A 57,671-nucleotide genomic window follows, 5' to 3' on the forward strand; every position below is an offset into this window, starting at 1 on the left:
TGTTCTGCTTAATCTTCTGTGCCACAGCCTCGGAAGAGACGATAGCAGCGTAGGAGCGAGCGCGCTCCTTAGCGGCTGTAGAGCCCGAGAGAACATCCACTGTACCGGACTCACCCACGGTCACGTAGCCCGAGGATGATGCAGCGTAGACCTTCGGCTGAAGAGAGGCATAGCCGAAGCCCGCTGCGGCACCGACAACGATGCCAATAATCAGCAGCCAGAGGTTAGCCCTCGTGGTGCGGAAAAATTCCAAGATGGTCATGGTAGTGAGAATACTCCAGAAAGTTTGAGTTAGTGTACCTGCAACGTGGAGTGTTGTTGCAGGCGGTGAAGGGATGCGAAGATCCCCTGGTGTTTATTAGCGGAGCAATCCGAGCAGGTAGCTACCGTAACCACTCTTGACGAGGGGGGTAGCAATGTCGCGCAACTGCTCATCGGAAAGCCAACCGTGGCGCCATGCAATTTCCTCCGGGCAACCAACTGACAGGCCCTGACGGCTCTGAACAGTGCGGATGAAGTTAGTGGCGTCAGCGAGTGAATCAAAGGTCCCGGTGTCGAGCCACGCGGTACCACGAGGCAGAACCTCAACCTTCAGTTTACCCTGTTCCAGGTAGACGCGGTTGAGGTCAGTGATTTCCAACTCACCGCGCGGGGAAGGCTTGATCTGACGTGCATACTCTACAACCTTCGAGTCGTAGAAGTACAGGCCCGGAATAGCGTAGTCGCTCTTGGGGTTTTCAGGCTTCTCCTCAATGGACAGTGCATTGAAGTCCTCATCGAACTCCACCACACCGTAGGCGCGAGGATCAGCAACCTGGTAAGCAAAGACGGTCGCGCCGTCCTTCTGCTCGTAGGTGGCAAGCTGAGTGCCCAGGCCGGGGCCGTAGAAGATGTTGTCACCGAGCACGAGTGCTACAGGGTCGTTGCCAATAAAGTCGGCACCGAGAATGAATGCCTGTGCCAGGCCATCCGGAGAAGGCTGCACCTTGTATTCGAGATTAATACCGAAACGGGAACCGTCACCGAGCAGTCGCTGGAACTGCTCCTGATCGGTAGGGGTGGTAATAATCAAAATATCGCGGATACCCGCCAGCATGAGAGTGGACAGCGGGTAGTAAATCATCGGCTTGTCATAGACCGGAGTGAGCTGCTTGCTAATACCCTGAGTGATAGGGTGCAAACGGCTTCCGGTGCCGCCGGCAAGAATAATTCCCTTCATAACTTCTTATTGTGTCATGTTTATCTCTTCGTTGAGGCATAAAAATTGCTATTTAGGCAGGTAAAATATACCGTATGGCTCACATTCTTGTTACCGGCGGTGCTGGTTTTATTGGTTCGAACTTTGTTCACCACCTCATCGATAACACTGATCATACTATTACTGTGCTGGATAAGATGACCTACGCCGCAAACGCTGCGTCTTTGGAGGGTCTTCCTGAATCCCGCTTCAAGCTCATCGTAGGCGACATCGCCGACCGCGAGCTGGCTGACGAACTGGTCGGCAAGGCAGACGCTGTTGTCCACTACGCTGCGGAATCGCACAACGACAACTCCCTGTCCAACCCTGAACCGTTCATTCACACTAACCTCATCGGTACTTTCAGCCTCCTGGAAGCAGTCCGTAAGCACGGCACTCGCTACCACCACATCTCCACCGACGAGGTCTTCGGCGACCTCGAGCTGGACAATCCGGCAAAGTTTACCGAAACCACCCCCTACAACCCCTCTTCCCCTTACTCCTCCACTAAGGCAGGCTCCGACCTGCTCGTGCGCGCATGGGTCCGCTCCTTCGGTATTGAAGCAACCATCTCTAACTGCTCCAACAACTACGGCCCCTACCAGCACATCGAGAAGTTCATCCCCCGCCAGATTACTAACATCCTCTCGGGTCTGACCCCGAAGCTGTACGGCGAGGGCCTGAACGTTCGTGACTGGATTCACGCATCCGACCACTCTTCTGCTGTGCTGCGCATCCTGGAGCAGGGCAAGATTGGTGAAACCTACCTCATCGGTGCAGACGGCGAAGAGAACAACATCATCGTTCTGCGCACCATCCTGCGCCTGATGGGCAAGGACGAGAACGACTTCGAGCACGTGGTTGACCGCCCCGGTCACGACCTACGCTACGCAATCGACGGTAGCCGCCTGCGTGCAGAGCTCGGCTGGGAGCCGAAGTTTACCGACTTTGAGTCCGGTCTTGCCGACACCATTAAGTGGTACACCGAGAACCGCGGCTGGTGGGAGCCCCTGAAGGCTGAGGTTGAGGCGAAGTACGCAAAGGCTGGCCAGTAATGACCAAGGAATTGAAGGTTACTGAAACCGAGATTCCCGGCCTGCTCATCATTGACCTGCCGGTTCACGGTGATAACCGCGGCTGGTTCAAGGAAAACTGGCAGCGCGAGAAGATGGTCGCAGCCGGTCTGCCCGACTTCAATCCCGTCCAGAACAACATCTCGTTCAACGCTTCGGTAGGTACCACCCGCGGTATCCACGCCGAGCCGTGGGATAAGTACGTTTCTGTCGCGACCGGCCGTATCTTCGGCGCGTGGGTTGACCTGCGTGCCGGCGAATCCTTCGGCAAGGTCGTCACCGTGGAGCTGGGCCCGGACACCGCAATCTTCGTGCCCCGCGGCGTGGGTAACTCCTTCCAGACCCTGGAAGAGAACACCGCCTACACCTACCTGGTGAACGACCACTGGTCGGCGGACGCAGTATCCGGCTACAGCTTCCTGAACCTTGCCGATGAGACCGTCGCAATCGACTGGCCCATCGACCTGGCGAAGGCAGAGCTCTCCGAGAAGGACCGTAACCATCCGCGTCTGAACGAGATCAAGCCCCTGGAAGCCGACCCGATCCTGATCATTGGCGCGGGCGGTCAGCTCGGCACCGAGCTGGTTCGCCAGCTCACCGAGCAGAACGTACCCTTCCTGGCTGTGGATCGCGACCGCCTCGACCTGGGCAAGCCCGAGCAGTGGCGCGACGCATTCCGCTGGCGCTCCTTCCGCGCGGTCATCAACGCTGCAGCATACACCGCAGTGGATCAGGCAGAAACCCCCGAGGGTCGCCGCGACGCCTGGGCAACTAACGCCCTGGGCGTGAGCGCTCTTGCCTCCATCTGTGAAGAAGCTAACCTGCCGCTGGTTCACGTATCCACCGACTACGTCTTTGACGGATCCCTGCCCCTGGGCGAGGAATACCCGGAGGATTACCCCCTGGCACCGCTGAGCGTCTACGGCGCGTCCAAGGCTGCCGGTGAGGTTGCCGCTACCGCATGGCGTAAGCACTACACCCTGCGCACCAGCTGGGTTGTTGGCGCTGGCAAGAACTTCGTTGGCACCATGGCATCCCTGGCTGAGCGAGGTATCGACCCCTCCGTGGTCGCCGACCAGTGGGGCCGCCCGACCTTCACCCAGGACCTGGCAGCAGCAGCCCTGCACCTGCTCTTTTCCGGCGCTGAATACGGCACTTACAACGTGTCGAACACCGGTGAAGTCATCAACTGGGCACAGTTCGCTCGTGCAGTGTACGAGGGCACCGGCCACGACCCGGCACGAGTGAGCGACACCACCAGCGAGGAATACTTCGCCAACGCTGAGCTCTTCGCTCACCGTCCGACGAACTCGGCAATGGACCTGTCCAAGCTGATTGCTGCAGGCTTCACCCCGCGCGATCACCGCGAGGCGCTCGCCGCCTACCTTGCAGAAATGGGCTCCTAATCCTCTAGGATTTGGCCCTATATCTGCTGACAACAGCATAAAAGGCGTGAAAAGCGCCATATCACAGGTTCCCGGCCCTTGAAGAAGAGCCGGGAACCTGTACAATATTGTCTTGGCCAAGGCGGTGGAATACACGAAACGTGTAGGTCCGTAACTGACGGTGGCTGGTTGGAAAGAGATTTCTGGCGCCAGTCCCTATTCCACTTGGCGCATAACTTCTAACCAAGAAAGGGTGGACAACTCATGTCAGATACCATCAAAATTTCAGCTACCGTACGTAGCGACTTCGGCAAGGGCTACGCGCGCCGCATCCGCATGGCAGGCGACATCCCCGCCGTCATCTACGGCCACGGCGAAGAGCCCAAGCACGTAGTACTCCCCGGCCACGCAACCACCCTGGCTGCCCGCGTCCCCAACGCTATCCTCGACCTCGACATCGAAGGTGAATCACACCTCGCAATGATCAAGGACATCCAGCGTCACGCAATCCGCCCTGAACTGCAGCACATCGACCTGCTGACCGTTAAGCGCGGCGAGCGCGTTGAGATTGAGGTTCCTGTACACGTTGAAGGCGAGCCTGCTGTTGGCGCCGTTGCTAACCAGGAAGAAACCGTTCTTCTGGTTGAAGCTGACGCACTGAAGGCACCCGAAGCTTTGACCGTGAGCATCGAAGGCCGCGAAGCTGGCGCTCACGTTCTGGCATCAGACGTTGAACTGCCCTCAGGCGTAACCCTGGTTGCAGACGCTGAACTGCTGATCGTTAACGTTTCTGAGCCCGAGGAACTCGACGTTCCCGAGCCCGGTGAAGAAGGCGAAAACGCACCCGAGGGTGACATCGTTGAAGCTTCCGAGGAATCAGATCAGGCTGGCGAAGCTCACGACTCAGATAACTCAAAGCACTAGACCGCGCCCTGCGCCTAGCGCAACAATGATTTGTGGATGGCCCGCCGCTACCTCTCTTCTGAGGTGGTAGCGGGCCATACTCATAGAATGGTGTAGTCCATGAATTTTCTAAAAACCTTTTACAGCGCCGTGGAAAGGGCGAAGATATGTCTGATGCGTGGCTCATTGTTGGTCTAGGAAACCCCGGCCCCAACTACGCTAAAACCCGCCACAATATTGGTCAGATGGTTCTGGACGAGCTCGCCAAGGAAGTTGGCGGCAGCTTCAAGAAGCACTCCAAGGCCTCCGCGGTTGTGGTGGAGGGGCGCCTTGGCTTTGGCGGGCCCAAGGTCATCCTCATGAAGTCCCTCGGCTACATGAACACCTCCGGCGGCCCGGTCAGTGCCGTTGCCAAGTTCTACGGCATCGACCCCGACCACATCATCGTTGTGCACGATGAACTCGATATCCCCTTCGACACCATTAAGCTCAAGATTGGTGGGGGAGAGGGCGGCCATAACGGTCTGCGCGATATCACCAAGGTGCTGGGCACCAAGGACTACTACCGTGTACGCACCGGCATCGGTCGTCCTCCCGGACGCATGGACACCGCAGACTTCGTGCTCAAGCCCTTCAGCAGCACCGAAGCGAAGGACCTGCCCTTCCTCATCTCAAACGCAGCGGATGCAACCATGATGCTCGTGAAGGAAGGCCTGCTGGCAACCCAGCAGCGCTACCACGGAGCAGGCTCCTAGCCCTATGACCTGTGCCGGGTAAATGCGGAACTGGGGTGACGCATGATGCGGGCCGATGCGTGAACTAGGCTCTACCTAACTATGCAAGAGCCCGGTGAGGGAATAAGCTAGAAAAGAATGACGTTATACGCTCCACGACAGGAAAATACCCGACCCGTGGAGCGTATGAGCGAGAGAAGAAGGTACCCGTGGCTGAATACTCCACCCCCGCCAACACCCCGCTGAGCGACGAGATCGTACGCCAGCTTCGCCAGGACTTCCCGATCCTCAACACTGAGGTCAACGGGCACCCCTTGGTCTACCTGGATTCGGGGGCGACCAGCCAGAAACCCCTTCAGGTTCTCGACGCAGAACGCGACTTCTACCTGCACGCTAACTCCGCCGTACACCGCGGCGCCCACACCCTCGCGGTCGAAGCAACCGACCTGTTTGAGGATGCGCGCATCACCGTCGCGAACTTCGTCGGTGCCACTGACGAAGAAATCGTGTGGACCTCCAACGCAACCGAGGCACTGAACCTGGTTGCCTACTCCATCGGCAACTCCTCCCAGGGCATCGGCGGTCCCGCCGCAGAGCGTTTCGCGCTGAAGCCCGGCGATGAAATCGTCACCACGGAGATTGAGCACCACGCGAACCTAATTCCCTGGCAGATTCTTGCCCAGCGTACCGGCGCAATTCTGCGCCACATCCCCTCCACCGAGGACGGTCAGCTCGACTACGCGGCAGCCGAGAGCATCATCAACGAGAAGACCCGCATCGTGGCGTTCACCCACGTCTCGAACGTGACCGGTGCGATTACCGATGTGCCCCGCATGGTCGCCATGGCGCGCAAGCACGGCGCGCTCGTCGTACTGGACGCCTGCCAGTCCGTACCGCACATGCCCGTAGACTTCCACGCCATGGATGTCGACTTTGCTGCATTCTCCGGCCACAAGATGCTGGCCCCCACCGGTATCGGCGCCCTCTACGGCCGTGCTGAACTGCTCGAGGCTCTGCCGCCCTTCCTGACCGGTGGCTCCATGATTACCCGCGTGGGTCTGCAGGACGCCGAGTACATGCCCGCCCCCATCAAGTTTGAGGCAGGTACCCAGCGCGTCTCGCAGGCAGTCGCTTTCGCCGCTGCTGTGCGCTACCTGCAGCACCTGGGGACGGAGAACGTCGAGGCGTGGGAACACGAACTGAGCGCCCGCCTGGTTGAGGGAGTTCAGAAGATTGACGGTGTGCGCCTGCTCGGTCCCACCGACCCCACCAAACGTGCCGGCCTGGTATCCCTCGCCATCGAGGGCGTGCACCCGCACGATGTAGGTCAGCTGCTCGACACCCAGGGCATCGCCGTGCGCGTGGGTCACCACTGTGCCCAGCCGCTGCACCGCTACGCCGGCGTGACCGCGTCGACCCGTGCCTCCACCTACATCTACAACACCACCGAAGATGTGGACGCTTTCCTGAAGGCACTCGCCGAGGTACGCCCCTACTTCGGCTTTTAAAGCAGACGCGTTAGAAGCTAACGCCCCAATTTTTCAGCATACCAACTGACGGAAGAAGATCACCGTGTCTCTTGAATCCCTGTACCAGGAAATTATTCTGGAGCATTCTAAGCAGCGCAGCGGCGAGCACCTCGTAGAGGTACCCGCCGGCCATGCAAGTGCCGATAACCACCAGTACAACCCCACCTGCGGCGACGAAATCAACCTGCGCGTGGTGCTCTCTGACGAGCTGAAAGACGGCGAGAAGACCATCGAGTCAATCTCCTGGGAAGGCGACGGTTGCTCCATCTCCATGGCTGCCGCCTCCGTGCTCTCTGAAATGGCTCCCGGGATGACCACCTCCGAGCTGCAGAGCCACGTGGATGTGTTCCGCGAGATGCTGCGCTCGCGCGGTAAGGTGACCCTGGACGAAGAGGAGTACGGCGATATGGCGGCTTTCTCAGGCGTTTCGAAGTTCATGGCGCGCGTGAAGTGCGCGATGCTTTCGTGGGTTGCGGTTGAGGAAGCTACTAAGGAAGCATCCGCAAAGAGCTAATTCTTTGCCGAGAGGGTAGGCCGGGTTGTTCGGTAAGTAGCCAATACTTGAACGCCAATCGAAAATATCTAATGGAACCATCGACAATATATTGCATGGATGTGTAATGTTTTTCGATGAATTTTTAGCCGTGAGCATCGAATGAGACTCGAGTCGAGGATCTACACCCTACTCTTTTTTGATATAAGATTTCATTGATATAAATCAATATGATGAAAATATGAGGCGGATACTACACTGTATCCGCCTCATATTTATATCTTTCCCTTTTTCCTTCAAAAAGGTGACTGGTAAAATAAAAGGACGAAGGGCGCCCAACCAGCACCCTCGAGAAACTCTTTTCGGACCCGCATATTCTCATGTGATAGCGAGAAGAAAAACAGCTTAGAGAGAATATTTTCTCAGTGCTGAACATTCTTCGCTAATTCTCGTGCTTTCACTACAGATATCGGTTATATTTCTCACCCCTTCCGGTACTTCAACCACACCGGAATAACCATCGCCGCTACCAACCACAAGGAAGCCCCATGATTATTGGCTACGCCGCAGGCGCTTACGACCTTTTCCACTACGGCCACCTCGAGATTCTCCGCAAGGCTAAGGAAAACTGCGACTACCTCATTGCAGGTGTCGTGCACGATGACGTTCTGGAAGTGACCAAGGGCCGCCGCCCCGTCATCCCCATCGAAGAGCGTGCCGCCATCGTCAGCCACATCGACTACGTGGACGAAGTGCACGTCGAAACCACCCCCGACAAGCTCGAAACCTGGAAGCAGAAGCCCTTCAACGTCTTCTTCAAGGGCGACGACTGGAAGGGCACCGAAAAGGGCAACGCCCTGGAGGCACGCTTTGCAGAGGTCGGCGTGGAAGTACACTACTTCCCCTACACCGAGCACACCTCCAGCACCAAGCTGCGCAAGGTCGTTGACCTGCTCGAAGCAGAACACGACCTGCGCGTAGAGATGCGCCGCTTCGCTGAACTGCTCGGTGAGCGCGAATACTCCGAGGCGATCGTCGCTTCCTAACGCTCCTACACCCTCGTAGGTGCGTTAGAGCTCATAAGACTCATAAAGACACAAAGAAGATCCCCGCCGTAAGTACTTACGGCGGGGATCTTCTACATATTGGCGGTATATCAGCTACACCTCAAAGGTGAGCGTCTCATAAGCTTTAGCGCTGTGCCAGCCACTTCTCAGCGGAGGAGCCCAGAACCTTCAGCACACGGCCAACCTGCGGCTCAGCAGCGGCTGCAATCTTCTTGCCCACCAGCGGGATGGAGCAGGAGACTTCACCGTTGACGTCCAGGCGGGTCTGCTCACCCTCGGGGGTCAGCTTCTGAGTAGCCTGAGCGGACACGGGCACGCCGTTGACCTTGACCTCAGTGGAAACGGTGCGGGATCCGTCAGCAGCCGGTGCGCTTACGGTGTCCACCTGGGTCATAGCAACGCCGTTGCCGACGAACTTACGAGCGATGTCCGGCACGCGCTCAGCGGGCACGGTACGCTCAGTGGTTGCGGTGAACTCAGCGGAGGTGTCACCGGAAACGGAGAAGCTACCGAACTCCACGCCAACCTCGGAGCATACGAAGCGTGCGAAATCCTCGTTAGAGAACGCCTCGATAACCTGCTCAACGCTTGCGTTGATAACGGTCGATTCCTGAACTGCCATAATTGTTCCTTTCGTAGTGCGCGAAAACCCCGCGCATTATCCCTTCTAAGGATACGGTGCGCGGGGTTTCGCAACCAATGTAAAGACGCGAATCCACCTGAGAATATGCCGTGAACAAGGGAAAATGTCCGCAGCCTCTCACAGGGGGGTGGAGGATTCGCATGCCGGTCTAAAAATGCGGGAAACACCTCCGAGTGGCTCCCACAACGCATCACTAAGGATGCTGGGTTTAGAAAGCTAAAGCTTTTAGACGCTGGTTAGGTGCTAGGAGCCATCGCGTCGATGCGAGCCATCTCAGCCTTACCCGCACGGTGTGCGCGAGCAGCCTGCTTCAGGCGACCCCAGAAGGAATCCTTGCGGTGGGTCTTGCCAGCGAGCAGATTCTGCAGTTCCTCGCCCAGCTGCGCTGCAGAAATCTCCGGGGTGGAGATGTAGGGCTCAGCGGTGCGGAACAGAGAGGGGTTCGCCAGAGCAAAATCCAGCTTGTCGAAGAGGTCTTCGCGGCTTTCAACAACAACAGCGTGACCGCGCTTCTCCATCAGAGCGGTGAAGGGGACCTGGTGGTTGTCAACGACCTCGTCGAACTCTGCGCGGCGCGGAACAGCCAGGGGCAGAGCGCCGGTACGGCGTGCATCCTGGATGGATCCGGGACCGCCCTGAACCAGTACTACGCGTGCGGTTGCATAGTAGTCCAGTAGTTCGGAGGCGGGAAGAAGCTTAAGGTTGTCTGCGTGCTTAATGGGCGCAGTGTGGCCATGCTGCACGAGGCAGGTGACCTCGGGGTGAGCCTCAAGATAAGCCTCAACCCAACGCAGGAGACGATCAAAAGTGTGAACGTCGGTGCCGAGGGATACCACCAAATCGTAAGTCTTAGTAGGAATACGAACGGGCGCGACGGCAGGGGTAAATACGGGCAGGTCGAACTTGGAAGTATCAACGCTGACGCGGGGGAAGTTCTGAATAGACATAGCCTATTCCTCTCTATGTATTTATCGGTAGTAACCCCGTATACCTGACGCAAAAATCCGGAGGGTATCATTGGTATACGCGGCGGCGTCGTGCCGGAGAAAATGGTGAGTAATCTCCGCATACGCTTCTCTGGCGAGTGGTTAGTTCGCTTGGATGGTGAGTCCACAGTGGAGCGCACGACTTATGGTATCTGTATGTATTAATAAATACTATACCCTGAAAATAATGCCCTCAGCACACGCGAGGACGCTATTTCCAGGATAAATTCATCACTCTTAGAAAATGGGATGAATCACACGAGAATCAGGGAAATTCTCCTGCTGTTCCTCGCTCTGAACAATAATTCGATCAGCAAAGGTGTACAGCATCTTGCCGGTCATCGTCGGCAGAGTCGGGCGGTCAAAACACTCAATATAAAGAGTCTTTACGCCAAAGAGTTTAGCCGCCACAAAGAAAGGAACGGCAACACCGGCGCCGGCAGAAACAACCGCATCCGGACGTTCCTTTGGAAAAATACGAAATGCCAAGAACAGATTACGAATAGCGTTCTTAATATTTCGAGTGGTCGGGTAATAAGCCCAATAGGTCTTCTCATTAGCCAGAGAAGATTCAACATCGGGCTGCTTAAAGCTAACCCACACGCGGTCATAATCCTGCCACGCAGCAGAAGTAGCCGTCAGATGCTTCAAATGTCCGCCACTGCTAGAAACCAGCAGAAGCTTCTTCTTCGGTGCCTGAGAGGAAATTGCCTCAGTCATAGTGTTCTCCTAAAGCCCATACAAGAGAAAAGTAAGAAGAGAAGATAAGGGTGAGCTGACGGGTCCAGCAACGCCTACATCAACAGACCTGCTACAACAGATCCGCCTCAACAGGCGTTACCGACCCTACACTCAAGGACGAAGGATGAACCCGCACAGAGGCGAGGCATCCATCAATAGACCCCGATTACGCGCGGTCCAGTTATTCGCGGTCCAGGAAAACAGCCAGAGCGTTCACGCCCTCAAGCTGATCCAGCTGAGCGAAAAGCTCGCGAACCTGTTGCAGAGAAGTAGCCGCAGTCACCGGAACCAGAGCCACGCCGCCAGCCTGAACGAAACGCAGCTGGGTTGACAGGGGAGTAGCGGTGCTCAGGCTAATCACCAGAGGAGTCTCGCTTTTCTCAACCAGCGACTCGGGAGTGTGACGGGTCAGAGCGTCACGGACCGAAGCGTAATCGGTGAAACGTGCGTACTCGGTGGGCAGAACACGCTGCAGCATCTGGTACAGGTTCTCAACGCTGCGGTCAGTACCGGGCAGAATGACAATGCCGGATGCACCAGCACTCTTCACATCGCCATCGGGAACGCCAATGGTGCGCAGCAGCATGAACGCGTCATTCGCTTCAGAAGAGGAACCCAGCTCGTGAACCGGGATACCAGCATCTTCCAGACGGTCAGCGTATCCAACGTGACGCATGGTGCGGTCACGGCCGTAAGCCAGTACAGCACCAATCAGCAGACCGGCAACAGCACCAACAATAGCCATCTTTACCGGGCCAAGAGCCGAGGAAGAAGCAGGAACCTGAGCCTCGCTTATCACGCGGCCACCGGTGGTGGAAGTCAGCTGGATCTGGGCGCGACGCTCCTGCAGCTGAGAAAGCAGACCCGCACGGCCGTTATCACCCTCGAGAGCAGAAATCTGCTCATCAATCTGGTGCAGAGCAGAATCAACGCTGCTCTTCAGAGACTCGGAACGAACCTGCAGGTACGCGTTTGCCATAGCGTTAGCGTAACGTGCAGCTTCAGCGCCGTTGGGGCGGGTTACATCAATATCCAGCACCGCAGTCTGGGAGGTACCGGTCACCTTGACGGAGTTCATCAGGCGGCTGGTCAGCTGAGCCTCAGAGAGGGTATCGCCATTAGCAATCAGAGACTTCGCGGCGTTCTGCGCAACCTCACGAGAGGAAGCAACGCGAGACTCGGTAGCAATATCCACCTTCGCGGAGTTAGCGCTACCGGTACCGGCGGGATCAACCACCAGCGGGTAAACAATCAGCGAAGCCTTAGAAGTGTACTTGCTATTGGTCATGTAGCCGTAGGCGGCACCCGCCACAGCGAAAACCACGACCGACAGCAGAATTAGCAGACGGTGTCGGAAAATGCGACGTACCTGGCTGCCAAGGGTAACCGAGGAGGTATGAGAGGTGTTATCCATGAGGACATCCTAGAGGAAGAGAAACGGACACTAAATATCGGAGAAAAACGTGAAGAAGCGGAAGGCTTAAGACTTCGCGCGGCGGGCGGAGAGGAAACGCTCAATACCGAGAGCCTTACGGAAGCGGTACAGCACCGCACCGTACACCGGAACGAGCAGCACCACGTACACGATGAGGCCCAGAACGCTCTGACCCAAGAAGGTCAAAGACACCAGAGCACACGCTGTCGGAACAGCCGCACCCAAGAAGAGCGAAGGAGCCATCTCACGGAGCGAAGCACGAATACCAACAAGACGGAACACCTGGTAGCTCGCCAGGAAGGTGTCAATCAGCAGAGCAGAAGCCCAAGCCGTCACCGCACCGTACAGGCCCCAGACCGGAACCAAGGTGAAGTTCAAGGTCACAGCCACCACCAGCGAGGAGAGCTTGTTTAACAGCTGCCAGCGACTCTTACCGCTCATCAGCAGAACAGACTGCACACCACCGGCACTCATCGACAGCATCGCCGCCGGGCAAATCACCCAGAGAATACCGGCGCCAGCCTCAAAGCCCTTACCGAAGAAGCCCAGAAGAACCGGACCAAAGAACGCCAGGGAGAGGTAGAACGGCCAAGACAACGCAGTCAACACGCGAGTGGTCGAAAGGAAAATCTCTCGAGCACGATCCAGCTGACGAGTAGCCAACGCTGCGCTGATAGACGGGCCGGTCACCACGCGGCCGGTGTGCTCAATCATGGCACCCACACGAACACAACGGTTCACAGCACCATAGACACCACCGGCAGCGGCACCCAAGAACGCCGCCACCACCAGCACGTCAATCCATTCCAGGATGGTCTCCACAACGGTAGCGACACCGCGTGCAGAGCTGAAACCCCAGAACGAACGGAACGTCTCGGTCGGAGAATCCTCAGAAGGAAGAACCTCCACATGCTCCTCGGAAGGGAACGCCCGCTCCAAACGCCACAGGGCAACCACCGCAGTAATTGCCACCGGAACAGTCCAGGCGTACACCAGATCCATGAGCTGACCCGAGAACAGAACCACCAAACCCACCGCCGCAAAACGCAGAGTAGGAAGCAGAACATTCTGCAGGAGCGTAAAGGTCACCACACGATGCAGACCGCGTAGCGCGCCGAAGAACACCGTCATCAGCGCCGCCACCAGAATGAAAGCCGAGCTGACACGCATTGCCGCCTGATACTCGGGAGCCATCGGCACAAGCTCGGTGTAGATGTACACACCCGCCACCAGAAGTACCGAAGTCACCAACGAAGGAATCAGACCGTAACGGATCAGCTGCGGAAGCACACCGTAACGACCCAGCGCACGCTGAGCGCTCATCGTACGAACCAAGCCAGTATCCGCACCGAAGGTCACCAGCGAAATCGAAATCGCGAACAACGCCATCAGACGGAAAAACTCGCCCGAGCCCTCAGCGCCGATACCGTTCGACACCACCATCGTGGTCACGAACGCGATACCCGCACCGTACATCACGCATAGAGAAGCAAGAGAGCCGCTCTTCGCGAGGCTGGGCTGCTTACCCTTCCCAGGAGTTTTCTTAACCGGTGCGCTCTTCGCGGACGCGCTATCGGTTTCAGCCACTGCGACGGACGAATCCGTCTTCTCGCACTGAACCTTGTTGGCAGACTCAGCAGTAGCCGGGGCAACCCGCCGGGAACCAGCCAGATGAGCACCCGCTACAGCGGTAGCGTTCGCCGCTGAAGAACCTGCTGCCGAAGTACCTGACCCCAAAGAACCTGCCTCCACAGAATCGGGCAACGATTCCTCAGAAGCAAAGCCTCGAGCCGGAGGCACAATCGACAGCGCCGTGGTCGCAGGAAAACGACCGGAACGGATATCGTCCACCGTCGGAGCAAACTCATCGGCAGAAGACTCTGCCAGCGAGTCAGCCTGCTCCACTACCGGTTCCACGTACTCGCCGCTCTCACGCAGACGTGCACGGCGGCTAGGGTGACCGCCCGTCGAATAGGCGTCATCGAAAGCTGAAACCGCAGTGGTCTCTAAACCACGAGGGGACTGGTTCTTCGTCATAGCTGCTCACCATCCCGGATGGAACGGATACACGCCATCGATGCGAGCATCAGAATGGTCAGCTGGGCAATATCGAAGCTGTAGAAGATGAAGACAACACAGCACGCTACCGGCACGCTATGCAGCCAGTACCCGGAGGTGGTCTTCACTCGCGCGCCGCTTGCCACAGTGCACACCATGAAGAGCGCGAACAGCGCCAGACCCACGAAGCCGAAGCAGAACATCAGAGTCCATAGATACCCCTGGGTACCCATCGACACACCAATGCTCGGTTCCATACGCGGAGTGCCGTAACCAATAATCGGGGACTCCAAGGTCGCCTTCCAGGTGGCGCTGTATAGCGCCGCACGGCCACCGGTGGAGTCCGAGTAGTCCTGACGACCCAGAATATTGTCCACGGTGCCCGACGCAAAGAGCGTCATAACCACAGCTGCGATTGCCGCAACGCCCATACCCACCGCACGCCAATTAGCCGCCAGGAACTGACGCAGTAGTACGTATGCTGCGCTGATACCCAGACCAATGAACATACCGCGGTTACTGGTCGCAATCGCCGGCACGGTAGAAAGCGCCATACCGATCAGCAACGCAATACGTAGCCAGATGGAACGCAAGCGAAGCAAACACGCCAGCATCACCGGGGTGAGCAGGGTGTACGCCAGACCCCAACTATTCGCGTAAGGGAAGGGCGCGGAGGGGCGAATATACGCCTCGGGCGCACCCCAAGGACGCTGAACCTCAGCCAGGGGAGGAAGCATATAGTCGCGCACCAGCGGGTTCTGCATAAAACCAGCAGGCATGATGAAGCTCATCGGAGTACGCAGACGGAACTCGGGGAAGAGAACACCACCGTAACCCAGAACAATCAGGGTCACCCACAGAGTCGCCAGACCACCCAGCAGCCTATTGATGCTAATAGAGGATCGCGCGTTGTAGTAGTACAGGGCGTAAATGCCGGCACTGAGAATATTTACAAAGCGCAGACCCCAACCAATAATGTCGGTGGAACGGGTCAGCGCAAGGGCCGCAACAACAACCCACACGCAGAATGCGCCCCACACCCATAGGGAGCCGGGCACACGCACATTACCTCGAATAATGAGGTAAAAGAGCATGATTGCTGCCAGAACCAGCGGCGCAATCTGAAGCAAACCCAGAGCCCACAGCGCCGGGAAGCCGTACAGCAACGCCAGCAGAGGCCAGGCGGGGAGCTTCTTCTGCGCCGTAGATACCGGGCGGTTACGCGCGCGGGCACGCAGAATACCGCTGGGTGGCGTACTAGCCGACCCTGCGGAATCCTTCAGCGCCGCCGGCGAAGCACCCGGTTGAGAAAGAACGGAAGAGGAAACCATGTCTGTGCGATACCTGGTTAGAGACCTCGACCGGTCTTCTGGACGAGATCAAGAAGAGTAGCAGGCTTAATAAGACCGGTGGACACAACATACGCCGCCCAAGCACGAAGCTGCATGGGGTCGCGGCGCAGAGCCGCGCGAGCGTAGACACGCGCCTCCTTGTTGTTGCCCAGGGATGCCTGAGCGTAGGCAATCTGACCGGCGATACGTGCCAGACCCTTGGGATCCTGCTCGAATTCAGGGAACTTACGCAGAATGTAGCTCAGACCGTCAACCATGGACTGCCACTTGCCGGAGAAGAAGGAGGGGCGGTCCCAGAGCACCAGAATCAGCGGTTCGGGCACGCTCAGTACCTCGCCGTGGCGGGTTGCACGCAGCAACAGGTCGTAGTCTTCACCGTAGGCGGCGGGCAGTTCCTCATCGACCAGGCCGATGCGGGCGGGCTTACCGTCAACGCCGAGCAGATCCTCGCGAGAGTACAGCATGGCGGAGGGGTGAATTTCGGTAATGCGCGAACGCAGGAAGTCCGCGAAGGTTGCGCGCTCGGGTGCCAGGCGTACGATGTCCTGACCGCCGGAACGGACGGTAATACCCGAAGAGATAGCGGCTGCTTCGGGGTTTTCGCGCCAGAGAGCGACCTGCTGGGTGAGCTTGGAAGGCATCCAGTAGTCGTCGTCATCACAGAAGCCAATCATCTCACCGCTGGAGGCGATGATGCCGCTATTGCGGCCGCCAGCCAGCCCGCCGGAACGGGTATTGGAGACAATCTTCAGGGCACGGTTTTCGCCGACCTCAATGTCCGCAAGGCGGTCGGGCTCAACACGGTCAAAGACGACAACAACTTCAACGAAACCGCGGTAGCTCTGCTCAAGGATGGAGCGGACAGCCACACGCAACAGCTCGGGGCGCTTGCCGTTGGTCGCGATAACGGCGGAAACAGCAGGGTTGCGAGAGGTGAAGTGCATCATTGGGATTCTCCTTACTCAGCGGGGGTCGCGAGGCTAACGTACTTGCGACGCATGGACAACAGGACGGTTGCGGCATTAGCTAGCAGAAGCAGCGCGTAGACGATAACGAATACGGGGCCGAAGCCAACGAAAATGTAAATCCAGCAGAGGGTGCCAGCGTCCATGTGCAGGTTGATGAAGGAGCGCAGGGGGCCACCGGTGGGCGGTGCCGCGGTTTTGCGGTTGTTGCGCAGCTGTTCAGCCAGAATCTGGCTCATGAAGTGACCGGCGGTCAGCGCGGTGAAAATCATGGGCATGGCAATGATCCAGCCGTTGAAAGCGCTAGATCCGGTGAAGGAATAGTGTGCCGGGTACAACAGGAAAGAGAGCAGAGTTGCCATGTGCACGGAGGGCACACGGATGGAGTCGACCACGTGGTCGAGCCACTCACCGGCGGGGGAGGACGCGCCGGTCACGCGAGCAACCTGGCCGTCAGCAGAGTCCAGACCATAACCGAGGGCGAAGAGTAGTGCAACGCAGATACCTACACCAATGCTGGGCGGGCAGGTAATCAGAACGATGAGGCCTGCCGCGGAACATGCAGCGGAAATAGCGGTGACGCCGTTGGGGGTGATGCCCAGAGCGACAGCGGCCGCAGCGAAGTAACGTGCTACTCGGCGGTTGACCCAGCGGGTGTAGGCGGGAACGCCAATGCCGGGCTTCTGCGCTGCTTCAAGAGAGCGCAGAGTGTGAGAAAACTTCGTAGAAAATCCCGATGCGGGCGCGGAGTTTGGGGTGTGAGGTGCCTCAGAAGTGGACATGCACATTCCTTTTTAATCGGTGAGAGGAGTGAAGGAGAGTGAATTACTCCCTTTCGGGGTGGTCGCGAGAAAGTCCGGAAGTCCCGCGCGTGAAAAAAGAGGTGGTTGGTCCCTTTTTTCACATACTCCACTATATAGATATTTTACAACGAGATAAAGTGCAACAGGGGACGTGTGGTCAGGGTCAACAATTGTGTCGTAAAAAGCCCCTGACAATGCTCTTTGGTGCAGATTTGCGGGATCCTTCGGGCAGGTTTAGCGTGCTGTTAGACGGGGGTTATCGGCACTTTGTTCCCGTGAATTGTGGATTTAGAAAACATTTCTGAACATTGTGCAGAGATGCACATAACAGAAACACAAATTATGGGAATAAATGATGCAAAAAACACGGAAAAGTGGGGAGCATACGCAAATGGGGTTTGATTTCCTGAAATTTCAGAAAATCAAACCCCATTTAGCGAGATTGTCTAGAAGGTATTAGTCCCTTCGGAACTGAATCGGAACACGAGTTCCAACTCCGTTATTGAGAGCGCGTCGCTCACCCTGCTCAGCGGCAGCGTTATTCGCATTGTTCGCGTTATCAACCACGGGCTGCTCAGCCTCGTTTGCGGCGGGAGCTTCCGCCTCCTTGTCAGCTTCCTTCTCAGCGGGCTGCTCAGCAACCGGTGCCTTGGAGGTAGCCTGCAAATCGAAGCTCACATTCGGGCGAACGTTACGTCGGCTAATGCCCGGGTGAACCTCAACAGCGATGAGGTTCTCACCAGCCTTCAGCTGAGAAGCCGGAACGGTGAAGGTCACCGGAGTCTTCTGAGCCGTAGCGGTATCAATCGAGCTCGATGCAATCGCGCTATTCCACAGCTTTCCACGGGTGTCGAAGTTGGAACGACCAACCTCTTTACCGTTGACACCCACCGCAATAGCGTCATCCGCGTAGGTGGTCAGCACCAGGTCGCGGCTTGCCTGCTCACGAGTGAGCTGGATAGTGGTGTAGGCGTAGATATTGGGGCGGGTACGCAGAAGCGGAACCTTAACGGAGGTGTTAAGGTTACCGGAGCCGACACCAATCGGGGTCTTGCCGGTCTGCCATGCTTCCTGCGCGATATCTTCCAAGCTGAAGTGGAAGTTGTACTTCCAACCGTACTTACGGTTAGGAGCCTTGCTGGAGACCATGTACTTCCACTCGGACGTGTAGGGCAGAACAATCTGGTCCTTAGCGGCCTCGTCCTTCTGATCGTCCTTAGGAGTTTCTTCCTTCGGATTCTCAGGCTTGGGATCGGCGGGCTTAGGCTCCTCAACCTTCGGGTCCGGATCCTGGACCTTCGGTGCCTCAGTAGTCGCTTCTGCACTCGGGGTAGCGCTTGCCGAAGTACTGGGGTCAGCGCTCGCGGTCGGGTCAGCAGCTGCAGTCGGATCCACACTTGCCGTCGGGTCAGCGGTAGGAGTCTCGGTTGCGGTCTCCGTGGGGGTAGGAGTCGGGCGAACCGGAGCTACCTGAACCGGAGTGGATGCAGAGTAGTTATCCGAGCTGTCCACTGCACGCACAAAGTAACGTGCGTTATCGGTGTGGTCAATCTCGAACTTCGTACCCGAAGTGCTAGCGATAACTCGGTCATCACGCAGAATCTGGTAGCGGACACTACCGGTATCCTGCACGGCATCCCAAGTCAGAACGTCCTTATCGTCCTTCAGCTCAACCTTCAGGTTCTGCGGGGTAGGCGGAGGAGTCACGTCGCGAGCCTCAAAGCGCGCAAAACCGACGGTATCCTGAGTACCGTGAACACCCAGCGAACGGTGAATATCGCCGCCAACCCACAGGGTGCCCTTCGAATCCACGAAAGACTCCCAGATACCGAATCCGTGGTCACCCTTAATAGCAGGGGAGAACTCCGGCAGCATCTTACCGCTGTCCTTATCGAAAGCAGCAACCAGCTTGACCGAGTGAATCACGCTCGAACCGCCCACGGGGGTCCGCTTGTTACGCGAATCCTGGTAGAGGAAGTCGCCGCAGTGGCAGGCGCCGTAAATGGTGTTACCGTGCAGATGCAGATCCTGGAAGTCTCCACCATCGCGGGTAATCGCGGTGTAGGTGGGGGTCAAGGACGCCTTATCGTAACGAGAGATGAGGTGCTCAGTACCGCCCACCCAGACGCCGGTACCGGCATCCTGGACGTCGAACTGGAAACCCCAAATTTTGGTTTCATTACGCAGGTCAGAGACATTAGCGCCAGCAGGAATCTCAGAATGCTGGTACGCCCACGGGCTGCCCTTCTGCATATGCTGAGTAATATCAGCCACGCGGTAGGCAAGGCCGCCGTTGAGCCAGGTGAAGTAACCGGCTACGTAAACATGAGAGTTATCAGCGGAGGCGCTAATACCGTTGACAGTACCGTTGAACACCTGGCGCCAGTTACGGTCTATACTCACAATACCGGGCACACCGTTAGAAGGCTCGCCCAACTTAAAACGGGCAATATTGCGCGAATACGCCTCACCCGCCTTTTCACTTTCATAAATGTGGGTAAAGGTGCCGCCAATATACACGTAGTCACCCTGACGGTGAATGGTCTTCACCGTCATGACCTCGGTACGAATGCGATCTTCGACTTTAACCTGGGCCCATTCAGGGGCAACTTCACCGGTCGTAGCGTCAACAACGACGAAGCTCTCATGCTTCTTACCGTTAACCAGGGTAAAGGTGCCGCCAACCGCCAGACGGTTATTCGGCAGAGCCTCAACAGCCTTCACCTGACCATTAACAGTCAGCTTGAAGTCGCGGCGCAACTCGCCGGTTTCCGGGTCAAAAGCAGCAATATTAGATTGCGCAACATGCTCACCGGTAGAGGACTCAAGGTACTCGAAGTCGCCGCCAATAAACACGCTGGAGGTGCCGTTGCCGTGATCGACCTCGGTGATGGCCTCAACATAGGTGTTCATCTCGCCGGTTTTACCGGAGGCGGTCTTAGCACTGGTGCGCCAGCGCCAATCCGCCGAACGGCTACTGGGCAGGGCACGACGAGCGCTCGCCTGAGTACCGGAATCCGGGATAGCACCCAGATGCAAATCGTTCTGGGTCAGCTTCGGGCGCAGGAACATCTGGGTGTAACCGAAAGAGGTTTCACCGTTGCTTTCCTTACCGTAAATGTAGGAGTTCTGCGCATCGGTGATCGCCGGCTCAGAACCATCCTGGGAAATGGGAGCGTTCGCACCGTAACGGAAGCCCATACGGTAATCCTGCGAGACCATTTCCTCAAAGAGCATCGTCCTGAAGCCGTAGTTCTGGCCGCCCAGCATATGGTCCTGCCACTCGCCGTTAAGCCAGTCCCTGCGGCCATTCTCGTCGTAGGAAGAGAACTCGCTAGGGTTCGTGACGACCGCGTTAGACCAGACAGCGTTCGAACGCAGAGCCCAGGTCCACTCGGAGGTCTGCCGGCGGTCAACCGTAGCTTCCTGCCACTTGGTGCCCGAAGTGTTCAAGGCACGGCGGAAACGGTAGCCGTCAGGCAGCTGATCGGGGCGAGTACCGTTAAGCAGCTGAGAAATAGTGGTGCCCGAAAGCTGAATCGGGGTCTTCGCAGCGGGCAAGGAGCTCAGCGCCTTGCCCTGTTCAAGAGTCATACCGGAAGATGCGGGTGCGGCATCGCTGTAGAGCTGTGAAGTGTCACCCTGACCTTCATAGTTTTCAGTCCAGCCGTCGCGGCCCTCACCAATCTTGACCCAGCCGCCACCATCAGTTTCCTGATCGCAGTAGAACTGAGTCGGCTGGCTCATCGAAGGAGTGTACAGCCAATAGGCGCCGCTCTTTGCCTCGGGGTCAGCCTGCTTGGCTTCCCAACAGCTGGCGGCAGCACGCTCAGAGGTCGTGCCGTTGTAGAAAGCAGAGTCCCTTTTTTCCGCAGCCTGTTCGACAGCGGTACTCGGCGTAATAGCGGGGATAGCCAAAGGCAAAGCCAAAGCCGTAGCAATGCTCAAGCAAAGAGTTGAGCGAGTTATAGCAGAACGTGAAAAGCCGGAGCCCGTCATGCCAAGGTGGGCTTTCATAATATCTCCAAATGAATGCCAAGAAATGTTATCAAGTGCGCATCAACATTAATACGCTATGAACGACAATGCACGGTTTCCAACGAATCTTAGTTGGAAACCGGCATTTTTTATTAAACCCTAGCAGTCGGCGTTGTTCGGGAAATCGTGGGTTGCAATCTTCCACTGACCATCAACCTGAACAAGGGTATAAATATTGAGCGAACGCTTCGGAGAATTGTCATCCTTAACAGGCTGATTATTCTCGTCATAGATCTTCACCGCAGAAGAGTCCATGCATACTTCCAGCATGCGTGCGGGCTGACCCTTGTACTGGGTTTCAGTCATACGGGGAGTGTCCACCACAGTGGAAGAACCTTCATAGTGCCAGCCAGCCAGAGCGTACTCGGAAGCCTGCACAGCAAACTCAGCCGCAGCGGAATCTACGGCTACTGCCTCGATAGAACGAATCGTCTCATCGTCAAGAACAGCGCGAGCCTGCTCAACGTTCTGTCGCTCAGCTTCCTCATCGCTGGTCGGTTCAGCAGCGTTCTCAGGGGAAGGAGCAGCAGAAGGAGCGGCCTTGACCTTAGTCAGAATATTTTCATAGGAATTGACTAGCTCGGTAGTCTTCTTAACCTCTTCGCTGTCAACGGCCACAGAAGAAGCATTCTTCATCTCTTCAGAACCGGTGTAAACCTCTTCAAGCTTCTGACCATCAGAGGAAGTCGCCTCATTCTTTGCTTCAGCCGAAGCTTCGGTGGAGGCGTTGGAGGAAGCCTCAGGGGATGCCTCAGCAGTGCCCTGATCGGAAACACGGGGAGAAGCGCTAGAAGACTGTGCAGAAGAAGCGTGAGCAGAAGCGCTCGCAGATACAGAAGCTGAAGAAGAACTATCGGAGCTCGGGTTCTCGGTGGCGCAACCGCTCAGAATTAGAGCAGATACAGCAACGGTGCCCAGGGTACCCAAAAGGCGGGATTGGGATGACTGCTTGAAAAATGCTGACATAGGAAGCCTCTTTAGTGGTTGGAGTGAGAATGACTATATTCCGGAAGATAATACCTTGCACGGTGGCAGGGCACCTATAGGCTAACATGTAAAGCTGGGAGAATACTTAGACTCGTAAAAATAACGTTTTTATAACTTATGAGAATAGAACCTAAAAAATGCTCTATTGGCGCCCAACTTGAAGGTAAATGTATATCGTCGAATGAAAGAACCTTCATGTAAATGAGTGAAATAGATTCACTTTGTGCAGAAAAATCCCGGGTTGGTTATAAAACCAACCCGGGATAATAGGGCGAACATCACTAAAAATCTTTGTCGTAAAAGTGGATATCGCCCTGATGAGGGGTTATGCCGCCTGAACAGCCTCGGTACTTGCCGAATAGTTATCCGCAGTATCTACCGCACGCACATAATAGCGGGCGCCATCGCGGTGATCCACCGAATAGCTCGTACCCGTAACCGTCGCAATAGGACGATCATCGCGCAGAACCTGGTACTTCACCCTACGCTCGGAAATATCAGACCAGGTCAGCTGATCCTTCGAACCGTTCGTCGTAACCTTCAGGTTGCTAGGAGTAACCGGAGGGGCCACATCACGAGGAGTATAACGAGCGAAACCAATAGTCTGCTGCACACCATTAGCACCCAGCGACTTACGGATATCGCCACCAACCCACAGAGTGCCGGTCGAATCCACGAAAGACTCCCACACGCCGTAGCCATGCGCACCGTTCATAATCGGTGCGAACTCCGGCAGAACCTGGCCGGTGTCCTTATCGAACGCAGCTACCAGACGGATAGTCTGGGCATCCTTTGCGCTCTCCCAAGCCTTCTCCCAGGTAGTGGAGTTCTGGTAGATGTAATCACCACAGTGGCAGGCACCGTAAATAGTGTTGCCGTTCAGGTGCAGATCCTGGAAATCGCCACCCTCACGAGTAATCGCGCTGTAGGTGCGGTGCATGGTCGCCTTATCGTAACGGCTAATCATATGCTCAGTACCGCCAAGCCACACCGAAGAACCTGCATCCTGAACGTCGAACTGGAAGCCCCACATCAGACGCTCATTCTTCAGATCATTCAGGCGGGCGCTCTCAGGAATATGCGAAGGCTGGTGCTTCCAATTGCCGCCCTTCTGAGAGCCCGACTTCATGTGTGCAATACGGAAAGCCTCAGCACCATTGAGCTGAGTGAAGTAGCCTGCAACATAAACGTCGGTGTTACCCTCAGAAGCGCTCACGCCATTGACCGTACCGTTAAAGACCGGACGCCAATTCCAGTCCACCTCACCATTGCTCAACTTAATACGAGCCAGGTTCCTAGCGTACGCATAAGTGGGGGAGGTCTGACCCTTCAAGTGAGTGAAGGAGCCACCAATGTACAGGTAGCCATCACGCACATGCAGAGTCTTAATCTGCACCGGAACAGAAGCAATACGGCTCACCGGGCGGATATCCCAGTCCTTAGCTACCTGACCGGTCTGCGGATCCAAAATCACGAAACCGTTGTAGTACTCACCGTTCACCTGGTTGAAGGAGCCGCCCACAGCAAGCAGACCGTTCGGCAGAGCATCAACAGACTTCACCTGACCGTTAATCTTCGGGCGGAAGGAACGGCGCAGTTCGCCGGTACCCACCTCGTAACCCGCCAAGAAAGCCTGCTCGACCTTCTCGCCGCTTGCCGACTCAACGTACGCGAAATCGCCACCGGTAAAGACAGCGCCACCAGCCTCTGTGATAGCCTCAACCTGGGTGTTCATCTCGCCGTTCTTACCGGTACCGGTATCAGCACTGGTGCGCCACTTCCACTTCTCAGAGTAGCTATTGGGCAACGCACGGCGGTCACTTGCCGCAGCACCCTGCTGGCCGTAGGCGCGCAGACCCTTAGCTACCAAATCGCTCTGAGTCACCTTCGGACGCAAGAACATCTGAGTGAACACCAGAGGAGGATTCGAGTCATTCGCCGGACGGTAAATGTACGAGGACTGGTTGTTCATCTTGTGCGCAGTAAACCAGCTAGTAATACGGGCATGCACGCCGTACGAGAAGCCCTGCTTATAACCCTGAGAGGCTTGCTCCACAAAGTACAAGCCGCGGAAGTCATACGAATCATGGGAGAAGATACGACCCATCTGCGACTCGTGGGAAGAATAGTTGTATTGAGTGTACGGGAACGGGTTCTTGATCGTAACATCCGACCAGTACATCCTCGCACGCAAAGACCAGGACCACTGGGGGCTCGCCACACGCTTAGCAGTGAGATCCTGCCACTTAGTTCCTTCAACGTTCAACGAACGGTGGAAACGCACGCCATCCGCCAAATCCTGCGGGCGATTACCATTCAGCAGAGCATCCACCTTATTCGCAGGAAGCTGCACAGCATCAAAACCGGTCGGGTTCTGATACAACTGCTCGGCCTTACCGCGACCATAGTAGTTCTCAGTCCAGCTCTCACGACCGCGGCCAATCATGACCCAGCCGCCACCTTCAGTTTCCTGATCGCAATAGAACTGCTCAGGAGCGCTCATCTCAGTGGTGTACAGCCAGTACGCACCACTCTTCGCCTGCGGGTTATTCTGCTTGACCTCCCAGCAGCTCGCCGCAGCTCGCTCGCTCGAAGAACCATCGTAATAACGGGCATCAACAGCCTGAGCGCCGGTCGCAATAGGGCCCAAAGAACCCAAAACCATCGCGAACGAAGCAGCAGTCGCGCCCAAAGCGCGAGCGCCAGAACGCGAAGATGCGCGAGAGCTCTCAGCAGCGGAGGCTACAGAATCCTGCGAACGCCCTCCACGCGTGAACGGAAGAAAATTCATTTGTCTCTCCTAGAGACCTCAACCGGCACAAGACAGAAACACACAGCCCGCACAAGACCCACATACACAACCGCCTCAAAGTCACAGCATAGTGACTTAGGCTCAGTGCAAAGAGTACCTGTATGAACTGTACTAACAGCATGTCTGCTGCCGGAATCAGTGAGTGTAGTTATCGGAAATTGAATGAATACGTTCCGGGAACCCCTGAATCATACCGCGCAAAACGGCACACTCAGCGGAAACAGAACGTCAAAAAATCTGTGAAACCTTCCCACCAGTATCAATAGCGAAAAAGTGTCACAGACAAAGATTCGGCCTGTGTCGGAAAGGAGGAAGCAACCTGACCAATACAAAAGAATCCCAGCCCATCATAGCTGCTACAGAAGCAACACAATAACAAACCGGTCACACAAGCCAAACCAAAACTAGGGGGGGCATGCACCCCGGGTGTACCACCGCCTGCCCCGAACCCTGCAGAACCCGAAGCAGCGGTAGAAAAAACCTAGATTACCTAATGACCTAAGCCTGAACAGCTCCCGTAGATGCCGAGAAATTCTCAGAAGCATCAATGGAACGCACGTAGTAGCGAGCACCATCTGTGTGCTCAACCTCGTAGCTGGTACCAGAGACGGTAGCAACCACACGGTCATTACGCAGCACCTGGTAGCGAGCACCATTCTCGCGAACGCCAGACCAGGACAGCTTATCCATCGAACCATCACGCTGAACCGACAGGTTAGACGGAATCGACGGGGCGGTCACATCGCGAGCTGCAAAGCGAGCGAAACCGACAGTGCGCTGCTCACCATTAGCGCCCAGCGAGCGGTTAATGTCGCCACCAACCCACAGGTTGCCGCGCGAATCCATGAAGGACTCCCAGACACCGTAGCCGCTAGCACCCTTCAGAACCGGGCTGAACTCGCCGATGACCTCGCCGCTATCCTTATCGAACGCTGCGACCAGGCGCATACGGTGAACCGCCTTCGATTCCTTCCAATACGTGTGGTAGCCGGTCGAGCCCTCGAAGAGGACGTCACCGCAGTGGCACGCACCGTAAATGGTATTACCGCTCAGATGCAGATCCTGCCAGTCACCACCGTACTTAGAGATAGACGAAGAAATACGGCCGTAACCATTCTTCGAGTAGTTCGCAATCAGGTGGTCAGCACCGCCAGTCCACACAGTCGAGCCGGCATCCTGAACATCGAACTGGAACGCGTACACAATACGGTCAGTAATGTTCAGCTTCAACGACGGCTCCCACTCCCACTTAATGTTCGAAGCGTTAGAACCATTCAAAGCAGCCAGACGGAACGCACGCTGGTTATTCAGCTCAGTGAAGTAACCCGCAGCGTGAACAGTGGAATTATCGGAGGCAGCAGTAATGCCGTTGACCGTACCGTTGAAGTTCGGGCGCCAGTTCCAATCCACCTCGCCGTTCGAAAGCTTAATACGAGCGGCACCACGCGAGTAAGCGTACACCTTAGAAGTATTGCCCTTCACGTGGGTGAAGTTACCGCCAATATACAGGTAACCATCCTGAACCAGCAGGGTCTTCACCTGTGCGGCATCGCCATTGCGACGCTGAATCTGAAGGTCCCAGGTGCGGTCAATCTGACCGGTGGTCGCGTCCAGAATGACGAAGTGGTTAACCTTCTCGCCATTAACCTCGGTGAACTCGCCACCAACTGCCAGACGGTTATTCGGCAGAGCCTCCAGGGCCTTAATCTGACCGTTGAAAGTCGGGCGGAAGGAACGAACCGGCTCACCCGAATCCACGTTGTAGCCAGCCAGGTACGACTGATCAATGCGCTCGCCGCCAGCAGATTCAACATACTTGAAGTCGCCACCGGTGAAGACAGTATCGCCCACCTGAGTAATAGTCTGAACGTAGGTGTTCATCTCGTTCTTCTTGCCGGTGCCAGTCTGCTCACTGGTACGCCAACGAACGGGCATCGTGTAGCTATTGGGCAGAGCACGACGGCTGCTGGCGGCAGAGCCAGAACCAATCTGCGAGAAATTCAAGTCACGCTGAGTCAGCTTCGGACGCAGGAACACCTGGGTGAACGGAATCGAATAACCGGCAGAACCGCGCTTCTTATAAATATAAGAATCGGCACGATCATTACCGAAGTTCACCAGTGAACCGTACGCAAAACCAATCTGGTAGCCCTGGTTCGGGTTCGCGAAGAAACGAACCGAGCTAGTGGTAATACCCGGAGCCATTTCCGAGGGAGAACCGCCCATATGAGCGGTGCGGTTAATGCCGGCACCGGTGAACTTCACGGTGCCCCAACGCTGACCGTAGCTCATCGCCCAGGTCCACTGCTCAGTCTGAGGACGCTGAACGTAAACGTTCTGCCACTGGGTGCCCCTCGCATTGTGAACACGGTGCAGACGCATGTCGTCGGGAAGATCCTGAGGCTTAATGCCGTTCAGTAGCGCATCGACAGTGTTTGCGGGAAGCTGGACCGGGGTAAAAGCGGAAGGTCCGGTGGGGTTCTGGTGCAGCTGATTCGGGTCGCCGGTGCCATTGTAGGATTCGGTCCAGCCCTCACGACCGCGGCCAATCATGACCCAGCCGCCGCCATTAGTTTCCTGGTCGCAGTGGAACTGTGCCGGGCCACTCATCTGCGGAGTGTACAGCCAATAAGTGCCAGAAGAGGCGGAAGGATTAACCTGCTTGACCTCGTAGCAGGAAGCAGCCGCCTTATCGCTACTGGAACCATCATGGGTGCCGGTAGCAGCCGAAGCGGGAGTAGTAGGAGTAAGCGGTGCCGCAGTAAAAGCAGTACCAAAAGCGAGTGCGAAAGCAGCCCACTTCTTAGCAGACCATGAATGGGCATGGGGCTTTTCAGTGGGATTGTTCGTGTATGTGGTTGTCATTTGTGTCTTTCTGATGCGACGTTCCGGAAGAAACATCGAAAGAAACGGTGAATTATTGCACTAGAAAAGCTGTCGTAAAAACTGAAAACCTTGAGGCTGGTATTTAAGGTATTTCAGATTCCGGAAGGAAGATACGGTGCGGTTTTTCCGTAAGTGTTATTGATTAGGTTACAGGATTAAGCTGTGAAAATAATGGTGCACAAAGTGTAAAAATGCGGATGGGAGTGTGATTTGCATCCTGTAGAATCGGTGTTGTGGTACAAGAAATGACACAGAAGAAAACCATACTCATATATCGCCAATGAAAGCGACAATCGGGTGCAAAAAGCTATATCTGCGGCCAAAGAAGCCCACGAAAGAAAAATGCCACAAAAAGCAGAGTAGACCTACAATAGAAAAGCCGCGCACATCACCAAAAAGTGCACATAAAATTCCTCAAAATAAAACACTCGGGCACCCCACCCGACACCACCTCACACCGACCACCCGTCGACACCCTCCACCAGCCAAACCGCCGGAACCGAGGACAGCAGATTCAGGAGAACCCGTGAGCACCACCCGAAAAGCTACCGCACAGCCCATCGAAGCGCCCCTGCACCCCCTCCTGAAAACCCTCAACCAACTCAGCAGCTGGGCCGCAATCCGAACCGCCGCCTCCGTACACCCCACTGAACGTAGCGCACGCACCCTCATCGGCACCGTCGGAGGAACACACGCCGCGCTCATTGCCGACATCTCCGCCGCCGTACGCGCAACCACCCCCGAAGCGCTCAGCCTCATCGTCGCACCCACCGACCGCCAAGCAGAAGACCTCGCCGCAGCCCTGTGCTCCTACTTGCCCGCCGCCGACATTGCGCTCTTCCCCGCCTGGGAAACCCTGCCCCACGAACGCCTCTCACCGCGTTCCGACACCGTAGGCCGCCGCCTGCAGGTACTACGCGCCATGACCGGGGAAGCGGCCAAACGCCCCCAAGTCGTCATCGCACCCGTGCGCGCTGTCATCCAGCCCATCGTTACCGGCATCGAAAAACTTGAACCCGTACACCTGGTTCGCGGCGAAGAATACCCCTTCAAAGACGTAGTGCGAGGCCTCAACGACGCCGCATACTCCCGCGTAGACCTGGTTGCCAAGCGCGGCGAATACGCCGTACGCGGCGGCATCATCGACGTCTTCCCACCCACCGCAACCACCCCCGTCCGCCTCGAATTCTTCGGTGACGAACTCGACGAAATGCGCCACTTCTCTGTCGCCGACCAGCGCACCCTCAGCGGGGGAGAAGAGCTCACTGAACTCACCCTGCTGCCCTGCCGCGAACTGCTCATCACCTCCGAGGTCATGAGCCGTGCCGCCCGCCTGAAAGCCGACTACCCGGCAGCCGCAGCCATGCTCGAAAAGATTGCTGGTGGAATCTATGTCGAAGGCATGGAATCGCTCACCCCGCTGCTCATCGAATCCATGAATACCCTTACCGAGCTACTGCCGGCAGGGTCCATGATCATTAACGTCGAACCCGAGCGTGTGCGCGCCCGCGCCGAAGACCTCGTCGCAACCAACGAAGAATTCCTCGCCGCAGCATGGGACACCTCCGCAGAAGCCAACGCAGTAGCACCCATCGACCTCGGCCAGCTCCGCATGAGCGACAGCGGATTCCGCACCATCGACCAAACCACCGCACAGGTGCTCGAAGCCAAGCTCAGCTGGTGGGAAATCACCGAACTCGTCACCGACGCAGACCTACTCGAAGACGCCGCCGGGGCACTCCAGAACCAGACCATCGCCGACGCCATCGAAGACGGAATCGACACCTACACCGTCAACGCCACCCCCGCAACTGCATTCAACGGTTCCGTCGAACGCATGCTCAGCCAGGTCGGCGATCTCATCCGCCAACAGTGGACCGTCCTAGCCCTCACCAACGGCCGCGGCTCCACCGACCGCCTCATCGACCTCTTCCACTCCGGCGAAGGGGCACCCGCTGTACCCGCAGCCCGCCGAACCAGCCTCGAAGCCGACCCCGCCGGGGACCTCGAACACGGCATCGTCGAGGTCTGCGAGGCACCCGCCTCCGCAGGCTTCCTCATCGAGGAGGCGAAGCTCGCCGTCTTCACCGAAGCCGAACTGCTCGGCCGCCGTGGCACCTACGCACCCCGAGGCGCCGCCGGACAGAAATTCAAGACACGCCGCCGCCGCAACGCAGTTGACCCGCTCGCGCTGAACCCCGGTGACTACGTGGTGCACGAGCGTCACGGCATCGGCAGGTTCGTCGAGATGACCTCCCGCCCGGTGGCTGGTGCATCCCCGGTCAACGGCGTACAGCCCATGAAGGAATACCTGGTCATCGAGTACGCCCCCGCCAAGCGCGGTGGCGCGCCCGACCGCCTCTTCGTGCCCTCCGACCAGCTGGACCTGATCTCCAACTACGTGGGTGGCGAGAACCCGAGCCTGTCCAAGATGGGCGGTAGCGACTGGGCTAAGACCAAATCCCGCGCTCGCAAGGCAGTCAAGGAAATCGCCGCCGACCTGGTGAAACTCTATTCGGCACGCCAGGCATCGCGCGGTCACGCCTTCACCGCAGATACCCCCTGGCAGCGAGAGCTGGAAGAGTCCTTCCCCTACAACGAGACTCCTGACCAGCTCACCGCCATCCACGAGGTAAAGGAGGACATGGAGAAAGAAATCCCCATGGACCGTCTCATCTCTGGTGATGTGGGCTTCGGCAAAACTGAGGTCGCCGTACGTGCCGCATTCAAGGCGGTGCAGGACGGCAAACAGGTTGCCGTGCTCGTACCCACGACCCTGCTGGCACAGCAGCACTACGAGACGTTCAGCGAGCGCTTCTCGGGATTCCCCGTGAAGATTCGCGTGCTATCCCGCTTCCAGAAGGCGAAAGAAACCCGCCAGATTACCGAAGAAATCGCATCCGGCGCGGTGGACGTGGTGATTGGTACCCACCGCATTCTCTCGGACAGCGTGGTATTCAAGGACCTGGGCCTGGTCATCATTGACGAGGAACAGCGCTTTGGCGTGGAGCACAAGGAAAAGCTCAAGCAGATGCGCACCAACGTGGACGTGCTCGCCATGAGTGCAACCCCCATTCCGCGCACCCTGGAAATGTCGCTAACCGGTATTCGCGAGACCTCCACCCTTGCCACCGCGCCGGAGGAACGCCACCCCGTGCTGACCTTCGTCGGTCCGCGAACCGACAGTCAGATTACCGCCGCAATCCGCCGCGAGCTCATGCGTGAAGGACAGGTGTTTTTCGTGCACAACCGCGTGGCTGACATCGACGATGTTGCCGCGGAAATCGGCAAGCTCGTGCCGGAGGCGCGCATCGCCACCGCCCACGGCCGCATGAGTGAATCGCGCCTGGAACAGATTATTGTGGACTTCTGGGAGCGCCGCTTTGACGTGCTGGTGTGCACCACCATCGTGGAGACCGGCCTGGATATTTCGAACGCGAACACTCTCATTGTCGACCACGCCCAGAACTACGGTCTGAGCCAGCTACACCAGCTGCGTGGACGCGTGGGTCGTGGCCGCGAGCGCGCCTACGCCTACTTCCTGTACCCGGCGGATAAGACCCTCGGCGAGATTGCGCACGAGCGTCTGAAGGCTGTGGCAACGCATAACGAGCTGGGTGCGGGCCTGCAGCTCGCCATGAAGGACCTGGAGATTCGCGGTGCCGGCAACCTGCTCGGCGGCGAGCAGTCCGGCCATATTGCCGGTGTCGGTTTTGACCTGTACCTGCGCCTGGTCGGCGAGGCGGTCGCAAACTACCGCGGCGAGAAGGAAAAGCGCGAGGTCGAGACGAAGATTGACCTGCCCGTCAACGCGCATATTCCGCACACCTACATTGATTCTGAGCGTCTGCGCTTGCAGGCATACCGTCAGATTGCTGCCGCCGATACTGAAGAGAAGATCGCGGAGGCTCGTGAGGAACTGGTCGACCGTTACGGCGAGCTGCCGGAGGCGGTAGAGAACCTGCTTGCCGTGGCGACGGTGCGTATGCACGCTCGTGCCGCCGGTATTCATGAGCTGGTGGTGTTGGGTCCGAAGGTTCGCGTGGTAACCGCTATGCCGCTGCCGGAGTCCCGCCAGATGCGCCTGAAGCGCGTGTACCCTGGCTCCACGCACGCCCAGCCGAAGGGTATGGACACCTGGCTGACGCTTGTTCCGCGCCCGAAGACCATGCCGGTGGGCGGTAAGGACCTGGTGGACGGCGCGATGCTGCAGTGGGCTGAGAAGTTCATCAACTCGATTTATGCCGAGAAACCGCAGGCTCTCGAGGAGTAGAGGTTAGAAGAATAGGGTATAGGCTGGAAGAACAGGGGAGCGCCCTGTTTAGCCGGCACCCCAAGAGAATGCTCGCCGTGCAGGTTGCCACAATATGGCATATCTGCACGGCGAGTGCGTTTGCCCCGTAGGGGCGGCATAGCTCACAATTAAGGCATGACTTCAACGGTGAACTATGCATCTCAGCGAATTGTAATTATTGGTGGTGGCCCCGGCGGCTACGAGGCGGCGATGGTGGCTGCCGCATCCAACGCGGACGTGACTCTGATCGAACGCAATGCCATTGGTGGCTCCGCCGTTCTGACTGACGTTGTGCCCTCTAAAACCCTGATTGCTACGGCGGATATGATGACCCGCTTCTCCGAGGCGGGTAGCCTGGGCATTGAAAACACGAAGGGTAAGGCACCCCAGTTGCGTGTTGATATGGACCGCGTGAACCGCCGAGTCCGTGACCTGGCCCAGCAACAGTCTGCCGACATTAAGCGTGCCCTGGCTTCTGCAGGCGTGAAGATTATTCACGGTACCGGTAAGCTCCTTGACCGCCACACCGTGCAGGTGACTGATGAGGCGGGCCTGGTCTACCCCCTGCACGCGGACTTTGTGCTGTTGTCGGTGGGTACGCATCCGCGTGAAATGGCGACCGGTATGCCTGATGGCGAGCGCATCCTGACCTGGACTCAGCTGTACAACCTCTCCGAGGTTCCCGAGGAACTGATTGTGATTGGTTCGGGTGTGACCGGTGCCGAGTTCGCGTCGGCGTATAACGGTCTGGGTTCTAAGGTGACTCTGGTGTCTTCGCGTGACCGTGTGCTTCCCGGTGAGGACGAGGACGCAGCTCGCGTGCTGGAGGACGTCTTTGAGCGTCGCGGTGTGCGAGTGATGCCGCGTTCCCGTGCGGCTGCTGTTGAGCGTACTGAGGATGGCTCCGGCGTTATCGTGACCCTGTCGGATGGTCGTAAGGTTTCTGGCACTCACTGTCTGGTTGCTATTGGTTCGATTCCGAACACTGAAGATTTGGGTCTGGAAGACATCGGTGTTGAGCAGACCCCGAGCGGCCATATTAAGGTGGACGGCGTGTCCCGCACGAGCGTGAACAGCATTTACGCCGCCGGTGACTGCACGGGCGTGTACCCGCTGGCTTCCGTGGCTGCGATGCAGGGCCGTATCGCTATGGCGCACATCCTCGGTGATGCGGTGCGCCCGCTGCGCACCGATAAGGTTGCCGCGAACATCTTCACCTCCCCGGAGATTGCGACCGTGGGTGTGAGCGAGAAAGATCTTGCTGAGGGCGCCTACCGTGGCGATGCGGTGACCCTGCAGTTGAGTACCAACCCGCGCGCGAAGATGATGGCGATGCGCGATGGCTTCGTGAAGATTTTTGCTCGCCGTCACTCCGGCACCGTCATTGGTGGCGTGGTGGTTGGCCAGCGTGCTTCAGAGCTGATTTACCCCATTGCCCTGGCGGTGGAGAAGAAGCTTGCGGTGGATGATCTGGCGGATACTTTCACGGTCTACCCCTCGCTCTCTGGCTCTATTGCTGAGGCGGCACGCAAGTTGCACACTCGCGGTCTGTAGGCATCAACCTCTTAGGTGCTGAGCCGGGCCTTCCCCGCCCGGCGCAGCATCCCGGAACAGTATAAAAGCGGTGGGGGTCGCCTCCTGAATCCCTTAGATTCAGGAGGCGACCCCCCACCGCTTTGCCGTAGAGACGCGTTAGCTACTCGAAGCTTTACTTCGTGGTGCTGACAGCGTTCATGTCCACGTCACGGGTCTCGTGAGTGAGCAGGATGAAGACAACGCTCAGGATCGAGGCGAACGCCAGGTAGCCGCCCACGGCACCCACACCGTAGGAGGTGTTCAGCCAAACAGCCACAAACGGGGTCAGCGCTGCACCGAGGATGGACGCCACGTTGTAGGCGATACCGCTGGCGGTGTAACGCACATTGGTGGGGTACAGCTCCGGCAGGTACGCGGACATGGAACCGAAGGACAGACCCATCAGGCACATACCGATAAAGATGAAGAGGGTAACCACTGCGGCGTTTGCGTTCTCACCGGTACCAACAACGGAGGGGGAGATGAACAGACCGAAGGACAGACCGAAGACCGCCATCGCGACGGTGGTCCACAACTGCTGGGTGCGGCGGCCGTACTTATCAGCCAGCCAACCCGAAATCGGGATGAAGATCGCGAAGCCAGTAATGGAGATCAGCTGAATAATCAGGAACTCGCGGTAGGGGATAGCCAGACCGCCCTTATCGGCCTTGCCGATACCGTAGGAGAGAACCCACGCGGTCATCAGGTAGAACAGCACGTAGCACGCCACCATGATGAAGGTACCCTGAATCATGGGCCACCAGGCGACCTTGAACGCCTCAACGAGCGGGGTCTTAACCTTCTCGTTGTTAGCGGCAGCCTTGGCGAAGACGGGGGTCTCCTCCAGCTTGAAACGAACGTACAGGCCAACGGCGACCATCACGATGGACAGCAGGAACGGAATACGCCAACCCCAGATGAGGAAGGGGTGATCAAGGTTCTTGCCGTCGGTTGCGGAGTTGAAGGAAATCCAGCTGGTCAGCAGCAGCATGAAGCCGTTGGCGAAGACGAAGCCGATGGGCGCACCGAGTTGAGGCCACATGGCGGCGCGTGCACGCTTACCTTCCTCAGCGTATTCGCTGGCAAGCAGTGCCGCGCCGGACCATTCGCCGCCCAGACCCAGGCCCTGGCAGAAACGCATAATGGTCAGCATGGTCGGCGCCCACAGACCAATCTGGTGGTAGGTGGGCAGCAGGCCGATGATGAAGGTCGCCAGACCCATGGTCAGTAGCGCACCAACGAGGGTTGCTTTACGACCGATCTTGTCACCGAAGTGACCGAAGATTATGGAACCGAGAGGACGGGCGATGAAGGCGACGCCGAAGGTCGCGAAGGAAGCCAGAAGCTCGGTGGTTGCGTCCTTCGCAGGGAAGAACAGCACGGGGAACACAGCCACTGCTGCGGTGGCGTAAATGTAGAAATCGTAGAACTCGATGGTGGTACCAACGAGCGAGGCGAGAATAACTCGACTGCGAGGAGTCGTATTCTTCACCGATGCAGCAGACACTTTCGTGTCGGGTGCAGAGGTGCTCATAAGGAAAACTCCCGAAATGGTGAACTGTGTGTACAGGTGGAGCCGGGGCGTCCGTTACCGGTCAGCGCGTGAGGCGGGTGTGCCGTAGGCGCGTATCGGGTGCCGTGACCGCACCGGGTGGGTGCGGTGGGCGTAGGAATCTGAAAGGCTCCTCTAAAGTGCAACATTATAACTCTGTTCAGAAAAGACCCAACAAATACAGCCACTATCTGGACGTAATCGCAATAGGTGGGCCGCTCAAACCCCACAGAAACAGATAAGAGCGGACATGGAAAATCCCCCGGAAAGATACAAGACATTACCTCATACCCTTCCGGGGGATTCCTATCGCCTATAGCGCTCGCAGTCGCGAGACCTCAGAATCGAGCGAAACGTTACTTGATGGTCGCCAGCACCGCACCGGAGGTGACGGTATCGCCGGCCTTAGCCGACAGTCCCGAAACCTTACCCGCCTTGTGCGCGGTAATGGGCTGCTCCATCTTCATCGCCTCCAGCACCAGAATCAGGTCGCCCTCAGCGACGGTGTCGCCATCAGAAGCTGCCACCTTCACGATGGTGCCCTGCATGGGGCTGGTCAGCTCGTCGCCGCCACCCTTTGCCGCGCTACGTGCCGAACGGGACTTGCGGGTCTTGGCGGCGGGCTTAGCGGCAGGCTTCGCGCCACCGCCCAGATCGGGCAGAGACACCTCCATGCGCTTGCCGTTAACCTCAACAACCACGGTGGTGCGCTCGTCCTCATCGGAGTCCACGCTGCCGGGCGCACCGGAGTACATGGGGATAGTGTTGTTGAACTCGGTCTCAATCCAGCGGGTGTGCACCTTGAACTCGCCGCCCTCAGCCGGCGCGAAGGCGGAATCATCCAGCACGACGCGGTGGAACGGAATGACGGTGGGCATACCCTCAATGGTCAGCTCAGCCAGGGCCCGGCGGGCACGCTGCAGAGCCTGCTCACGATCCGCGCCGGTAACAATGAGCTTAGCCAGCATGGAGTCGAAGTTACCACCGATAACGTCGCCAGCCACGAAGCCGGAATCCCAGCGCACGCCAGGGCCGGTGGGCACGGTCATCTTCTCGATCGTGCCGGGGGCAGGCATAAAGGAACGGCCCGCATCCTCACCATTAATACGGAACTCGAAGGAGTGACCGCGCAGAACCGGGTCCTTCTCCTCAATCTTCTCGCCGCGGGCAATACGGAACTGCTCACGAACCAGGTCCAGACCGGAAATCTCCTCGGAGACGGGGTGCTCCACCTGCAGTCGAGTGTTGACCTCAAGGAAGGAGATAGTGCCGTCGGTACCGACCAGGAACTCACAGGTGCCGGCACCCTGGTAGCCAGCCTCGCGCAGAATCGCGCGGGACGCCTCGTACAGGCGCTCGTTCTGCTCATCGCTCAGGTAGGGGGCGGGTGCCTCCTCAACGAGCTTCTGGTTACGGCGCTGCAGAGAGCAGTCACGGGTGGAAACCACCACAACGTTGCCGTGTGCATCCGCCAAGCACTGGGTCTCAACGTGGCGGGGCGAATCCAGGAAACGCTCGATGAAGCACTCACCGCGACCGAACGCCGCGGTAGCCTCACGAACAGCGGACTCGTACATCTCAACAATGCTCTCGCGGTCACGCGCCACCTTAATGCCGCGGCCACCGCCACCAAATGCGGCCTTCACCGCGATGGGCAGACCGTGCTCATCCGCGAAGGCAACAACCTCATCGGCGGACTTGACCGGGTCCTTGGTGCCGGGCACCAGGGGAGCGCCCACCTTCTGCGCGATGTGGCGTGCCGCCACCTTATCGCCCAGCTGGGTAATGGACTCGGGGGAGGGGCCAATCCAGGTCAAGCCAGCGTCAATGCACTTCTGCGCGAACTGTGCGTTCTCAGAAAGGAAACCGTAGCCGGGGTGCACAGCGTCAGCACCGGAGCGGCGAGCGATTTCAATGAGCTTGTCCATGACCAGGTAGGACTGTGCCGCGGTGGCGCCGCCGAGAGCGTAGGCTTCATCGGCGAGCTTCACGTGCTGGGAGTCGCGGTCGGGGTCAGCGTAGACAGCGACGGTCTGCAGACCCTCATCGCGGGCTGCACGAATCACGCGGACAGCAATTTCGCCGCGGTTAGCGATCAGAATCTTGCTGACCGGGCCGGTGTGACGGCCGGGGACTGCAGTAAATTTCTTGGCGGCTTCTGCCTGGTGCTGAGTCACTTAAAGCTCTCCTTTAATCTCCTGCTCCAAGGATACATCGGCAGGATTGGCGAATATAACGCGCATCATACTGTTCTATCTTATCGATTGGTGTTCAATAATGTGTATTTCAGGGCACGCTTTGAGACAGATTTATACGATTGCGCTGAATCTAATCTTCATTTTGGGGCGCCAGCCACAGCTCGGTCACCGCAACCTCGCGGCGGCGCAACATATCGCGTAGCGCGTGGGTGGACAGGCCCACCACCGTGTGGAACTCACCCTCAATACCGCGAATAAATGCCGAACCGTAACCGTCCAGGGTAAAGGAACCGGCTACCCAGAGCGGCTCACCGGTAGCAATGTACGCCTCGATTTCTTCGGGGCTGAGCGTATCAAAGTGGACGGTAGCGCTGCGCAACTCAGAAACGGTGGGCAGCTCAGAAGTAGCGGATAGCTCGGCACCCGGTTCAAGACCGCGCAAATCCACTAGAGCGTGACCGGTATGCAGCACACCGTAGTTGCCGCTCATTGCGCTGATGCGCTCGCGTGCCGCCTCGGCAGTGTGCGGTTTACCGTAGGCAATGCCGTCAAACTCGAACACCGAATCGCAGCCCAGAACCAGCGCATCGCGCACCCCCTCGGCGGCGAGTTCGGCGGCAACTGCCTGCGCTTTCAGCTGCGCCAGCAGGGAAGCGGTCTCAGCCGGGGTGAGTCCTTTCCGACCCTGGGTGCGTGCCTGTTCGTTAGCGGCGGCAAGTGCGGCGTCCTCATCTACGGAGGAGACGCGCACCGTGAACGCGATGCGGGAATCTTCCAGGAGCTTGCGGCGCGCCGGGGAGGCAGAAGCAAGAATCAAACGGATCGGTGTGGTACTCATAGGTTCTATTTTAGAGCCTTGCGGGTGAGCCTTACCCTCGAGTGCAGATGAAGGGTGTCAAGAAGCTGGGGGAATGGGCGGAAAAGTAAGGGGAGACGAAAAGAGCGTGTCCCATCCCCCTCAACCACGTAGGAGATGGAACACGCCGTTCAAAATCATAACTCTTCTCAAACCTTAAAGAAAAAAGAATCAATAGTGACACTTTTATGACGTTTGACAAATGTATTTTGTCCATGCTGGGGCATGGGTGGTGGAGAAGCTACACGGTGCTAAGCGGTACCGCCTAGCGCCGTGTGCGTGAGCCTTCGTCAGATTAGCGGTGTGCCGCGGCGGTGTTGTCTTCCACCTCGTGAAGTCGCTGCGCCTCACCGGCAATGCGCTCATCGTAGAATTCCTGAGCCACGAAGCCGCCCTCCGAACGGGGAGCGTTGTAGAGCTCCTCATCCAAGATGCCCTCGCGGCGAGCCACAATCGCGGGAACCAGAGCCTGACCGGCAACGTTCAGAGCGGTACGACCCATGTCAACGATCGGGTCAATCGCCAGGAGCAGACCCACGCCGTCCAGCGGCAGACCCAGAGTGGAAAGGGTCAGGGTCAGCATCACGATAGCGCCGGTCGTACCGGCGGTCGCAGCCGAACCGAGCACGGACACCATCACAATGAGCAGGTACTGGGTGAAGTCCAGCTGAATACCGTAGAACTGAGCCACGAAGATTGCGGCAAGAGCCGGGTAAACCGAAGCGCAGCCGTCCATCTTGGTGGTTGCACCCAGCGGAACCGCGAAGGATGCGTAGGCGCGGGGAACGCCCAGGTTGCGTTCGGCAACAGTCTGGGTCATCGGCATCGAACCCATCGAAGAGCGGGACACGAAGCCCAGCTGGAGCGCCGGCCACACGCCCGAGAAGTACTGGCGGACCGACAGGCCGTTTGCGCGAACAATAATCGGGTAGACCACGAGGAAGACCAGCAGTAGGCCAATGTAGAGGGCGATGACGAACGCGACCAGCGAACCCATCGACGCCCAACCGTACGCGAACACTGCCTTAGCAATCAGACCCACGGTACCCAGCGGTGCTAGGCGAATAATCCACCACAGAATCTTCTGAATAATTGCCAGGGCGCTCTTGACCACATCAATGAACGGCTTGGCTGCCTCACCGACCTTCAGCGCGGCAATACCGACCGCGCCGGAAATGACCAGGACCTGCAGCACGTTGAAGGATGCCGAGGCGGTGATGCCGGAATCACCTGACTTAGCGCTGACGCCCAGACCCAGGAAGTTCACCGGAATCAGACCGGTCAGGAACGCGGTCCACGAGCCGGTCGAGCCGGTGTACGCCTTGCCTTGCACCTGCGCGCCCACGCCCGGCTGAACGATCAGGCCCATCGCAATACCGATGAGCACCGCGAAGAATGCGGTAATCGCAAACCAGATGAGCGTGTTGACCGCCAGGCGCGCCGCGTTAGTCACCTGCGACAGGTTAGAGATGGAGGCGACCACGGCGGTGAAAATCAGCGGAACAACCGCCGCCTTCAGCAGGGTGACGTAGGAGGAGCCGATGGTATCTAAGGTCACCATGAGCCAGTTGGGGCTGCTCTTTGCGTCCCCACCCAGTGCGAGGGCGAGCGCGCCGAGAACAATGCCCAGAATGAGGGAAGCAATGATTTGGTTGCCGAAAGAAGTAGCCCACTTGGGCAGACGTGAACGAGATGATGCATGCGGTGTAGACATGTGGCATACTCTAAAACTTTTGCGCGCTCCGGCGCGAGTTTGTGTGAAGAAGTGTTTCAATCCGGTGCAGTGTAGGGGATGTGTGACGAACCGTGACCATCCTGTGGCATCTTTCGGCTGTACATCCCGCAGTCTAACCAGCAACGCAGCCCAACCCAGCTGCCCAACCAGCAACGCCGCCAGTTGCCCCCCCCACATAGGCGGTTAAATTGGCTGATAGTTAATTAGGAATCGCCGCAAAAGCAAACAGAAAGGAAACAACTGCGCAACATGCGGGGAAGCTTGCTGAGATTTTGCCGTCAGCTAATAATCCGAAAGCTAGAGCTTGATATGCTGGAACCACACCGATAGTCCGGCGAAAGTCGCGGATAATGCTATACCCACTCAGCTTCATGTACGCGTTGAGCGTTACGCCACGCACCACCTTTCAAGGAGAGATGCATGAGTTCTGCTCCCAAATACCCCGGCGGAACCACCACCCCTAACGGCCCGAAGAAGCCCCGCAATCGCATGGAAGCGGTTGCAGATTTTGCTACCCGCGCCGCACAGACCTCAGCCCAGCAGACCCTGAACCTGGGTGCTACCCGCCCCGGCATCGCCAAGATGATTGCCGTAGCGGGTGCTGGCGTGCTGCTGGTTGGCGGTGGCATCTTCGCCTACAACTCCATGCACCAGGAAGAGAACGCATTCCTGTCGCAGGGCGAAGAGTACGCCCGCGTCTGCCAGGACGCGAAGACCGGCCTGCGCGTGGAAGATAGCGAATGTGAGAAGGCAGGCGTTCAGGAGCCGACCGACTCGCCCTCGGCCTCTTCCACGGAGTCCTCAAGCTCTTCTGGGTCTTCCGGTTCCTCCAGCTCTTCGGGCTCTTCTGGGTCGTCGGGCACTTCCGGTTCGACCACCACCCACAATAATTCGAATGCGTTCCTCTGGTACTACCTGGGTCGCCAAAGTGCCGCTAATTCTTCCGGATCCCACTACATTCCTCCTGTAGGCTCCAAGCTTTCCGGAGGCAGCACCACCCGCCCCAGCAACGGCACCGTCTACAGCGGCGTGTCCTCCAAGGGCGGCGGCTTCGAGGACTCCTACCGCACCGCGAAGAAGTCCTCCACCGTTTCCTCCGGCAAGGTGACCAGCACCAATAACTCCGGAAAGACCTCCTCGGTGCGTAATAAGACCACCGGCTCGGTCTCCAGCGGTAAGCAGGGCACCAGCAATAGCGGTAGCACCGGCTCCTACAGCAAGTCGAACACCTCGAAGTCCGGCTCCAAGTCGGGTTCGTCCTCGAAGTCTGGTTCTTCGTCCAAGTCTGGCTCTTCGTCGAAGTCCGGTAGCAAGGGCGGTTTCGGTGGCGGCTCGAAGTCCGGCGGCGGTACCTCCGGCGGCTAAGCCATAAGCCATCACACTGAATGCGGGCAGGGACTGAACGGTCCCGCCCGCATTTTCCTCATTAGAACAACCAAACCCGCGGTGACGTAACAACACCGCTTTCCATTCACTACTTCGAAGGAGCCTAGCCCCTCATGCGCCGCGAAGAATTTCCCGTCGGCCGACCCGACTGGGAGAACGTCATCATTGAGGAAGGCCTCACCTACAGCGTGGACGGCCCCCACGACACCGACCACTACTGGAACGAATACGCCGCCTACATTTTCAGCCCGCAAGAAATGGACTCTGTGCGCGCCCAGGCAGAAGAAATGCACCGCATGTGCCTGGAAACCGTCGAGTACATTGCCTCCGGCGCGTTCGGTACCCTCGGCCTGCCCCAGGCGGCATTCAACCTCGCCGTAGAATCCTGGAACCGCCGCGACGCCGACTTCTACGGACGCTTCGACTTCACCTACTCGGGTGTGCCCGGCGACCCCATGAAACTGCTCGAATACAACGCCGACACCCCCACCGGCATCGTGGAGGCGGCAGTCAGCCAGAAAACCTGGGCGAAAGACCAGCGCCTCGACACCCGCGGCTACGTCCACTGGGGTGAAATCGGCGAAGCCTTCACCAACCGTTGGCGCCACATCTTCGCCCCCGAAATCACCGCGGGCGTGCAGCCCGTACTGTACCTGGCGCATGTTCCCTCTGAGATTGACGAGAACAACGAGGACTACAACAATCTCTGGCTCATCGCCTACTCGGCGCAGCAGGCGGGCATCAAAACCCATATGATTCCCATCGACGAAATCATCTTCAACGATGAAACCAAGAGCTGGGAAGACGCCTACGGGCGCGCCATCACTAACCTCTTCAAGCTCTACCCCTGGGAAGACCTGGTCACCGACAGCGAAGCAGGCTACGACAAGCTCCTCTTCGCCTACCACGGCGCCATGGACCGCTGGATTGAGCCAGCGTGGAAGATGTTCCTCTCCAATAAGCTGCTGCTCGCCGCGCTATGGGATAAGTACCCGGGCCACCCGAACCTCGTACCCACCTACGCGGGTCACCGCGGCGGCATGCGCAACTGGGTTCGCAAGCCTATCTTCGGACGCGAAGGCGACGGCGTAGAAATCTACGCCCCCGACTACGACGTCTTCATCAAGCCCGAAGACGACGACTTCTTCGCCAACGCCCCCGAAAGCGAATTCATCTACCAGGAGTACATCCCGGCACCGCGCTACGAAGGCATTATCAACCCGGTCAGCCACCCCATCCTCGGCGTGTGGGTGGTCGACGGACGCACCGTAGGCGTGGGCATCCGCGAATCGAACGGTGCGCTCACCGACTACTGGTGCCGCTTCGCCCCACACCTAGTGGATCTGAACGACTCCACCGGCATGGGATTCGGCGCCACCGACCACGGCACCGCAAACTTCGGATAGCCTTCAGAAGACATAGCCCCCAGAAGACACGAAAATACAGCGAAGCCCTCGCCTCAGCCAAAGCTGAGGCGAGGGCTTCATCTATAGAGTTCCTCTTTTAAAGACTCCAGTTCAGAGATTCTTGTATAGAGACTCCAGAAATCCACTCGTCGAAGGGCAAGCAGACGAGAGGCTACTCGTCGTCATCCTCATCGTCGTCATCCTCAGTATCCAGAGGAAGCATCATCTCATCGGTCAGGGCGCGGCGCAGAGTGTCCAGACCCACCGAACCGAGCAGAAGCGCACGCGTGTGGAATGCACGCATGTCATCGCCGCGGCGCAGAGCCTGATCGCGCAGCTCCAGCCAGAGGCGCTCGCCAATCTTGTAGCTCGGCGCCTGACCCGGCCAACCCAGGTAACGCAGGAACTCGAAACGCTGCTGACCCTCAGACTCGTCCAGGTTCAGCTTCAAGAACTCGTAACCCAGCTCAGAAGTCCATATGGTGCCCGGCTCAACGCCCAACTGCTCAGCCCACTCAGCGGGAATCGGCATCTCGCAGTGAACACCAATATCGAAGACCACGCGGGCGGCGCGCATACGCTGAGCGTTCAGCATACCCATGCGGTCACCCGGATCCTTCAGATAGCCCAATTCCTCCATGAGGCGCTCGGCGTACAGCGCCCAGCCCTCACCGTGACCGGAAACCCACAGCATGTTCGTGCGCCAGGAGTTCATGGTGCCCTTCAGAGCCGTGGCGATAGCAATCTGCAGGTGGTGGCCCGGAACGCCCTCGTGGTACACAGTGGAGGTTTCACGCCAGGTAGTGAACGTGTCCTCACCTTCGGGAACCGACCACCACATGCGGCCCGGACGCGAGAAATCGGGGGAGGGGCCGGTGTAGTAAATACCGCCCTCGTTCGTGGGCGCAATGCAACACTCAATACGGCGCATGGGGCCGCCAATTTCAAAGTGAGTATCCGCCAGGTTCTCTACCGCGGCGTCGGCGAGCTTCTGCATCCACGCCTTCAGCTCATCGGTGCCGTGCAGCTGACGTGCCGGATCCTCATCGAGCAGCTGCTTCGCACGCTCAATGCTTGCACCCGGCTCAATCTCCTCGGCAACCTCACGCTGACGAGCAATAATGCTCTCCAGCTCCTTCACGCCCCAGGCGTAGGTTTCATCCAGGTCAATGGTGGTACCCAGGAACGAACGGGAGTGCAGGCTGTACGCCTTACGGCCCACAGCATCGCGGGAGGGCGCGACCGGCTGAAGCTTCTCCACCAGGTAGCTGTTGAGGCGGCGGTAGCCTTCCTTTGCGGCCTCGGCACCGGCGGCAACCTCATCCTTCAGAGAGGGCACAGCTGCGGCAACCTCGGCGGCAAGCTCGTCAAAGAAACCGCCGGGAGCATAGTATGCAGCGGTCTGCTCAATGACAATATCCACCTGGCGGCGCGGGGCAACCTTACCCTCTTCACGAGCCGCCTCGAGAGTCTGGATGTAGCCCTCCAGCGCCTCGGTCACGCGGTGCATACGACCAATAATGTGCTCCCAGTCCTGCTGGGTGTTGCGCTTCATCAGGTCAAAGACGGAGCGCACCTCCTGCGGGACGGAGGCAATATTGTTCATCTGCCAGCCACCAAAGCCAGCCTTGTACTGCTTGCGGTACAGGCTCAGGCGCTCCTGCAGAGCATCCAGGGTGACCAGGTCAACGTCATCAATAGGCAGGACGTTATCGACCTTCTTCAAAGTCTTCTTCGCAAGGCGCGCAAAAGCCTTCTCACCGGCGGGTGAGTAATCGGGGTACAGAGTCTCTACGCCTTTACGGCCAAGCTCGGTCGCCTGGACGGGGTTCAGGTCGAGGACCTTTTCAAAGTATTCGTTAGCAATCTGATCGACGTCGGTCAGCGAGCGCTTCAATCGGTAGATGCTGGGAAGTTCCTGGTAAGTGCTCATGTTCATATCCTAACGCAGGGGTGTGCCTTCAACCACGATTTTCGGTGATTTGGGTCGCCTAAACCGGCAATATTACGGGCTGAGCGGCACCGAACGTGAGGAAAACGGCTCACCTGTGGACAACTCACCGGGACGCAGGCGCGAAAACGCCCCGGCTTTCCCCTCCTGAACGTGCAGGAAAGAGAAGACCGGGGCGCCACCAAGATGGGCTACAAGCTGCTAGCTGGCGACTTAGCTGGCGAAGTATTCGCCGTTGAGTTCCAGCAGACCGTTCGTGCCCTCGACCACGCCGAGGCGGTGGGCAATGAGGCGGTCCTGCAGCTCATCGCCGGACACCAAATCCACCAGAATGTTCGGGTACTTGGCCGAGCAGCGGATGAACTCGTCGTACGCCTCATCGCTGAACGGTGCGTTCGTGATGAAGGTGCCGAGCTGGCCGCCGCGGGCGTGAATCGCCAGGAAGAACGCGGTAATATCCTGCGGCTGAACGCTTGCGGAGAGAACACCGCCAGCTACCGGGCGCAGAGTACGCACGTAGAATGCGCGTTCTTTTTCGCCGGTGGCGGGGATTGCCACGCCGTCCACGCCCTGAGCTTCCAGAGTCTCTACCGTGTAGCCGCGCATCAGGAACAGATCGAAACCAATGCTACGGAAACGCTCCTCAGACACCTGAGCCAGCGCCGGAGCCAGAGCCTCGCGGCGGAAGACCTGGCGGTAACGCTTCAGTGCCTCACGCACCTGAGCGGCAGCCACCTGCAGCGCGGTCGAGGGCTCAGCAGCCGAACCAGCCGGAGCGGAAACAACCGGCTGAACGGGAGCTACAACGGGTGCAGAAACAGCAGGAGCGGGCACGGCAGACTGAGCGGTAGCCGCAGCGGCCGGTGCCGCCGGAACATCAGCGGGTGCCTGGGCAGTAGCCGCCTGGGTAGGAGCCGCCACCTGCGAACCAGCCGGACGCGCCAACAACGCCGGAGAAGCACCCGGCACCGGAGCCAACGGCTCACGCGAAGCACCCTCACGAGCCGCCAGGCGAGCCTGACGCTCCGCCGCGCGCGCCTCCTTAGCCGCCTGAAGAGCCTCCTCACGAGCCTGCAACTCAGCCGCAATATCCTGAGGCAGCTTGTGCTTGAGCGACTGCGGCGGCAGCGGCGCCATGCGGGCGGTCACCGCCTCCGGAGCACCCTCCGGGAATCGCTTGAGCAGCTCCTTACCCGCCTCGCTCAGCTCGTAACGCTCCGGGTTCTTGCGGGAGGTACGACCGGTACCCTCACGCAGAGCGTTCAGGTAGCGTTCGCCCTTGAGCACGTGCATCGCCACCGAATAGCGGTTACGCAGACGCGGGGTCAGCTTATAACGGTGCGGAGCGACCTCACCCTGCAGGTACGGGATATCCAGAGCGAGCTTCAACTCATCGTAAATGTCGTAGTAGGAGATACGCGGGTTCTCCTCAACAATTTTCAGAATCGGGTGCAGCAGCTGATGCGGGTACGGCAGAGCGTCCACCGCCGCAGGATCGAGCAGAGCCGAAGCCACCAGCTTCTGAACGCTCGGCTCAACCATCTGCGCCAGAGCCGGCGCGAACGCAGGACCCAGCGAGTAGACAGTCTCACGCTCGGAGAGGTAATGGTGGGCAATCAGCACATCGTAGAGGTAATCCTGCGCGTCAATCTGCACAAAATAGGGGTTCGAGGACGCCTGCTGAATGCGCTCGTCGCGGTCAAAGACCTGCTCCAGGCTCGGAAGGCTCAGCTCCACATCGGCGCCATGGTCGTTGAGGGTGTCGAGCAGAAGAACACCCATATGGGTCAGCAGAGCATCGGTTGTGGCAATATCCTCAGCCGTAATGGAGGCGCCCTCATCCTTCACTAGCGCCAGCACGGAGCTCAGCTCGCTTGCCGGCACGCTGGTCTCCTCGTGGCGTGCCACCAGCTCCTTCGCCGAAGGCGACAGTGAGTACAGAGTCAGCGGAGAGTCCGTGTGCTCGTGAATAGTCTTGGTGCGCAGGTAGCCCTCGCGGGTCAGCAGGCTCAGCGCCTGAGCAATCACCGGCTCAATAATGCGCTGCTCCAGGTACGACAGACCGTACCAGCCCTGCACAAAACCGCACTCGCGCAGCACCAGCTCGCGAATCTTCACGGGCACCGCTGCGGGGTAGGACGGGGTAACACTCAGGACGATGGGCAGAAGCTCACGCACCGTAATGTGCGAGAGCAGAACCGGGTAGAACTGCTTCAGGTAGTAGAGGTACACGCCGCTGAGGAGAGGCAGAACCGACAGGAGTGCCTGCGCCTGCTGTTCCTTCGGGGTACCGAGCAGCTCGCGGCCAGCCTCGCTGAGGGTGTAGTGCAGGTTGCCCGGATGCAACTGGCTGAGGGACACCTCAAGATAGTCAGCGTTGACCAGCGCCGCGATCAGCTTATTGAGCGCCTCACGGAAGAGAACATTGTCACCGACCGCAATGAAACGCTGAGTCATATTGAAACCCAGGTCCACACCTACGGGGGTATACATATCGGGGAAGAAAACCTTCTCACCACGGTCCTGAGCGCGCTCAAAATGGCGGAGCAGGGAGAAAGCCGCCGCAACGCTGAGAGCGCGTGCTTCCTCGGGTAGGGTCTCCCACGAGGTTTCCTGCTGCAGAGAGTGCAATTCGGAATGGTCGATATGGAGCATTGTTTTATTCACAAAAGCCACGCTGGGCTCCTTATCTGGTGTTATTTATCGTGCGGGCATTCTTCATAAAGTGCAGTCATTCGAGCGGGAAAATAATCACACAATACTGGCGACACCATCTTTATTTTTGGGTCGGCACTTTGGTAACCCGTCGTGAAGAGAAGCAGGAAAGGCGGATTTCTCAGCCCGTTTCGCTTACGTACCGTCTTCTATGACGTGCACTTGGAAAGAACGCTATAAATTATGGTGAAGTGATGATACCGTCACGGGTATATACACTTCGTGAAATAATGCGAGTATATATAACGCATTACCCTCCCATTGTATCGGCTGGTTCAAGAAATAACCTAGATTTCTAAAACCAGCCGATATATGAAAAATATCCTCAAGGAAAAGTGAAAATGCATTAAGTGAAATAAAGCAGGAAATGCGCGAAGACCAGAGACATTCAGAGAGAAATACTCACCTCAAAACACCCTGGCTACTCCATGCCGCGAGCAAAATACTCCTCATCAATGCGATAACCGCACTCGCCCTCACCATCAAGCACGCCTACACGATGGCGAATCATCAGCTCCACCAAGTGGTGCTGATTAACCAGAGCAATATTGCGTGCGCCCGGCAAACCCTGCAAATACTCAGGCACCGGATGCGCAAAAGCGCCGCAGGTCACCAAAACACCCTGCAAACCGCCGTGCAGAAGCACCGCACCAGCAAGCTTCTGAATCTCGTTGGGGGTGACCTTCATAGTTCCGCAATAATGCTTCACCTGAATATAAATCGGCGCAAAATCCAGACCGTCAGAATAGCGGGCAATAACATCCACGCCCTTATCGTCGGCGCCGCCGGTTACCTCGGTCGTAAAACCGAGAGCCGTAAAAATATCGGCAACAATCTGCTCAAAATATTCTGGCGTCACCGCGTGAATATGCTGAATCAAATCCTGCGTAAAATGCTCCGCAAACTCAGCCTGAGCGTGAATCACCGGCGAATCGCTGGCACGCAAAATTATATCCAGCGGAGACTGACCGGCAGGCCAAGAATTCGCAGGTCCAGCAGAATTCAGGGCGGGGATAGGGTAGCCGGCATCGGTTGCATCATAAGCAGTGGGGTTCAGCTGAGCATGATCAGCGCCTGAGAAATGCGGCAGGATATTAAGGGTGCCGGTATCAGAAGCGCCAAAAATGAGGCGATGCTCCTCCTGTGCATTCTCCAGTAGCGCGTTCGCCTGCTTCTTCAGCTTTTTCACGCTTTTCGCCGTCAAACTCTGAGAGCACAACACCTGCACCTGCTTCACCACACGCGGCGGCACCGAACCGTGCAGATGCGGGGTGCAGGTCAGCTCGGCGCCCAGGGGAGTGAGCAGGTACTTCCTCTTCTCCCACGGGGTCAAACGAGGCATAAGCTGGGCATAACGAAGTGCCACCAAGATTTTCAAGGTGGTGCGCACAGCCACCGCAAAATCGGTGGATTCAAGAGCCGGTAGGTTCTTCTTCGACCCCAACGCCTTAGTCTGCTGCCGCAACTGCTCGCTAACATAGGCGGCGGTGCGGGGCACAGTCTTCGACAAGCGCCGTAGCGTCGGCAACAGAAGCGTGATATAGACATCCGGTGGGGGCCTATGGTTTTTATTCAGCATCTTTGCCATGGTCCCTGCCAATTATTGATACTTATGTGATGATATATACATCCTAGCATCAGGGCATATCATCATCGCTTTATCGCTTCTAATATGACAAAATCGCAAGAATCAGCGCATTAGATGTTCAATAGCGCAATATAAATCTCAAATTTAAAGCAAAACAATATATTCCCGCCACACCAGTTGGCGTGACGGGAATATAAGAAGCAGAGTTATCCGCTCGCGCTACCTGGGGCGAGCGCGCCTCCACGAACCGGGACCGGGACGCAACGAAACACCCAGGCGCTGACCGCGGTTCAGGATGCGCGAAGCGGCACCGACCAGCAAGTTCTGCTCCTGCTGCGCGGCATTCGCCTGCATCATCGCAACCACAGCGGTGAGGGCGGCAATCTCCTCCGGAGTGGGGGAGCCCTTAACCACTTTCAGCAGAGGCTCCTGCTCAGCGTCAGTATCTACCGAAGACTGAACGGAATCCTTCGGCGGGGCACTGGGTGCGGTATCTGCGTGCGCAGAAGAATGTGCGGAGCTACGCTCAAGCTGCTCGGAGCTCTCAGCAGCCTCCGAACTATCCTTCTTTTTGCCGAATGAGAAATAACTCAGCGGGTTGTATCCTGCCAAAGGCACGCCTCCTTAGAAAACCTAAAATCCAGTGAATGCCCGTGCCACAAATGGTGCGGGCGCAACGGAAGCCTACAGCGGGATGTTGCCGTGCTTCTTTGCCGGGGTAGACGCACGCTTATCGTGCAGGGCCCGCAGTGAAGAAATAATGCGCACGCGAGTCTCACTCGGGGCAATAACCTCGTCAATGTAACCTAGCTCAGCAGCCTGGTACGGGTTCAGCAGCTCTTCCTCATACTTGGTAATCAGCTCAGCGCGGCGGCCCTCAACATCGCCGCCCTCAGCCGCCAGAGCAGCCAGCTCACGGCGGTACAGAATATTCACCGCACCCTGAGCACCCATCACACCAATTTGAGCGGTGGGCCACGCCAGGTTAATATCGGCACCCAGCTTCTTCGAACCCATCACAATGTACGCGCCGCCGTACGCCTTACGGGTAATGACGGTAACCAGCGGAACGGTCGCCTCCGCGTAAGCGTAGAGCAGCTTAGCGCCGCGGCGAATAATGCCGTTGAACTCCTGATCGGTACCGGGCAGGAAGCCGGGAACATCCACAAAAGTCAGAATCGGAATGTTGAACGCATCGCAATGACGCACAAAACGGGCAGCCTTCTCGGAGGCAGAAATGTCCAGGCAACCAGCGAACTGCATCGGCTGGTTCGCCACAATACCGACCGTGTGGCCCTCAACACGGGCGTAACCAATCATCACGTTCGGGGCGTACATCGCCTGCATCTCCAGGAAATGACCGTCATCCACGACGGACTCAATGACCGCGCGCATATCGTAAGGCTGGTTCGCCGAATCCGGGATGAGAGTATCCAAATCCAAATCATCTACGGTTACCACGGGCTCCTGGTCATGCTCCAGGGGCAGAGGCTCCGCAAGGTTGTTCGAGGGTAGGAACTCTAGGAGCTCACGCACAAAATCGAACGCGTCTTCTTCATCCTCAGCCAGGTAGGTGCTGGTACCGGTCACAGCGTTATGCTGACGCGCACCGCCGAGGGTTTCCATGTCCACGTCCTCACCGGTCACGGTCTTAATGACGTCCGGGCCGGTAATGAACATGTGTGAAGTCTTATCCACCATGATGATGTAGTCAGTCAGAGCGGGGGAGTACGCGGCACCGCCAGCGCAGGGGCCCATAATGACCGAAATCTGCGGAACCACACCGGAGGCGCGCACGTTCATGCGGAAAATATCGGCAAACATCGCCAGGGAAGCCACGCCCTCCTGAATACGGGCGCCACCGCCATCGTTAATGCCGATAACCGGGCAGCCGTTCTTCAGCGCGAACTTCTGCACCTTCACAATCTTCTCGCCGTTCACCTGCGAGAGAGAACCGCCGTAGACGGTGAAATCCTGCGAATACACGGCAACCAGGCGACCATCCACGGTGCCGTAACCGGAGATCAAGCCGTCACCCAGAGGCTTCTTCGCCTCCATGCCGAACGCGGTGGTGCGGTGGCGGGCGAGGGCATCAAACTCTACGAAAGAACCCTCGTCCAGAAGCATGTCGATGCGCTCGCGGGCGGTGTTCTTACCGCGTGCGTGCTGCTTTTCAATAGCTGCCTCACCGCTGGGCGCGAAGCTACGCTCTCGACGTGCATAAAAATCAGCGAGCTTACCGGCGGTGGTGCTCAAGTCAAAATCCTGCTGGAGGTTCTCGGACATTATTCCTCGTTCCTGCTCCACCCGATTGTCGGGAGCCAGTGGTTGCGGTGATGGCTGCTCAGGTGCCCCGAAAGGCACTCTTGAACAATGTGCATATCTTTCAACTATAGTGCGAACTAGGGCACATATGCCAGGTGAGAAGCCAGAATACCAACACTAGATACACTTTTATGCACACACTACCCGCAATGATGCGCGAAGAGCGCGGAAGAGGCATCTAGAATGCAAAGACACGATGCAGAAAACCCCCTCTCGCACCGGCAATCCTTGTCGGCGAAAGGGGGTTCAAGCTACTTGAACTTTGCGAAATTTAGATAGTGCCCAGGACCGGGTTCCACTCGGTGATGGTGTGAGACAAAACCGCGCCACCAATGTTCATCGGGTCGCCAACAACCAGCTTCTCAGCTGCCTCAACGGAGTCGACCTTTGCAATCAGCAGAGCGCCGGCGGGGGTCTCGCCATCCAGCAGGGGACCGGAAACAATCAGGTTGCCCGCCTCAATCTGCGAACCAAGGTACTCGCGGTGAGCCGGACGGTACTTCGCCTGCTCCTCGGGAGCAGCGTAAACGTAAGTAATTGCGTAATAAGCCATAGCGTTCTTCTTTCGAGCAGGGCGGAGGAACCTCCGCAGCCGGTCGGTGCTTGATGCACCCTCACTGTCTAATGTACCGTCTCGGGTACCGGGTGGGCATCACCGGCGGCAAGAAATTGATATGGTGAGAAATCAGCGTGACTCGGCTGAAGCTTGTAGGTTTCGGTGACGGGTCGGCATACTGCAGGGCAGTTTCGGACAGGGTAGAAAGGCGCAAGCTATGGAGGAGAATATGTACACCGAGAGCGATCATTCGGTTTTGGACGCACCGCGCATCCGCACCATCGCGCTGGAGGCGGGCTACTCCAACGTAAACCTCTACGATGAAGTTGACTCCACCACCACCCGCGCCCGCGAACTACTCATGGACGGCACCGACCCCGAACGCGAACAGCTTGGCGAGCTCTCCGTCTACGCCAGCCTCTACCAAAGCGCCGGACGTGGCCGCCTCGCCCGAGCCTGGACCGCCCCTCCCGGAGCCTGCCTCGCCGCAAGTATCGTGGTGCGCCCGCACGCCTCCGCAGACCCGCTCGCCCGAGAGCTACCCGAAGACAGCTACCACTGGATGACCCTCATCGCCGGGCTCAGCGTGGTCGATATTTGGCGCAGATACGGCGTGGATGCCGCCCTCAAATGGCCCAACGACGTCATCGCGCAGGGCGCTAAGGGGTGCGGAATTCTCGCCCAGCTCGTTCCTGAAAGCGGCGCTAACGAGGGGCAGCGCAGCATTATTGTGGGCATCGGCCAGAACACGAACATGTCCGCCGAGCAGTTGCCCGTACCCACCGCCACGAGCCTGAGCCTGTGCACCGGTACTGTGATTGACTCCTCCGAGGTGCTCACCCGACTGCTTGGCATCTTCGCCCGCCGCTACCGCGCCTTCGTGCGCGCCGGCGGCGACCCCGAACGCCCCGACCCGCTCACCCCTGATGGCCTCAGCCTGCTTGACCAGGCGCGCGCTGCCACCGCAACCCTCGGCGCCAGCGTGCGCATGAGTCTGCCCGACGGAAGCACCGTAGAAGGCACCGCTGAAGACCTCGACGCGCAGGGGCGCATCCTCATCCGCCGCGAGGACAGGGCCCTAGAGCCCTACGCGGTGGGCGATATTGAGCACCTTCGCCCCGCCAACGGTAGCTACGGAGATTTTCAGCAGGCACACTAGAACCAACCCCTAAAATTTCAGCCCACAAAATTTCTGCCCGGCACGGCAGCACCCCTCAACCCACACCACCTCAACCGGCGCCTCCAGCCGGAATATAACAACCAGCACAGCTAAGGACCACCATGCGTTTGCGCGGAAAACTTAACCCCGGTGAGCATGTCATCATTGCGACCCGACAGCACTACGGTGCCCTGCTGCCCACGCTTGCCTATCTGCTGGTTGCGATTGCCGCATCAACCTTCGCCTCCACGGCACGGTCCTCACCGATTCTGTGGACTCTCGGCATGATCTGCGCGGTAGGTACCCTGCTCGGTGCTGTGCGCACCGCCTGGCGTTGGGTAACCACCTACTACCTGCTGACCACCCACCGGCTCGTGGTTCGCCGCGGTGTGATGACCCGAACCGGAGACGAATCCCTCTACCTGGATTCCATGGGGGAGCTTTGGGTAAAACAGCGCGGCCCGGGAGCCTGGCTAGGCTACGGTTCGGTGTACGTAGTGTGCCGCGGCGTGCATCACCGCCTGACCTACGTGCCCGACCCGAAGCGTTTTGAAAAAGAAATTAAAGCCGCCCGACGCGACTACTACGCCCTGCGCTCTCGCTATATTTAGAGCTTCTTCGCTCCCGTCGCCGACTCGGGCGGGAGCTGTCGGGTTGGCTCAGAGCCTAAATCAGCCGCCAAATCTGCCGAAAAAATGCGGATTAGAGTATTCTTAAATGTGAATTACTCCACTAAACTATCCTAGGGTGCGGGCGCTTTTGCGACCCAAACACCACAGCGGAGGGGTATATTAACAAGGCGCTACACGGTGAGCATCATCGCAGTGACGCAATGCAAAACCCACAGAGCGTAACGAGGCACCTCGTAACCTCGTGCCACCACGGTGTAAACCAGACAGTATTTTCCGGCAGAGATGAAAGGAGCGGCAGCGGCAATGAGCACGGCAGACCACCATGAACCTGCGCACTCTCCGCAGGGCACCGGCGCCACCATGGGCCCCGAAACCCAAATGCTCAACCTCAAAATCCTGCAGAATCTCGCGCAGAACAATATCTACCGCGACGAGGAATCCAAAGCAGGAATCCGAGCCCTCGAAAAGTCGCTCCTGGGACAGGGGCGCCGCTACACCCCCGTAGAAGCCGCAGAATGCGCCGGACTTCCCTTCGAAACCGCCCAGCGCATCTGGCACAACATGGGCTTCCCGACTATTCCCAACCACTCGCCATACTTCACCGAAACAGACGTGCAGATGCTCGCCGACCTACAGAAGTTGGACGCAGAAGGCGACATCCGCATGGAATATGTGGCATCCCTCGTGCGCGCCGAAGGTCAGCTGACCGACCGCACCGTCGCCTGGCAGATTGAGGCGCTCGTGCACAACATCATGGTCACCGAAAACCTCAGCGATAATGATGCCCGCCGCAAGCTCCTCAAAAACTTCCCGCGCTACCTCGAGGTTCTCGAGCGTCTGGCGCTATACGCATACCGTCGTCAGATGTACGCCGGAATCCTGCGCCTGGGATTGCGTGAGAACAATGTGACCACCTCCGGCCTTTCCCGCCTGCCCCTGGTGCGCGGCGTGGGATTCGTGGATCTGGTCTCGTACACCTCTCTGGTACGTAACCTAGACGCAGCGGCTCTTTCTCAGCTCATCAACCACTTTGAGCAGAGCTGCCTGGACGTTATCGCACCCCTGGGTGGTCGCATTATTAAGACTCTCGGTGACGAAGTTTTCTTCCTCACCGAAACCCCGGACGCTATCGCAGAAATCAGCCTGCAGCTCTCCGAAAAGATTGGTGCCGACCCGCAGCTGCCGGACTCCCGCGTCGCCTTCATCTGGGGCGAGGTCCTGGCTAACCGCGGTGATGTGTACGGCTCCAGCGTGAACCTGGCTGCTCGCCTGGTTTCCCTGGCTGAACCGGGTACTGTGCTGACCGATAATGAGACAGCAAACACGCTCCGACAGGTGGGAAATCGCTACAATCTCACCTCTCAGGGAACGCGAAATGTTAGAAGCTTTGGTAACGTAGACCCCGTGGCGGTGACTCGTCGCGTGAACTACACAATGGAGATAGACCTCTCATGACTGAACTGAAACTACGTACCGGTGGTGCAACGCACCGCGGCGCACATCGAGAAAACAACGAAGATTCGATGGTCGTCGCAGGTTCTCTTTGCGTGGTCGCGGACGGTATGGGAGGCCACGAGGCGGGCGAGGTTGCTTCGCGCCTGTGCGTGCGTCAGCTCGCCTACTCGCCCTTCTTCACCATGCCCGGTGGCCGTAGCGAAGAGGAACAGCAGACATATGCTGAGCGCCTCGCCGCTATTGACGAGGAAGACCCCACCAAGCGCCGCCGCCGCGCGAACACCCTGCTCAACAACGAAATTGTGGGCACCCTCAACCGCCTGCACGACATCATTGGCGAAACCAACGAAGAAATTAAGCAGGCGCTTTCCCGCTCCGGCGGTACGACCCTGACCGGTGCATGGCTGACCCGTATTGGCGACCGCAACCTGTGGGTTATCTTCAACGTGGGTGACTCCCGAACCTACCGCCTGTTGCGTGAGGACGATGGTATTCACCACTCCGCCATGGAGAAGCTACCCGGTTCCGAGGGTTCCGCCTCGCTGGAGCAGGTCACCACTGACCACTCCGAGGTGCAGTACCTGGTCGACGAGGGTCAGATTACCGCCCTGGAAGCGCTGACCCACCCGCGCCGCAACGTGATTACCCGCGCGCTGGGTACCGGCAACTACTGGGAACCGGACTTCTGGGTTCTGCCCGCCCGCGCCGGTGACCGCCTGATGCTCTGCTCCGATGGTCTTTCCGGTGAGCTTTCGCACGAATACATGGCGCGCGTACTCACCTCGATCCGCCACCCGCAGGATGCCGCTGACGTGCTCCAGCACGAGGCGCTGCGTTCCGGCGGCCGCGACAACATTACCGTGATTGTTGCCGACGCTGTCGAAGCCTAAACTTCATACCTTATGATTCATCCCCGTTTTCTTCGGGCGCTTGATTGAGCGCCTGCAGGAGGCGGGGGTGAACTGCATCCGCGCACAGAAACTAAGGAAGCGTGACTCGGTAAGTGGCTACGGCGCTCTTGCCTCATCGTTCGCGCTCGCGGAACCCGCCAATATGACGAGCGATAGGGGAGAGGCGGAGCAAAAACGCTAGACTGGACGGGTGACTGAGAACAACACCACCCAGCAGACTGCCCCCGCCGAGACTCGAGCAGCGAGCCCCGCAGAAAACTCCGTGGAGATTACCGAGGCCCTGCGTGCCGAGTACGCGGAACTGACCGATAAGATTCGTGCCGCCCGCCGCGCCTACTACAACGAGGACGCACCCTTCCTCTCCGATGCCGAGTACGATAAGCTCTACCGCCGCCTCGAAATTATTGAGGCGGAGCACCCGCTCATCATCACCAACGACTCGCCCACCCAGGAAGTCGGCGGCGAAGCCATCGAGGCCTTCGCACCCGTCACCCACCTGCAGCGCATGTACTCCCTCGAGGACGTCTTCTCCTTCGAAGAGCTGCGCGCCTGGCTGACCAAGACCGAGGAGAGCGCCCGGAACCTCACCGGTAGCGCACCGCAGTGGCTGACCGAGCTGAAGATCGACGGCCTGGCGGTGAACCTGCTCTACCGCAACGGCACCCTCGTGCGTGCGGCAACCCGCGGCGACGGCACCACCGGCGAAGACGTCACCCACAACGTGCGCACCATCGCGAGCATCCCGCAGCAGTTGAGCGGCAAGAACCACCCCGAAGAGATTGAAATCCGCGGCGAAGTGTTCATCTCCTCCGCCGATTTTGAGAAGCTCAACGAGTCCATGATTGCCGCCGGCAAGAACCCCTTCGCTAACCCGCGTAACGCCGCGGCAGGCTCGCTACGCCAGAAGGATGCGGCGATTACCGCTTCGCGCCCGCTGAGCATGTACGTGCACGGCATCGGTTCGCGCACCGGCCTGGATATTGCCACCCAGTACGAGACCTACGATCTGCTCGCCTCCTGGGGCCTGCCCGTGAGCCCCTACAGTGAAATCGCCGCTAACACCGAGGCGGTGTTCGACTTCATTAATAAGTACGGCGAGCAGCGCCACTCCCTGGTGCACGAAATCGACGGCATCGTCATTAAGGTCAACGACTTCGCGACCCAGGCTCAGCTGGGCTACACCTCCCGTGTGCCGCGCTGGGCGGTGGCGTACAAGTACCCGCCCGAAGAGGTGCACACCAAGCTGCTGG

General features: G+C 58.1%; 40 protein-coding genes (2 of these 40 running past the window's edge). 16 read left to right on the forward strand and 24 right to left on the reverse strand.

The window, feature by feature from the left end; all coding sequences use genetic code 11:
* Together HMPREF2927_RS05715 and rfbA are read right to left on the reverse strand one after the other, a co-directional pair.
* On the reverse strand, positions 1–262 hold the 5' portion of the coding sequence (locus HMPREF2927_RS05715) for a tyrosine-protein kinase domain-containing protein (RefSeq protein WP_070686322.1). It extends 1,211 nt beyond the left edge of the window; 262 of the gene's 1,473 nt are visible here — the first part of the coding sequence; its start codon is at positions 260–262; the stop codon falls past the left edge of the window.
* A 96-nt stretch (positions 263–358) separates the two neighbouring features.
* On the reverse strand, positions 359–1,219 hold the full coding sequence (rfbA, locus tag HMPREF2927_RS05720) for a glucose-1-phosphate thymidylyltransferase RfbA (RefSeq protein ID WP_070686324.1): 861 nt from the start codon (positions 1,217–1,219) through the stop codon (positions 359–361).
* Between the two features lie 74 nt (positions 1,220–1,293).
* Here rfbA and rfbB point away from each other — a divergent pair, with 74 nt between their 5' ends.
* The 7 genes from rfbB (at position 1,294) to HMPREF2927_RS05755 (ending at position 8,400) form a co-directional block, all read left to right on the forward strand.
* Positions 1,294–2,292, forward strand: a complete 999-nt coding sequence (gene rfbB, locus HMPREF2927_RS05725) for a dTDP-glucose 4,6-dehydratase (RefSeq protein WP_070686326.1) — start codon at positions 1,294–1,296, stop codon at positions 2,290–2,292.
* Complete coding sequence (gene rfbD / locus HMPREF2927_RS05730; protein ID WP_070686328.1) at positions 2,292–3,716, forward strand: dTDP-4-dehydrorhamnose reductase; 1,425 nt, start codon at positions 2,292–2,294, stop codon at positions 3,714–3,716. Before rfbB ends, rfbD begins: the two co-directional genes overlap by 1 nt.
* A 243-nt stretch (positions 3,717–3,959) precedes the next feature.
* Positions 3,960–4,619 (forward strand): 50S ribosomal protein L25/general stress protein Ctc, encoded by a 660-nt coding sequence (locus HMPREF2927_RS05735; RefSeq protein WP_012904012.1) that lies wholly within the window; start codon positions 3,960–3,962, stop codon positions 4,617–4,619.
* A gap of 146 nt (positions 4,620–4,765) precedes the next feature.
* A complete protein-coding gene (pth, locus tag HMPREF2927_RS05740; protein WP_070686330.1) occupies positions 4,766–5,353 on the forward strand; it encodes an aminoacyl-tRNA hydrolase in 588 nt (195 codons plus the stop codon).
* A gap of 188 nt (positions 5,354–5,541) precedes the next feature.
* Positions 5,542–6,840 carry an aminotransferase class V-fold PLP-dependent enzyme gene (locus HMPREF2927_RS05745; protein WP_070686332.1) on the forward strand — a complete coding sequence of 433 codons (1,299 nt, stop codon included), beginning with the start codon at positions 5,542–5,544 and terminating at the stop codon, positions 6,838–6,840.
* 64 nt (positions 6,841–6,904) lie between these two features.
* A complete protein-coding gene (sufU, locus tag HMPREF2927_RS05750) occupies positions 6,905–7,375 on the forward strand; it encodes a Fe-S cluster assembly sulfur transfer protein SufU (RefSeq protein ID WP_070686334.1) in 471 nt (156 codons plus the stop codon).
* A gap of 527 nt (positions 7,376–7,902) precedes the next feature.
* Positions 7,903–8,400 (forward strand): FAD synthase family protein, encoded by a 498-nt coding sequence (locus HMPREF2927_RS05755; protein WP_070686337.1) that lies wholly within the window; start codon positions 7,903–7,905, stop codon positions 8,398–8,400.
* Positions 8,401–8,545: 145 nt separating this feature from the next.
* Here HMPREF2927_RS05755 and HMPREF2927_RS05760 read toward each other — a convergent pair whose 3' ends face one another.
* The 12 genes from HMPREF2927_RS05760 to HMPREF2927_RS05815 all read right to left on the reverse strand — a co-directional run bounded on the left by HMPREF2927_RS05760 (position 8,546) and on the right by HMPREF2927_RS05815 (position 28,106).
* Positions 8,546–9,043 (reverse strand): DUF2505 domain-containing protein, encoded by a 498-nt coding sequence (locus HMPREF2927_RS05760; protein WP_070686339.1) that lies wholly within the window; start codon positions 9,041–9,043, stop codon positions 8,546–8,548.
* A 257-nt stretch (positions 9,044–9,300) separates the two neighbouring features.
* A complete protein-coding gene (locus HMPREF2927_RS05765) occupies positions 9,301–10,011 on the reverse strand; it encodes a glycosyltransferase (RefSeq protein WP_070686342.1) in 711 nt (236 codons plus the stop codon).
* Between the two features lie 276 nt (positions 10,012–10,287).
* On the reverse strand, positions 10,288–10,770 hold the full coding sequence (pssD, locus tag HMPREF2927_RS05770) for a PssD/Cps14F family polysaccharide biosynthesis glycosyltransferase (protein ID WP_070686344.1): 483 nt from the start codon (positions 10,768–10,770) through the stop codon (positions 10,288–10,290).
* Positions 10,771–10,972: 202 nt separating this feature from the next.
* On the reverse strand, positions 10,973–12,205 hold the full coding sequence (locus tag HMPREF2927_RS09270) for a Wzz/FepE/Etk N-terminal domain-containing protein (RefSeq protein WP_070686346.1): 1,233 nt from the start codon (positions 12,203–12,205) through the stop codon (positions 10,973–10,975).
* A gap of 66 nt (positions 12,206–12,271) precedes the next feature.
* The gene (locus HMPREF2927_RS09275; RefSeq protein WP_070686348.1) at positions 12,272–14,263 is read right to left on the reverse strand and encodes a lipopolysaccharide biosynthesis protein; all 1,992 of its coding nucleotides are present in this window, start codon (positions 14,261–14,263) and stop codon (positions 12,272–12,274) included.
* Positions 14,260–15,615: an O-antigen ligase family protein gene (locus tag HMPREF2927_RS05785; protein ID WP_070686350.1), complete on the reverse strand. Its 1,356-nt coding sequence runs from the start codon at positions 15,613–15,615 to the stop codon at positions 14,260–14,262. Before HMPREF2927_RS05785 ends, HMPREF2927_RS09275 begins: the two co-directional genes overlap by 4 nt.
* 17 nt (positions 15,616–15,632) lie before the next feature.
* Positions 15,633–16,583, reverse strand: coding sequence for a glycosyltransferase family 2 protein (locus HMPREF2927_RS05790; protein ID WP_070686352.1), 951 nt, complete (start codon positions 16,581–16,583; stop codon positions 15,633–15,635).
* A gap of 11 nt (positions 16,584–16,594) precedes the next feature.
* Entirely contained in the window at positions 16,595–17,383 is a 789-nt protein-coding gene (locus HMPREF2927_RS05795) for a CDP-alcohol phosphatidyltransferase family protein (protein ID WP_070686354.1), read from the reverse strand.
* 477 nt (positions 17,384–17,860) lie between these two features.
* The gene (locus tag HMPREF2927_RS05800; RefSeq protein ID WP_246827367.1) at positions 17,861–21,322 is read right to left on the reverse strand and encodes a fibrinogen-like YCDxxxxGGGW domain-containing protein; all 3,462 of its coding nucleotides are present in this window, start codon (positions 21,320–21,322) and stop codon (positions 17,861–17,863) included.
* A 219-nt stretch (positions 21,323–21,541) separates the two neighbouring features.
* On the reverse strand, positions 21,542–22,408 hold the full coding sequence (locus tag HMPREF2927_RS05805) for a hypothetical protein (RefSeq protein WP_070686358.1): 867 nt from the start codon (positions 22,406–22,408) through the stop codon (positions 21,542–21,544).
* Between the two features lie 346 nt (positions 22,409–22,754).
* Positions 22,755–25,220: a fibrinogen-like YCDxxxxGGGW domain-containing protein gene (locus tag HMPREF2927_RS05810; protein ID WP_070686360.1), complete on the reverse strand. Its 2,466-nt coding sequence runs from the start codon at positions 25,218–25,220 to the stop codon at positions 22,755–22,757.
* 519 nt (positions 25,221–25,739) lie between these two features.
* Positions 25,740–28,106 carry a fibrinogen-like YCDxxxxGGGW domain-containing protein gene (locus tag HMPREF2927_RS05815; protein WP_070686362.1) on the reverse strand — a complete coding sequence of 789 codons (2,367 nt, stop codon included), beginning with the start codon at positions 28,104–28,106 and terminating at the stop codon, positions 25,740–25,742.
* Positions 28,107–28,653: 547 nt separating this feature from the next.
* On the opposite strand from HMPREF2927_RS05815, the gene mfd reads away from it, so the two are divergent.
* Positions 28,654–32,400 carry a transcription-repair coupling factor gene (mfd, locus tag HMPREF2927_RS05820; RefSeq protein ID WP_070686364.1) on the forward strand — a complete coding sequence of 1,249 codons (3,747 nt, stop codon included), beginning with the start codon at positions 28,654–28,656 and terminating at the stop codon, positions 32,398–32,400.
* Positions 32,401–32,556: 156 nt separating this feature from the next.
* On the forward strand, positions 32,557–33,975 hold the full coding sequence (locus HMPREF2927_RS05825) for an NAD(P)H-quinone dehydrogenase (RefSeq protein ID WP_012903993.1): 1,419 nt from the start codon (positions 32,557–32,559) through the stop codon (positions 33,973–33,975).
* Positions 33,976–34,129: 154 nt separating this feature from the next.
* On the opposite strand, the gene HMPREF2927_RS05830 is transcribed toward HMPREF2927_RS05825, so the two are convergent.
* From HMPREF2927_RS05830 to HMPREF2927_RS05845, 4 genes are all read right to left on the reverse strand, one after another.
* Positions 34,130–35,530, reverse strand: coding sequence for an MFS transporter (locus HMPREF2927_RS05830; protein ID WP_070686366.1), 1,401 nt, complete (start codon positions 35,528–35,530; stop codon positions 34,130–34,132).
* 374 nt (positions 35,531–35,904) lie between these two features.
* Positions 35,905–37,725 carry an acetyl/propionyl/methylcrotonyl-CoA carboxylase subunit alpha gene (locus HMPREF2927_RS05835; protein ID WP_070686368.1) on the reverse strand — a complete coding sequence of 607 codons (1,821 nt, stop codon included), beginning with the start codon at positions 37,723–37,725 and terminating at the stop codon, positions 35,905–35,907.
* 151 nt (positions 37,726–37,876) lie between these two features.
* On the reverse strand, positions 37,877–38,584 hold the full coding sequence (locus tag HMPREF2927_RS05840) for a Maf family protein (RefSeq protein ID WP_070686370.1): 708 nt from the start codon (positions 38,582–38,584) through the stop codon (positions 37,877–37,879).
* Between the two features lie 313 nt (positions 38,585–38,897).
* Positions 38,898–40,316 carry a dicarboxylate/amino acid:cation symporter gene (locus tag HMPREF2927_RS05845; RefSeq protein WP_070686372.1) on the reverse strand — a complete coding sequence of 473 codons (1,419 nt, stop codon included), beginning with the start codon at positions 40,314–40,316 and terminating at the stop codon, positions 38,898–38,900.
* A 441-nt stretch (positions 40,317–40,757) separates the two neighbouring features.
* On the opposite strand from HMPREF2927_RS05845, the gene HMPREF2927_RS05850 reads away from it, so the two are divergent.
* A complete protein-coding gene (locus HMPREF2927_RS05850; RefSeq protein ID WP_070686374.1) occupies positions 40,758–41,702 on the forward strand; it encodes a hypothetical protein in 945 nt (314 codons plus the stop codon).
* Positions 41,703–41,836: 134 nt separating this feature from the next.
* Positions 41,837–43,129: a glutathionylspermidine synthase family protein gene (locus HMPREF2927_RS05855; RefSeq protein ID WP_070686376.1), complete on the forward strand. Its 1,293-nt coding sequence runs from the start codon at positions 41,837–41,839 to the stop codon at positions 43,127–43,129.
* 172 nt (positions 43,130–43,301) lie between these two features.
* On the opposite strand, the gene HMPREF2927_RS05860 is transcribed toward HMPREF2927_RS05855, so the two are convergent.
* The 6 genes from HMPREF2927_RS05860 to HMPREF2927_RS05885 all read right to left on the reverse strand — a co-directional run bounded on the left by HMPREF2927_RS05860 (position 43,302) and on the right by HMPREF2927_RS05885 (position 52,261).
* Positions 43,302–45,062: a DUF885 domain-containing protein gene (locus tag HMPREF2927_RS05860; protein ID WP_070686378.1), complete on the reverse strand. Its 1,761-nt coding sequence runs from the start codon at positions 45,060–45,062 to the stop codon at positions 43,302–43,304.
* A 231-nt stretch (positions 45,063–45,293) separates the two neighbouring features.
* Positions 45,294–47,756 (reverse strand): restriction endonuclease, encoded by a 2,463-nt coding sequence (locus tag HMPREF2927_RS05865; RefSeq protein WP_070686380.1) that lies wholly within the window; start codon positions 47,754–47,756, stop codon positions 45,294–45,296.
* Between the two features lie 460 nt (positions 47,757–48,216).
* The gene (locus HMPREF2927_RS05870; RefSeq protein ID WP_070686382.1) at positions 48,217–49,305 is read right to left on the reverse strand and encodes a restriction endonuclease; all 1,089 of its coding nucleotides are present in this window, start codon (positions 49,303–49,305) and stop codon (positions 48,217–48,219) included.
* A gap of 297 nt (positions 49,306–49,602) precedes the next feature.
* Positions 49,603–50,001 carry an acyl-CoA carboxylase subunit epsilon gene (locus tag HMPREF2927_RS05875; protein WP_233992230.1) on the reverse strand — a complete coding sequence of 133 codons (399 nt, stop codon included), beginning with the start codon at positions 49,999–50,001 and terminating at the stop codon, positions 49,603–49,605.
* A gap of 66 nt (positions 50,002–50,067) precedes the next feature.
* Positions 50,068–51,669 carry an acyl-CoA carboxylase subunit beta gene (locus HMPREF2927_RS05880; protein WP_070686387.1) on the reverse strand — a complete coding sequence of 534 codons (1,602 nt, stop codon included), beginning with the start codon at positions 51,667–51,669 and terminating at the stop codon, positions 50,068–50,070.
* Positions 51,670–51,979: 310 nt separating this feature from the next.
* Positions 51,980–52,261, reverse strand: a complete 282-nt coding sequence (locus HMPREF2927_RS05885) for a YciI family protein (RefSeq protein ID WP_070686390.1) — start codon at positions 52,259–52,261, stop codon at positions 51,980–51,982.
* A 220-nt stretch (positions 52,262–52,481) separates the two neighbouring features.
* Here HMPREF2927_RS05885 and HMPREF2927_RS05890 point away from each other — a divergent pair, with 220 nt between their 5' ends.
* The 5 genes from HMPREF2927_RS05890 to ligA all read left to right on the forward strand — a co-directional run.
* Entirely contained in the window at positions 52,482–53,423 is a 942-nt protein-coding gene (locus HMPREF2927_RS05890; RefSeq protein ID WP_070686392.1) for a biotin--[acetyl-CoA-carboxylase] ligase, read from the forward strand.
* Positions 53,424–53,545: 122 nt separating this feature from the next.
* Complete coding sequence (locus tag HMPREF2927_RS05895; protein ID WP_070686394.1) at positions 53,546–54,034, forward strand: YdbT family protein; 489 nt, start codon at positions 53,546–53,548, stop codon at positions 54,032–54,034.
* A gap of 324 nt (positions 54,035–54,358) precedes the next feature.
* Positions 54,359–55,510 (forward strand): adenylate/guanylate cyclase domain-containing protein, encoded by a 1,152-nt coding sequence (locus HMPREF2927_RS05900; RefSeq protein ID WP_070686396.1) that lies wholly within the window; start codon positions 54,359–54,361, stop codon positions 55,508–55,510.
* A complete protein-coding gene (locus HMPREF2927_RS05905) occupies positions 55,507–56,400 on the forward strand; it encodes a PP2C family protein-serine/threonine phosphatase (RefSeq protein WP_070686398.1) in 894 nt (297 codons plus the stop codon). The genes HMPREF2927_RS05900 and HMPREF2927_RS05905 overlap by 4 nt, the downstream gene beginning before the upstream one ends.
* A 211-nt stretch (positions 56,401–56,611) precedes the next feature.
* Positions 56,612–57,671, forward strand: the 5' end (the start) of a protein-coding gene (gene ligA, locus HMPREF2927_RS05910; RefSeq protein ID WP_070686400.1) for an NAD-dependent DNA ligase LigA. Its footprint extends 1,172 nt past the window's final position; the window shows 1,060 of its 2,232 coding nt (coding positions 1–1,060); it begins with the start codon at positions 56,612–56,614; its stop codon lies off the right edge, out of view.

Origin of the sequence: Rothia sp. HMSC061E04 (assembly GCF_001813685.1) — a bacterium.
Lineage (GTDB): Bacteria > Actinomycetota > Actinomycetes > Actinomycetales > Micrococcaceae > Rothia > Rothia mucilaginosa.

Coding starts and splice junctions, on each gene's coding strand:
- rfbA (WP_070686324.1), bottom strand. CDS start 1,219: ATGAAGGGAATTATTCTTGCCGGCGGCACCGGAAGCCGTTTGCACCCT.
- rfbB (WP_070686326.1), top strand. CDS start 1,294: ATGGCTCACATTCTTGTTACCGGCGGTGCTGGTTTTATTGGTTCGAAC.
- rfbD (WP_070686328.1), top strand. CDS start 2,292: ATGACCAAGGAATTGAAGGTTACTGAAACCGAGATTCCCGGCCTGCTC.
- HMPREF2927_RS05735 (WP_012904012.1), top strand. CDS start 3,960: ATGTCAGATACCATCAAAATTTCAGCTACCGTACGTAGCGACTTCGGC.
- pth (WP_070686330.1), top strand. CDS start 4,766: ATGTCTGATGCGTGGCTCATTGTTGGTCTAGGAAACCCCGGCCCCAAC.
- HMPREF2927_RS05755 (WP_070686337.1), top strand. CDS start 7,903: ATGATTATTGGCTACGCCGCAGGCGCTTACGACCTTTTCCACTACGGC.
- HMPREF2927_RS05760 (WP_070686339.1), bottom strand. CDS start 9,043: ATGGCAGTTCAGGAATCGACCGTTATCAACGCAAGCGTTGAGCAGGTT.
- HMPREF2927_RS05765 (WP_070686342.1), bottom strand. CDS start 10,011: ATGTCTATTCAGAACTTCCCCCGCGTCAGCGTTGATACTTCCAAGTTC.
- pssD (WP_070686344.1), bottom strand. CDS start 10,770: ATGACTGAGGCAATTTCCTCTCAGGCACCGAAGAAGAAGCTTCTGCTG.
- HMPREF2927_RS09270 (WP_070686346.1), bottom strand. CDS start 12,205: ATGGATAACACCTCTCATACCTCCTCGGTTACCCTTGGCAGCCAGGTA.
- HMPREF2927_RS09275 (WP_070686348.1), bottom strand. CDS start 14,263: ATGACGAAGAACCAGTCCCCTCGTGGTTTAGAGACCACTGCGGTTTCA.
- HMPREF2927_RS05785 (WP_070686350.1), bottom strand. CDS start 15,615: ATGGTTTCCTCTTCCGTTCTTTCTCAACCGGGTGCTTCGCCGGCGGCG.
- HMPREF2927_RS05790 (WP_070686352.1), bottom strand. CDS start 16,583: ATGATGCACTTCACCTCTCGCAACCCTGCTGTTTCCGCCGTTATCGCG.
- HMPREF2927_RS05795 (WP_070686354.1), bottom strand. CDS start 17,383: ATGTCCACTTCTGAGGCACCTCACACCCCAAACTCCGCGCCCGCATCG.
- HMPREF2927_RS05805 (WP_070686358.1), bottom strand. CDS start 22,408: ATGTCAGCATTTTTCAAGCAGTCATCCCAATCCCGCCTTTTGGGTACC.
- HMPREF2927_RS05810 (WP_070686360.1), bottom strand. CDS start 25,220: ATGAATTTTCTTCCGTTCACGCGTGGAGGGCGTTCGCAGGATTCTGTA.
- HMPREF2927_RS05815 (WP_070686362.1), bottom strand. CDS start 28,106: ATGACAACCACATACACGAACAATCCCACTGAAAAGCCCCATGCCCAT.
- HMPREF2927_RS05825 (WP_012903993.1), top strand. CDS start 32,557: ATGACTTCAACGGTGAACTATGCATCTCAGCGAATTGTAATTATTGGT.
- HMPREF2927_RS05830 (WP_070686366.1), bottom strand. CDS start 35,530: ATGAGCACCTCTGCACCCGACACGAAAGTGTCTGCTGCATCGGTGAAG.
- HMPREF2927_RS05840 (WP_070686370.1), bottom strand. CDS start 38,584: ATGAGTACCACACCGATCCGTTTGATTCTTGCTTCTGCCTCCCCGGCG.
- HMPREF2927_RS05845 (WP_070686372.1), bottom strand. CDS start 40,316: ATGTCTACACCGCATGCATCATCTCGTTCACGTCTGCCCAAGTGGGCT.
- HMPREF2927_RS05850 (WP_070686374.1), top strand. CDS start 40,758: ATGAGTTCTGCTCCCAAATACCCCGGCGGAACCACCACCCCTAACGGC.
- HMPREF2927_RS05855 (WP_070686376.1), top strand. CDS start 41,837: ATGCGCCGCGAAGAATTTCCCGTCGGCCGACCCGACTGGGAGAACGTC.
- HMPREF2927_RS05860 (WP_070686378.1), bottom strand. CDS start 45,062: ATGAGCACTTACCAGGAACTTCCCAGCATCTACCGATTGAAGCGCTCG.
- HMPREF2927_RS05880 (WP_070686387.1), bottom strand. CDS start 51,669: ATGTCCGAGAACCTCCAGCAGGATTTTGACTTGAGCACCACCGCCGGT.
- HMPREF2927_RS05885 (WP_070686390.1), bottom strand. CDS start 52,261: ATGGCTTATTACGCAATTACTTACGTTTACGCTGCTCCCGAGGAGCAG.
- HMPREF2927_RS05890 (WP_070686392.1), top strand. CDS start 52,482: ATGGAGGAGAATATGTACACCGAGAGCGATCATTCGGTTTTGGACGCA.
- HMPREF2927_RS05895 (WP_070686394.1), top strand. CDS start 53,546: ATGCGTTTGCGCGGAAAACTTAACCCCGGTGAGCATGTCATCATTGCG.
- HMPREF2927_RS05900 (WP_070686396.1), top strand. CDS start 54,359: ATGAGCACGGCAGACCACCATGAACCTGCGCACTCTCCGCAGGGCACC.
- HMPREF2927_RS05905 (WP_070686398.1), top strand. CDS start 55,507: ATGACTGAACTGAAACTACGTACCGGTGGTGCAACGCACCGCGGCGCA.